The organism is Sinorhizobium glycinis, from assembly GCF_001651865.1.
In the GTDB taxonomy this organism is placed as follows: domain Bacteria; phylum Pseudomonadota; class Alphaproteobacteria; order Rhizobiales; family Rhizobiaceae; genus Sinorhizobium; species Sinorhizobium glycinis.
The window spans coordinates 1-56,083 of the sequence record NZ_LPUX01000064.1; the positions used below are offsets into that span (position 1 = coordinate 1).

The 56,083-nt window shown below is 63.6% G+C and carries 55 protein-coding genes (1 of these 55 cut by a window edge); 17 read left to right on the forward strand and 38 right to left on the reverse strand.

Annotation, left to right across the window (positions count from 1 at the left end):
- Positions 1-270: 270 nt before the first annotated feature.
- The 3 genes from gfa (at position 271) to AU381_RS19955 (ending at position 2,114) form a co-directional block, all read left to right on the forward strand.
- The gene (gfa, locus tag AU381_RS19945; protein WP_064243481.1) at positions 271-846 is read left to right on the forward strand and encodes an S-(hydroxymethyl)glutathione synthase; all 576 of its coding nucleotides are present in this window, start codon (positions 271-273) and stop codon (positions 844-846) included.
- 182 nt (positions 847-1,028) lie between these two features.
- Positions 1,029-1,424, forward strand: coding sequence for a hypothetical protein (locus tag AU381_RS19950; RefSeq protein ID WP_064243482.1), 396 nt, complete (start codon positions 1,029-1,031; stop codon positions 1,422-1,424).
- Between the two features lie 369 nt (positions 1,425-1,793).
- Positions 1,794-2,114, forward strand: coding sequence for a hypothetical protein (locus tag AU381_RS19955; protein WP_064243483.1), 321 nt, complete (start codon positions 1,794-1,796; stop codon positions 2,112-2,114).
- Positions 2,115-2,828: 714 nt separating this feature from the next.
- Here AU381_RS19955 and AU381_RS19960 read toward each other — a convergent pair.
- Positions 2,829-3,464 carry a response regulator transcription factor gene (locus AU381_RS19960; RefSeq protein ID WP_064243484.1) on the reverse strand — a complete coding sequence of 212 codons (636 nt, stop codon included), beginning with the start codon at positions 3,462-3,464 and terminating at the stop codon, positions 2,829-2,831.
- Between the two features lie 453 nt (positions 3,465-3,917).
- On the opposite strand from AU381_RS19960, the gene AU381_RS19965 reads away from it, so the two are divergent.
- A complete protein-coding gene (locus tag AU381_RS19965) occupies positions 3,918-4,313 on the forward strand; it encodes a response regulator transcription factor (RefSeq protein WP_064243485.1) in 396 nt (131 codons plus the stop codon).
- A gap of 24 nt (positions 4,314-4,337) precedes the next feature.
- Here the strand turns inward: AU381_RS19965 and AU381_RS19970 are convergent, their stop codons facing one another.
- The 12 genes from AU381_RS19970 to AU381_RS20025 all read right to left on the reverse strand — a co-directional run bounded on the left by AU381_RS19970 (position 4,338) and on the right by AU381_RS20025 (position 17,993).
- Positions 4,338-7,343, reverse strand: a complete 3,006-nt coding sequence (locus AU381_RS19970) for a PAS domain S-box protein (protein WP_244520113.1) — start codon at positions 7,341-7,343, stop codon at positions 4,338-4,340.
- Between the two features lie 248 nt (positions 7,344-7,591).
- Entirely contained in the window at positions 7,592-8,347 is a 756-nt protein-coding gene (locus AU381_RS19975; RefSeq protein ID WP_064243487.1) for an SDR family NAD(P)-dependent oxidoreductase, read from the reverse strand.
- A 15-nt stretch (positions 8,348-8,362) separates the two neighbouring features.
- A complete protein-coding gene (locus tag AU381_RS19980) occupies positions 8,363-9,124 on the reverse strand; it encodes an SDR family NAD(P)-dependent oxidoreductase (RefSeq protein WP_064243488.1) in 762 nt (253 codons plus the stop codon).
- A 10-nt stretch (positions 9,125-9,134) separates the two neighbouring features.
- Entirely contained in the window at positions 9,135-10,169 is a 1,035-nt protein-coding gene (locus AU381_RS19985; RefSeq protein WP_064244146.1) for a proline racemase family protein, read from the reverse strand.
- A complete protein-coding gene (locus tag AU381_RS19990; protein ID WP_064243489.1) occupies positions 10,169-11,644 on the reverse strand; it encodes an aldehyde dehydrogenase family protein in 1,476 nt (491 codons plus the stop codon). The genes AU381_RS19985 and AU381_RS19990 overlap by 1 nt, the downstream gene beginning before the upstream one ends.
- 30 nt (positions 11,645-11,674) lie before the next feature.
- Positions 11,675-12,922: an NAD(P)/FAD-dependent oxidoreductase gene (locus AU381_RS19995; protein WP_064244147.1), complete on the reverse strand. Its 1,248-nt coding sequence runs from the start codon at positions 12,920-12,922 to the stop codon at positions 11,675-11,677.
- Between the two features lie 27 nt (positions 12,923-12,949).
- Complete coding sequence (locus AU381_RS20000) at positions 12,950-13,984, reverse strand: proline racemase family protein (protein ID WP_064243490.1); 1,035 nt, start codon at positions 13,982-13,984, stop codon at positions 12,950-12,952.
- A 61-nt stretch (positions 13,985-14,045) separates the two neighbouring features.
- Positions 14,046-14,924: a dihydrodipicolinate synthase family protein gene (locus AU381_RS20005; protein ID WP_064243491.1), complete on the reverse strand. Its 879-nt coding sequence runs from the start codon at positions 14,922-14,924 to the stop codon at positions 14,046-14,048.
- A gap of 28 nt (positions 14,925-14,952) precedes the next feature.
- Positions 14,953-15,618 (reverse strand): amino acid ABC transporter permease, encoded by a 666-nt coding sequence (locus AU381_RS20010; RefSeq protein WP_064243492.1) that lies wholly within the window; start codon positions 15,616-15,618, stop codon positions 14,953-14,955.
- A 10-nt stretch (positions 15,619-15,628) separates the two neighbouring features.
- Positions 15,629-16,291: an amino acid ABC transporter permease gene (locus AU381_RS20015; RefSeq protein ID WP_064243493.1), complete on the reverse strand. Its 663-nt coding sequence runs from the start codon at positions 16,289-16,291 to the stop codon at positions 15,629-15,631.
- Between the two features lie 9 nt (positions 16,292-16,300).
- Positions 16,301-17,080: an amino acid ABC transporter ATP-binding protein gene (locus AU381_RS20020; RefSeq protein ID WP_064243494.1), complete on the reverse strand. Its 780-nt coding sequence runs from the start codon at positions 17,078-17,080 to the stop codon at positions 16,301-16,303.
- 79 nt (positions 17,081-17,159) lie between these two features.
- A complete protein-coding gene (locus AU381_RS20025) occupies positions 17,160-17,993 on the reverse strand; it encodes a substrate-binding periplasmic protein (RefSeq protein ID WP_064243495.1) in 834 nt (277 codons plus the stop codon).
- A 199-nt stretch (positions 17,994-18,192) separates the two neighbouring features.
- Here AU381_RS20025 and AU381_RS20030 point away from each other — a divergent pair, with 199 nt between their 5' ends.
- A complete protein-coding gene (locus tag AU381_RS20030) occupies positions 18,193-18,912 on the forward strand; it encodes a GntR family transcriptional regulator (RefSeq protein WP_064244148.1) in 720 nt (239 codons plus the stop codon).
- Between the two features lie 214 nt (positions 18,913-19,126).
- On the opposite strand, the gene AU381_RS20035 is transcribed toward AU381_RS20030, so the two are convergent.
- From AU381_RS20035 to AU381_RS20050, 4 genes are all read right to left on the reverse strand, one after another.
- Entirely contained in the window at positions 19,127-19,915 is a 789-nt protein-coding gene (locus tag AU381_RS20035; protein WP_064243496.1) for an SDR family oxidoreductase, read from the reverse strand.
- Between the two features lie 17 nt (positions 19,916-19,932).
- Positions 19,933-21,414 (reverse strand): sugar ABC transporter ATP-binding protein, encoded by a 1,482-nt coding sequence (locus AU381_RS20040; RefSeq protein WP_162273452.1) that lies wholly within the window; start codon positions 21,412-21,414, stop codon positions 19,933-19,935.
- A gap of 34 nt (positions 21,415-21,448) precedes the next feature.
- Positions 21,449-22,387: a substrate-binding domain-containing protein gene (locus AU381_RS20045; RefSeq protein WP_064244149.1), complete on the reverse strand. Its 939-nt coding sequence runs from the start codon at positions 22,385-22,387 to the stop codon at positions 21,449-21,451.
- A 129-nt stretch (positions 22,388-22,516) separates the two neighbouring features.
- Entirely contained in the window at positions 22,517-23,491 is a 975-nt protein-coding gene (locus AU381_RS20050) for an ABC transporter permease (RefSeq protein WP_064243498.1), read from the reverse strand.
- A gap of 197 nt (positions 23,492-23,688) precedes the next feature.
- Between AU381_RS20050 and AU381_RS20055 the strand changes: the two genes are divergently transcribed.
- The 5 genes from AU381_RS20055 (at position 23,689) to AU381_RS20075 (ending at position 28,826) form a co-directional block, all read left to right on the forward strand.
- Positions 23,689-24,498: a transketolase gene (locus AU381_RS20055; RefSeq protein ID WP_064243499.1), complete on the forward strand. Its 810-nt coding sequence runs from the start codon at positions 23,689-23,691 to the stop codon at positions 24,496-24,498.
- Entirely contained in the window at positions 24,498-25,466 is a 969-nt protein-coding gene (locus tag AU381_RS20060) for a transketolase family protein (protein WP_064243500.1), read from the forward strand. Before AU381_RS20055 ends, AU381_RS20060 begins: the two co-directional genes overlap by 1 nt.
- Positions 25,467-25,547: 81 nt before the next feature.
- Positions 25,548-27,017 (forward strand): FGGY family carbohydrate kinase, encoded by a 1,470-nt coding sequence (locus AU381_RS20065; RefSeq protein WP_064243501.1) that lies wholly within the window; start codon positions 25,548-25,550, stop codon positions 27,015-27,017.
- Positions 27,018-27,039: 22 nt separating this feature from the next.
- A complete protein-coding gene (locus AU381_RS20070; RefSeq protein WP_064243502.1) occupies positions 27,040-27,990 on the forward strand; it encodes a sugar-binding transcriptional regulator in 951 nt (316 codons plus the stop codon).
- A gap of 50 nt (positions 27,991-28,040) precedes the next feature.
- A complete protein-coding gene (locus AU381_RS20075; RefSeq protein WP_064243503.1) occupies positions 28,041-28,826 on the forward strand; it encodes an SDR family oxidoreductase in 786 nt (261 codons plus the stop codon).
- A 75-nt stretch (positions 28,827-28,901) separates the two neighbouring features.
- Here AU381_RS20075 and AU381_RS20080 read toward each other — a convergent pair whose 3' ends face one another.
- The 6 genes from AU381_RS20080 to AU381_RS20105 form a co-directional block, all read right to left on the reverse strand.
- Positions 28,902-29,714 carry an IclR family transcriptional regulator gene (locus tag AU381_RS20080; protein WP_064243504.1) on the reverse strand — a complete coding sequence of 271 codons (813 nt, stop codon included), beginning with the start codon at positions 29,712-29,714 and terminating at the stop codon, positions 28,902-28,904.
- Positions 29,715-29,763: 49 nt separating this feature from the next.
- Positions 29,764-30,147 (reverse strand): RidA family protein, encoded by a 384-nt coding sequence (locus AU381_RS20085; RefSeq protein WP_064243505.1) that lies wholly within the window; start codon positions 30,145-30,147, stop codon positions 29,764-29,766.
- Positions 30,148-30,284: 137 nt separating this feature from the next.
- Positions 30,285-31,052 (reverse strand): amino acid ABC transporter ATP-binding protein, encoded by a 768-nt coding sequence (locus AU381_RS20090; RefSeq protein WP_064243506.1) that lies wholly within the window; start codon positions 31,050-31,052, stop codon positions 30,285-30,287.
- 14 nt (positions 31,053-31,066) lie between these two features.
- Positions 31,067-31,726 (reverse strand): amino acid ABC transporter permease, encoded by a 660-nt coding sequence (locus tag AU381_RS20095; RefSeq protein WP_064243507.1) that lies wholly within the window; start codon positions 31,724-31,726, stop codon positions 31,067-31,069.
- A 5-nt stretch (positions 31,727-31,731) separates the two neighbouring features.
- Positions 31,732-32,394 (reverse strand): amino acid ABC transporter permease, encoded by a 663-nt coding sequence (locus AU381_RS20100; RefSeq protein WP_064244150.1) that lies wholly within the window; start codon positions 32,392-32,394, stop codon positions 31,732-31,734.
- Between the two features lie 172 nt (positions 32,395-32,566).
- The gene (locus AU381_RS20105; protein ID WP_064243508.1) at positions 32,567-33,409 is read right to left on the reverse strand and encodes a transporter substrate-binding protein; all 843 of its coding nucleotides are present in this window, start codon (positions 33,407-33,409) and stop codon (positions 32,567-32,569) included.
- Between the two features lie 161 nt (positions 33,410-33,570).
- On the opposite strand from AU381_RS20105, the gene AU381_RS20110 reads away from it, so the two are divergent.
- From AU381_RS20110 to AU381_RS20130, 5 genes are all read left to right on the forward strand, one after another.
- Positions 33,571-34,629 (forward strand): D-TA family PLP-dependent enzyme, encoded by a 1,059-nt coding sequence (locus tag AU381_RS20110; protein ID WP_064243509.1) that lies wholly within the window; start codon positions 33,571-33,573, stop codon positions 34,627-34,629.
- A 301-nt stretch (positions 34,630-34,930) separates the two neighbouring features.
- Positions 34,931-35,956 carry a sulfate ABC transporter substrate-binding protein gene (locus AU381_RS20115; RefSeq protein WP_064244151.1) on the forward strand — a complete coding sequence of 342 codons (1,026 nt, stop codon included), beginning with the start codon at positions 34,931-34,933 and terminating at the stop codon, positions 35,954-35,956.
- 6 nt (positions 35,957-35,962) lie between these two features.
- On the forward strand, positions 35,963-36,820 hold the full coding sequence (gene cysT / locus AU381_RS20120; RefSeq protein ID WP_064243510.1) for a sulfate ABC transporter permease subunit CysT: 858 nt from the start codon (positions 35,963-35,965) through the stop codon (positions 36,818-36,820).
- Positions 36,810-37,694 carry a sulfate ABC transporter permease subunit CysW gene (gene cysW / locus AU381_RS20125; RefSeq protein ID WP_064243511.1) on the forward strand — a complete coding sequence of 295 codons (885 nt, stop codon included), beginning with the start codon at positions 36,810-36,812 and terminating at the stop codon, positions 37,692-37,694. Before cysT ends, cysW begins: the two co-directional genes overlap by 11 nt.
- A gap of 15 nt (positions 37,695-37,709) precedes the next feature.
- Positions 37,710-38,819, forward strand: coding sequence for a sulfate/molybdate ABC transporter ATP-binding protein (locus AU381_RS20130; RefSeq protein ID WP_064243512.1), 1,110 nt, complete (start codon positions 37,710-37,712; stop codon positions 38,817-38,819).
- Positions 38,820-38,980: 161 nt separating this feature from the next.
- On the opposite strand, the gene AU381_RS20135 is transcribed toward AU381_RS20130, so the two are convergent.
- The 8 genes from AU381_RS20135 to AU381_RS20170 all read right to left on the reverse strand — a co-directional run bounded on the left by AU381_RS20135 (position 38,981) and on the right by AU381_RS20170 (position 46,857).
- A complete protein-coding gene (locus tag AU381_RS20135) occupies positions 38,981-39,481 on the reverse strand; it encodes an RES family NAD+ phosphorylase (protein WP_082910308.1) in 501 nt (166 codons plus the stop codon).
- A 52-nt stretch (positions 39,482-39,533) separates the two neighbouring features.
- Positions 39,534-39,905: an antitoxin Xre/MbcA/ParS toxin-binding domain-containing protein gene (locus tag AU381_RS20140; protein WP_064243514.1), complete on the reverse strand. Its 372-nt coding sequence runs from the start codon at positions 39,903-39,905 to the stop codon at positions 39,534-39,536.
- A 90-nt stretch (positions 39,906-39,995) separates the two neighbouring features.
- Positions 39,996-40,781 (reverse strand): crotonase/enoyl-CoA hydratase family protein, encoded by a 786-nt coding sequence (locus tag AU381_RS20145; protein ID WP_064243515.1) that lies wholly within the window; start codon positions 40,779-40,781, stop codon positions 39,996-39,998.
- Complete coding sequence (locus tag AU381_RS20150) at positions 40,778-41,647, reverse strand: hydroxymethylglutaryl-CoA lyase (protein WP_064243516.1); 870 nt, start codon at positions 41,645-41,647, stop codon at positions 40,778-40,780. The genes AU381_RS20145 and AU381_RS20150 overlap by 4 nt, the downstream gene beginning before the upstream one ends.
- Positions 41,644-43,632, reverse strand: a complete 1,989-nt coding sequence (locus AU381_RS20155; protein ID WP_064243517.1) for an acetyl/propionyl/methylcrotonyl-CoA carboxylase subunit alpha — start codon at positions 43,630-43,632, stop codon at positions 41,644-41,646. Before AU381_RS20155 ends, AU381_RS20150 begins: the two co-directional genes overlap by 4 nt.
- Before the next feature lie 16 nt (positions 43,633-43,648).
- Positions 43,649-44,032, reverse strand: coding sequence for a RidA family protein (locus tag AU381_RS20160; RefSeq protein ID WP_064243518.1), 384 nt, complete (start codon positions 44,030-44,032; stop codon positions 43,649-43,651).
- 16 nt (positions 44,033-44,048) lie between these two features.
- Entirely contained in the window at positions 44,049-45,656 is a 1,608-nt protein-coding gene (locus AU381_RS20165) for a carboxyl transferase domain-containing protein (protein WP_064243519.1), read from the reverse strand.
- 37 nt (positions 45,657-45,693) lie between these two features.
- Entirely contained in the window at positions 45,694-46,857 is a 1,164-nt protein-coding gene (locus AU381_RS20170) for an isovaleryl-CoA dehydrogenase (protein ID WP_064243520.1), read from the reverse strand.
- A 557-nt stretch (positions 46,858-47,414) separates the two neighbouring features.
- On the opposite strand from AU381_RS20170, the gene AU381_RS20175 reads away from it, so the two are divergent.
- Positions 47,415-47,648, forward strand: a complete 234-nt coding sequence (locus AU381_RS20175; protein ID WP_064243521.1) for a hypothetical protein — start codon at positions 47,415-47,417, stop codon at positions 47,646-47,648.
- Positions 47,649-47,670: 22 nt separating this feature from the next.
- Here the strand turns inward: AU381_RS20175 and AU381_RS20180 are convergent, their stop codons facing one another.
- From AU381_RS20180 to AU381_RS20210, 7 genes are all read right to left on the reverse strand, one after another.
- Positions 47,671-48,375, reverse strand: coding sequence for a class II aldolase/adducin family protein (locus tag AU381_RS20180; RefSeq protein WP_064243522.1), 705 nt, complete (start codon positions 48,373-48,375; stop codon positions 47,671-47,673).
- A complete protein-coding gene (locus tag AU381_RS20185) occupies positions 48,368-49,813 on the reverse strand; it encodes an FGGY-family carbohydrate kinase (protein ID WP_064244152.1) in 1,446 nt (481 codons plus the stop codon). The genes AU381_RS20180 and AU381_RS20185 overlap by 8 nt, the downstream gene beginning before the upstream one ends.
- 98 nt (positions 49,814-49,911) lie before the next feature.
- Positions 49,912-50,760 carry a sugar phosphate isomerase/epimerase family protein gene (locus tag AU381_RS20190; RefSeq protein WP_064243523.1) on the reverse strand — a complete coding sequence of 283 codons (849 nt, stop codon included), beginning with the start codon at positions 50,758-50,760 and terminating at the stop codon, positions 49,912-49,914.
- 2 nt (positions 50,761-50,762) lie between these two features.
- Positions 50,763-51,761 (reverse strand): ABC transporter permease, encoded by a 999-nt coding sequence (locus AU381_RS20195; RefSeq protein WP_064243524.1) that lies wholly within the window; start codon positions 51,759-51,761, stop codon positions 50,763-50,765.
- The gene (locus AU381_RS20200; RefSeq protein WP_064243525.1) at positions 51,758-52,756 is read right to left on the reverse strand and encodes an ABC transporter permease; all 999 of its coding nucleotides are present in this window, start codon (positions 52,754-52,756) and stop codon (positions 51,758-51,760) included. Before AU381_RS20200 ends, AU381_RS20195 begins: the two co-directional genes overlap by 4 nt.
- The gene (locus AU381_RS20205; RefSeq protein WP_064243526.1) at positions 52,749-54,263 is read right to left on the reverse strand and encodes a sugar ABC transporter ATP-binding protein; all 1,515 of its coding nucleotides are present in this window, start codon (positions 54,261-54,263) and stop codon (positions 52,749-52,751) included. The genes AU381_RS20200 and AU381_RS20205 overlap by 8 nt, the downstream gene beginning before the upstream one ends.
- Positions 54,264-54,483: 220 nt before the next feature.
- Positions 54,484-55,476 (reverse strand): autoinducer 2 ABC transporter substrate-binding protein, encoded by a 993-nt coding sequence (locus AU381_RS20210; RefSeq protein WP_064243527.1) that lies wholly within the window; start codon positions 55,474-55,476, stop codon positions 54,484-54,486.
- 240 nt (positions 55,477-55,716) lie between these two features.
- Here AU381_RS20210 and AU381_RS20215 point away from each other — a divergent pair, with 240 nt between their 5' ends.
- Positions 55,717-56,083 carry the 5' end (the start) of a LacI family DNA-binding transcriptional regulator gene (locus AU381_RS20215; protein ID WP_064243528.1) on the forward strand. Its footprint extends 710 nt past the window's final position, so 367 of the gene's 1,077 nt are visible here — the first part of the coding sequence; the start codon lies at positions 55,717-55,719; its stop codon lies beyond the right edge, outside the window.

Genomic DNA, 56,083 nt, shown 5'->3' on the forward strand with positions numbered 1-56,083 from the left:
CCATGCCGCTCGACGACATCAACAAGGGCTTCGAACTGATGCATTCCGGCGAAAGCATCAGGAGCGTCGTGGTCTACTGAGCGTATCCGCCGGGCGCTCGAACTACAGCGCCGCGCGTCTTACCAGACGCACAAAGTACGATGTAGCACTTTGAATTCCTGAATGTCTTTGTCCTTAAGGCGGCTACGATTCAAGGAAACATGCAGTAGGCCGAAGCGCCACACAACATCCGAGACGGATCGGGCTTCGGCACAACAGGGAGGACACGCAATGGACAGTTCAATTCGCATTCATCCGGCGGTGGACGGCGGCATCAGAGCGGCCAGCCCGAACTTTGCCGGAGGCACGCTTGTCTGTGACTGCACGGACAGGCCGGTCAAAGTGAGGATCGAGGGACAGATTGCCCACAACCACGCCTGCGGCTGCACCAAATGCTGGAAGCCCCGCGGCGCCGATTTCTCCATTGTCGCGGTTGTTCCGCACGACAAGGTGACCGTGATCGAGAACGGCGACAAGCTGCAAGTGGTCGATCCCTCCGCGCTCATTCAGCGGCATGCCTGCAGGCAATGCGGCGTACACATGTATGGGCCGGTGGAGCGAGAGCATGCCTTCCAGGGGCTGGACTTCATCCACCCCGAGCGCTTCCAGGAATCGGGCTGGGCTCCGCCCGGCTTTGCTGCCTTCGTGTCCTCCATCATCGAATCCGGCGTCGATCCCAGTCGCATGGATGCCATCCGGGCCCGGTTGAGGGAGATTGGGCTGGAGCCCTATGACTGCCTGTCGCCAGCCCTGATGGACTATGTCGCCACCTGGGTTGCGAAGAAATCGGGCGCACTTTCCAGCTAATCGGCAAAAACCGGGCCGATTCCGCCTCTCAGCGCACCGATCAAGGCGCGCTGAGACACCTAAGCGCGAGTTGAATTTAAAAGAAAGTCAGCCGTCTACAGGGAACTCTTCGCGTAGAGCTTTGTTTGGCTCCAGGAGTGTCACGGATGCATTGCGTCCCCCAACAGCGAGCGAAGAGCAAAATGTCCATACGTCTCATAGCAGCTACCGCCATCCCGCTTCTTTTGGCTGCGCCGGCATTCGCGGACTGCCGCCAAGAACTCGAGAAGCTCGGGCAAGCCATTGTTTCCGCGGAGACGGGCGCCAGCGGGTCGGGCGCGTCCGTTACGGAGCACCAGGAAGAGGTCACGGCCGGCGAACAGAAAAAAGGTGTTGGAACTGAGATAACCGGATCGACCGGCACCCAGACGGAAGCGGTTTCGCCGCATCAGGAGCAGGTCACCGGGACGCGGACCGGTGAAAGTGCCGACAAGCCAAGCCAGCTCGCAGCGGAAGCCCGCAAGATGGCCGAAGCCGGTGATGAGCAGGGCTGCATGAAGAAGCTGACGGAAATCAAGGACCTGATCGGCGAAAAGTGAGGACCTCGTCCAAGCGACGACGGGCTGACGTTTCCGCACGCCACATGATTTCTTGACGATCGCAACGGCGGTATGCGTGCCTTCTCAGGACCGCCGCTTCTCGCGGCGGCTATTCCCAAAGGCAATGCGCGTGATCCTCTCTTGCCGCACGACCCCGTATAAAGGCACCTAGACCGCCGTATAGGGGATCCCCTCCTCGTTGATATCCGATCCTTCCTCCCGATCAATAGTTCGGCTGGGGACCATACTGCTATGCTCAGATTGTACATAGCCGCGGAGCCGTCTCCTGCAAGCGCCATGCATGCGGACTGATAGGCGGAACGCCCGAGACCGAGCCGCTATGAAAGCGGCTCAACTGAGGTGCGGATCATGAGCAAGCGAGCAGTCCTTCTCTTTGCTGTCGCTACAGCTGCTCCGGCAGTTGCGCATGATGCGACACCAACGGCGGCACAGCCGAACGGATGGACCTATCCGTTCTCGTGCTGCAGCGGAATGGACTGCCGCGAAATCCGAGATCAAGCGGTTCTCGAAGGCCCTCAAGGCTATGTCATCAAGCTCACTGGCGAGCTGATCATTCCGCGGGATACCCGCATCAAGAACAGTCCGGACGGCCAGTTCCACCACTGCACGGTGGCGGGCGAGCCCACGGGTCGCACCATTTGCCTCTTCGTTCCTCCGCGCTCCTTCTAGGGATTGTGACCATGACACAGGAACCCAACCGCATCGAAATCGATCTGCTCCCGTTGCAGCTGTTCTCCCGGCGCATATCGGAAGGCTGGACCGCGCTTCCGGGCCATCCGCTCTACATGCCGCCAGACTATCCATCACGGCCGAATACTCACTCGGAAGCACATTTGATGACGTTTTGCGTCACGCCACGGGACCCCACCGCCCCTCGCGGGGGCCGAGCTTTGCACGCCCGCACATCCGCCTTCACCCTGTACGTGACCGGGACGCGGTTCGGCCTTTCATGGTACTCGCTGGAGCTTGTCCGCCTGGTGGATGAGGAACTTAGCCCTCCGGCACATTCGTTGACGATACATTAGGATCTAAGCAAGTCGTCCGCTTGCTGCCTCTGTCGAGGTCGCCACCAGGTTGGTGCTCCCGATCGCGGCGGCCCCTCTTTCCAACATGATCGATCCGCTAATTTGTTCCCGCTGTCGCCCGGGTGTTCGACCACGCATGACGTCTGGAAATCAGGGGCCGATTTCGATATTGAGACAAAAAAGGCCCCTCCGGGAGGGAGGGGCCTGAGGCGGGCCGATTTGGAAGAAAATGGCCCGACGGGAAGAAGTATCCTGATGGTAACAGTACGCTTCCGCCCGGACTATCGGCCCGGAGGAAGGATCGGATACCGATGCGGAGGGGATGACCTATACGTCGGTTCATGTGAATTATACGAACCTATGAGCCTTGCGGATTTCCTGGCGCGAGCTTCAGCTTGTCCGCCATGCGGGCGAGTTCCGGCAAGGACTTCGCCCGCATCTTCTGCATGACCTGGCTTCGGTGGACCTTCACCGTTATTTCGCTTACCCCCAAGTCGCCGGCGATCTGCTTGTTCAGCCGTCCCGCCACCACCAAGGCCATCACCTCGCGCTCCCGCGGGGTCAGGCTTTCGTAACTTGCATGCAACGTGGCCAACGCCCTTTCATTCTCAAGCCAAACGCGGTCGACCGCGAGGCCGGCGTGGACGGCGTCGAGCAGATCCTGATCGCGGAACGGCTTGGTCAGGAACTCGATCGCCCCTCCTTTCATCGCCTGTACGGACATGGGGATGTCGCCATGCCCGGTGATGAAGACGATGGGCAACTGAATGCCTCTCCGCGATAACTCTCGCTGAAATTCAAGTCCGCTTTGTCCCGGCAGGCGGACATCCAGCACGAGGCAGGTTGGCCCGCGGGGCCGACCTGAGTTGAGCAAGTCGCTCACCGAGGCGAGGAGTTTCACGTCAAAGCCGACGGATCGCAGCAGGCTGCCAAGCGCCTCGCGGATCGCCGGATCATCATCGATGACAATGACGGTTGCGGGCACCTCGGCCATGTCATCGCCCCTCACAGGGAACCGCCTCTTGCGGACGCAAGCTGCCTGCACCCGCTGCTGCGGCACCGGACGGAGCCCATGCGACGGAGCGCCGGTGACGCGATGTGAACACTCCCCTCTCCTCAGCCAGTGCCGAAACGAAGCCGCTCGCAACTTAGAATGCGCCCTAATCAACTCAGCCACAAGGCCAATTGCGAGGGCGATCGGGCTGGCCGGCCATGACGTTGCGCCTCTGCCGAATGACCCCGCCGGCTCAAAAAAACCGGCAACCGGCTGGACCGAAAAGGCCCGCAAACTCGCAAATCACGCCCGTCGCGGCGACCACCAGTTCTAAGAGAGCTATACCATTGTATAGGTTCCTGTGCCTTTGTCGCCCACGCACGCTGATGTAAGTTACGACCTGCCCGCAACGCTGGATTTCTGCAAAACGCCATCGCGTACTCGGAGTCGGCAGTGCCAACCAAAAAGCTTCTAATTGCGATCGTCGATGACGACCAGTCAATGCGCGAGGCTACCAAGGGCCTGATGAGATCGCTCGGATTTGACGCGGAGGCGTTTTCATCCGCCGATGATTTCCTTAAATTCCCCCGTCTCCGCCGCACCGACTGCCTGGTAACGGACATCCACATGCCAGGAATGAGCGGGCTTGATCTGCACCACCGGCTCGTCGCCTTGGGCGTGAGCATACCGACCGTTCTGATCACTGCCTATCCGAACGAGAATGTGCGCGCGCGCCGGTTGGGTCCGGACATAGTCGGCTATCTGGAGAAGCCATTCGGCGAGCAGGCTCTGCTGAATTGCATCCGTTCTGCGCTGGAACGCAGGAGCGACGTCGAAGGCGATGGATGACGGCCTGGCGGCCTTCTGCCTGATCTAGCTCGGCGCGCTTTCGTCCAGGTCGGAAGGCAGGGTGAATTGAAACACCGCCCCGAAGGGCTCGTTCGCCTCGGCCCATAGCCGTCCCCCATGCGCCTCGATGATCGAACGGCAGATGGCCAGGCCCATGCCCAGACCCTCCGCCTTGGTCGTGTAGAACGCCTCGAACACGCGCTCCGGATCCTCGGGGCCGAGGCCGATGCCGGTGTCCTGCACTGCCACCAGCACCATCCCGGCCGCTTCAGGCCTGGACCTGATCATGAGCTCGCGTGGGCGGTCGGCCACCTTCTTCATGGACTCGATGCCGTTCATCACCAGGTTCAGAATGACCTGCTGCAGTTGCACCCGGTCGCCTACGACAGGCGGGAGGTCCTGCGCCAGTTCGGTGCGCAGCAGGACGCGGTGGCCGCGCACCTCACCGTGAACGAGCGCTATCGAGTCTTCGATGAGGCCGTTCAGGTCCACCTGCGCCGTGACGATGGCTGTCTTCTTCAGGAGGCCGCGCACCCGGCCGATCACCTCGCCGGCGCGGTGGCCGTCCCGGACAATGCGCCCCAGCGTCTCGCGCGCTTCTTCGATGTTGGGCGGCTGGCTCGCGAGCCAGCGCAGGGCCGCGTTGGCGTTGGTGACCACGGCGGCCAGCGGCTGGTTGACCTCGTGGGCGATCGAGGAGGTCAGCGCGCCCATGGTCGTCACGCGGGTGACATGCGCAAGCTCTGCCTGCGCCTGCTGCAGCGCCTCCTCGGCCCGCTTTCGGTCTTCGATGTCGACGAGAAATCCATACCATTTGAGAATGCTTCCGCGTTCATCCCTGAGCGGTACCGCGCTTTCAAGCCACCGGCGATACTCGCCGTCGGACGAACGACGGATACGCACCTCAGCCTCGAAGGGACGGCCCGTCGCCAAGGACGCACGCCACTTCGACAGATACTGCTCAAGGTCGTCGGGGTGAAACCGGGTTTCGGGCTCCCAGCCCGCTCCCGGCCTTCCGTCGAGGGACAAGCCTGTGAACTCCTGCCACCGCCGATTGATGAAGTCGACGCGACCGTCGGGCAAGGCGGTCCACACCATCGCCGGAACCGTCTCGATGACCTCGCGAAGCTCCTCTTCGCTGCGCCGGGCAGCCTCTTCTGCGCGCTTGCGCTCGGTGATGTCCTCGCACACGATCAGGATCACGGGTCGCTTCTTGATCACCATCGACCGGGCCGTCTCGCGGACCCAGAGCATGGAGCCGTCCTTGCGGATCTTGCGCAGCTCCCAGCTCATCGCCTCGCCGAGATGTTGAAGGCAGGCGGCCGCATGCCTTTGCACGGCGTCGCGGTCCGGCTCGTAAAAGACATCCGTTACCGCGCGGCCGGTCAGTTCGTCGACCGTATAGCCGAGCTGCTCCGCTCCGAAGGGATTCACGGACACGATGATGCCGGCCGCGTCCACCATGAAGTACATCGTCGGGTTGTTCTCGAAGACGGCTCTCCACTGCTCCTCACTGTCTCGCAGAGCCTCCTCCACCCTCTTACGCTCAGTGATGTCCTGGATCGTGCCGAACATGCTGCGCGGGCTCTCCGATGCATCCCTCGTCAGATCCCCCTGGCTGTGGACGAAGCGCAACTCGCCAGTGGGCCTGACGATGCGATACTCCAGTTCGTAGCGGGATTCTCCGCGCACAGCCTTTTCCGCGGCCTGGCTCCAGAACGCGCGATCCTCCGGATGTATCCGCTCAACCGCTTCGGCAAGGCTGACCACCATGCCCGCCTGCGGGGCCATCCCGAAGATGCGGAATGTCTCCTCCGACCAGGTGAGACAGTCGGTGCCGAGATCACGCTCCCAATAGCCGACATGAGCAACGCGTTGCGCTTCGGCGAAATTGGCTTCGCTTCGCCGCAGCCCCTCCAATGTTTCCTTGAGGCGGGAAGTCATGAGCGTGAACGCCTCGGCAAGCAGGCCGATTTCATCGTTCCGGCGAACCTCGGGTACTTCCTGCCATTCCCCTTTTGCGATCGCGTGCGCCGCCTGCGTCAGCCCGGTGAGCGGCCGCAGGGTGCGACCGACCACTCCAAGCCCGAGAACCACGAAGGCAGCGATGATGAGGGCGCCGACGCCCATCGAGAGAAAGGCGGCGCGGAACACAGGTTTCAGGAAATCCGAAGCCGGCACCGCCGAGACGATGGTCCACTCAAGCGCAGCCGGTTCGACCCGATCGACCGCCGCAAAGATCCTGCCGCGCTCCGGGTCGCTGAAGGAAAACACGCTCGGCCCGGAGGACCCGGCATTGATTGGGTGCCGACCAAGATAGTCCGCGGTTGCGCCGACGATGGGATCAGGGGCGTCGGATGCCTGCAGCCGCAAGTGCCCGCCATCGGCGCCGATGGTGACCGGCGACACGCCTCCCGACGCCCCGATCAGATGTCCGGTGCCGTCGACGAGAAAGGCCCGCCCGTTCTCGCCGACTTCGAGCGTCTCCAGGTACCTGGAAAGTTGCGTGAGGATGAGATCAATCCCGCCCACCCCGACGAATTTGCCGTCCTTGTCGAAGACCGGGGCGGAATGCGAGATGCCCAGGATCGGCTCGACCCCGAGATAGGGTTCGGTCCAGTACCGCTCGCCCGTCTCCTTCGCCTTTGCGTACCAGCCCCGCCGGCGCGAATCGAAAGAGCCTTCCGACTTCCGCAAACGGCCGACCCTGCCGCCTTCCAATGCCTCGAACTCGCGCACGACACCGGCACGAAAATCATCGGTCATCAGAAACACGACGCTTGAATCTGCCAGTCGGCCGACCGATACGAGGCCACCGGCCTCGTTGCCGAAGAACATCCAGTCAACTCCGGGTTCGTCTTCCAGCAAACCGTAGAGCTCTCGTGCGACCGCATTCGCGTCGCCGAGCGATACGTCGCGACGGACTAGACCGCTGGTTAGGCGGGATACCGCTCGGTCGGCGCCGCGCACCAGGTGTCCGACATCGCGATTGACCGCCTGCGTCACCTCCCGGATGAGGCGCTCGGACATGAGCGACACAATGACGTTTCCCGTCCAGATCCACAAACCGGCCAGAACGAGACATAGAACGAGAACGACGCCCGCGACGGGGAAGATTAAGCGGTGCCGTAACATGATCGCCGAGTTCCCCCGGAAAAGCAGATCAGATATTGCTTATATTGCTCTCCTCGATGGGCTCCCGCAATCCACGGCGAACAAGGCAGTTCCCAATGCTTCGGTGTGCGATGCTGGAAGCACTGAACGGGAACCTATCCACTTCAGGCAACCGCCTGGGCGCCCGTTATCTCGACGAGCGAGCCGCACATGAACGCGGATTCGTCGGAAGCGAGAAACGCTACGAGGGCGGCGACCTCCTCCGGCTTTCCGATCCGGCCGAATGGAACGAGCTTGTCGAGATCCGCAATCGTGCGTCCCGAACGCTTCACTCCCGCCTCGAGCATCGGCGTATGGATTTCGCCGGGGCAGACGGCGTTCACCCGGATCTTGTGCGGGGCGTAGTCGCGGGCGAGGTTCTGCGTGAAGGCAGCGACCGCAGCCTTGGAGGTGTTGTAGGCGACGTGATTCGGCGCCGGATGGAGCCCCCATTGCGAGGCGGTGTTGACGATGACGCCGCCGCCCGCCTCGATCATGTGGGGGATCGCGGCGCGGCAAAGATAGAACATTGAATCGAGGTTCACCGCGAAGCTCGCGTGCCAGTCGTCATCCGTCAGCGACAGGAGGTTGCCGCGACGGTTGATACCGGCATTGTTGACCAGAATGTCGATGCGCTTCTTCTGCGCTAATGCTTCGGCAATCAGAGCGAAGGATGGTTGTCGCTGAGAAATGTCGGCGGCGATGGCAATGGCAGAACCTCCGGCAGCGACGATCTCGGCAGCGACGGCCGCTGCCGCTTCGCCGTTCACGTCGGAGACGACGACCAGCGCTCCTTCATCCGCCAGCCGCCACGATATCGCGGAACCGATGCCGCCACCTCCGCCGGTGACGACCGCAACCTGGCCTTCGAATCTTTCCATTTCTTGCTCCTCAAGCTATCGAATGTAACTGCCGCCGTTGACGTCGAGCGTCGCGCCGTTCAGCGAGCACTGCGAAGGGCGCAGCGCGAAGGCGACGAGTTCGGCAATTTCGGAGGCCTCGGCCATCTCGCCGATCGGTATGTCGGCGACTGCGGCCTGCTTACCGAATTTCGCGATGAAGTCCTCGGCCATCTCCGTCCGGACCCAGCCGGGTGCGACCGCCAGCGCCACGACGCCGGCGCCACCGAAGCTGCGGGCGATCGATTTCGTGAGATTGACGAGCGCCGCCTTCGTCGCGCCATAGGGCATGGCATCGGCCGCATAGCCTCGCTGCCCCGCGCGGCTTGCCATGTTGACGATCCGCCCGCCGCCATGCGCCTTGAAATGGGTAAGCGCCTGCTTGCAGAGATCGGCGGCGGCGAAGAAGTTCACCTGAAACTCCTTCTGCCAGGCCTTACGCCAGGCTTCGGGGCCGACGTCGATCGTAATCTCGGTGCGGATACCGGCATTGTTGACGAGCGCATGGATGCGCCCGGCCGCTTCTTCTGCCCGGCGCCAGAGTTCGAATGCCCCCTCGGCCGCCGAAAGGTCGGCTTGCACTAGAAACCCCTCCCCGGAAATGCGGGCAAGCAGCGCTTCCGCTCCCGCTCTGTCGCGGCCGTAGTGTATGATCGGACAAGCGCCCTCTTCCGCCAGGCGCTCGACGATCGCGGCGCCGATGCCGCCGGAGGCGCCGGTGACGAGAACGGTCTGGCCCGACAGGGACTTGATGGACATGCTTCCCTCCTCAACCGAGCTGATCGACCTGCGGGCCCCAACTGTCGGAAAGTGCAAAGCCGCTTCTGAACGGATCCTCGTCGGAAACGCGCAGCCGTTCGCGACCGTAGATCCAGCCGCGTCCGGTGATCCGCGGCAGCACTGCGGGACGTCCGCCGACCGCGGTGACACCGATCGCCTCCGCCGTGAACTCGCCGCCGATGATCGAGCGCGACGTCCGCCGGTCGCCGACGGCAATCTCGCCGCGCGCGTAAAGTGTCGCGAGATTTGCCGAACTGCCGGTCCCGCAGGGGGAGCGATCGACCCGGCCGGGCTTCAGCGTCGTGCAGGTGCGCACCGCGCCGTCCGGCTCGCGCCCGCGGAACATCACATAGGCGATCTCGTCGACACCGCTCAGTTCCGGGTGTTTCACCGTCACCTGCTCGGAGATCAGCGATTTCAGCTCGATCCCCGCCTCGGCCAGATAGCGCGCATTGGCCGGCACAATTTCGCTGCCGACCTGATCGACATCGACGATCGCGTAGTAGACGCCGCCGAAGGCGATATCGACCCTGATGCGGCCCCAGCGTGGCGTCTCGATCTCCCGGTCCAGCGCCTCCGCGAAACTCGCCACGTTGTCGAGGCTGACTGACAAACAGCGGCCGTCCCGGCAGGTGGCGCGGGCGACGATCAGCCCGGCGGGCGTGTCGAGGCGCACGACCGTTTCCGGCTCCTGCATCGCGACCGTGCCGCTTTCCAGAAGGGCGGTGACGACGCAGATGCAATTGCTGCCGGACATCAGATGGGCGCGGTCGGCCTGCAGCACGATGAAGCCGGCATCGGCATCGGGCCGCGTCGGCGCGACAAGTAGGTTGACCGACATGGCGACGCTGGCGCGCGGCTCGAAGGTGACGAAGCGGCGGAGGCTGTCGTCGATCTGGTTGATGTAGTTCATCTTGTCCAGCATGGTGGCGCCGGGGATTTCCGGCGCGCCGCCGACGATCACCTTGCCGATCTCGCCCTGGCAATGGACCTCGAGGAGATCAAGCGAACGGTCCCAGTTCATCATTTGATGTACCAGCCCCATTTCTCGCCGGCAGCAAAGCGGGTGATCTGCTTTGTCTCGAGATAGTTTTCGAGACCCCACCGGCCGAGCTCGCGGCCGATGCCGGACTCCTTGTAGCCGCCCCAGGGCGCTTCGGTGAAAGTGGGCTGCGAGCAGTTGATCCAGACAATGCCGGCGCGGAAGGCGCTCGCGACCCGCTCGGCTCGGACATCATCCTTCGACATCACCGCCGCGGCGAGGCCAAAGCGAGAGTCATTGGCAAGCTCGATTGCTTCCTCTTCGGTCGAGAACGGCTTGATGCAGACGACCGGACCAAAGATCTCCTCGCGCCAGGCGTCGCTCTCCAGCGGTACGTCGGTGAGCACCGTCGGTTCGAGATAGTAACCTTTCTCGAAACCTTCCGGCCGCTTGCCACCGCAGGCAACCGTTGCGCCGGCGGCTTTCGCCGCCTTGATCGCCGCGACGACCTGCTCGTGCTGGCGCTTGGAGACCAGCGGTCCGAGAAGCACGCCGGCTTCGAGACCGTCGCCGATCCTGATCTTCTGGGTCTCCTCGACGAGCCGCGCAAGGAGCTGATCGTAGATCCCATCCTGGACGAGCACGCGCGACGTCGCCGAGCAGACCTGGCCCTGATTCCAGAAGATGCCGAACATGATCCATTCGACCGCTTCTTCTATGTCCGCATCGTCGAATACGACGAAGGGAGATTTGCCGCCGAGTTCGAGGCTGACGCGCTTGATGTCGCGCGCCGCGGCCGCCATGATTTTCGAGCCGACCGGACCGGAGCCGGTGAAGGCGAGCTTGTCGACTTGCCTGTGGTCGATGATCGCCTGCCCGGCGATCGAACCGGAGCCGGTGACGATGTTGAGGACGCCGGGCGGCAGGCCGATTTCATCGGCGATCGCCGCGAGTTCGAGTGCTGTCAGCGAGGTGACTTCGGCCGGCTTCAGCACGACCGTGCAGCCGGCGGCAAGCGCCGGCGCCACCTTCCATGCCGCCATCAGCAGCGGGTAGTTCCAGGGGATGATCGCACCGGCGACGCCGATCGGCTCCTTGACCGCCTTGGAGGTGAAGCGGGCATCGGCAAGCGCGATCGGCTCCTCCGGGTTGTTGTCGAGCTGTTCGGCGAGCCCCGCATAGAAGTCGAAGCAGCCTGCGGCATCGGCGACATCCCAGTCGGCTTCCGGAAACGGCTTGCCGTTGTCGATCGACTCGAGGCGGGCGATTTCCGCCTGCCGGGCTCGGATGCCCTCGGCGATGGCGCGCAAATACTTTGCCCTCTGCGCCCCCGAGAGTTTCGGCCAGCCGTCCTTGTCGAAGGCGCGACGCGCGGCCTTCACCGCAGTATCGACATCTTCTGCCGTCGCCGCGGCAATTCTGTGGATCACTTCTTCCGTCGCCGGATTGACGACGTCGAATGTCCTACCGTTCGCGGCCGCCGTCCATTTTCCATCGATATAGAGTTCGCTGCGCATTGTTCGCTCCATTGTTTCCCACGCCGGCCGTCAGAACCGGTCGACACGGTATGGCTTGAGATCGATCGGCGGCTGGACGCCGATGACGAGGTCGGCGATGAGCCTCCCGGTCGTGGCCGCGTAGGTAAGGCCAAGATGGCCGTGTCCGGTGGCGTAGAACACGCCGCGGTGTTTCGCCGAAGGGCCGATGATCGGTACAGTGTCGGGAAGCGCCGGCCGGTGGCCCATCCACTCGGTCGTCTTCTCGGCGCGCAGCTCCGGCAGCGCCTCCCGCGCCCGCTTGACGAGCACTTTCGCCCGTCGGTAATCCGGCGCGGCGTCGAGCCCGGCCATCTCCACCGTGCCGCCCACACGGATGCCGCCGGCCGTCGGCGTCACCATGAAGGCGCGCGCCGGCCAAATGATCGAGTGGCTCATCGAGATGCCCGGCGCCATGATGTGCGTGTGGTAGCCGCGCTCTGTTTCGAGCGGGATCGGCTCGTCGAGAAGCCGCGCCAGCTTGCCGGTGTAGGCGCCGGCTGCAAGCACGATCTCCGATGCCTCAAGCGCACGCCCATCCTTGAGTTGCACCGACTGGACACGGTCGCCATGAATGAAACCGGCCACCTCGCCCTGCTCGATCCTGCCGCCGAGCACCAGGAACTTGTCGCGCAGCTTCAGGAGGAGTTTGTAGGGATCGCGGATCGAGCGGTTGTCGGGAAACAGCACCGCCTTTGCAATCTTCGACGTCAGCGCGGGTTCGAGGTGGCGGATGGCGTTGCTGCCGAGGATCTCGTGGCGGAAGCCGAAGCGCTCGAGGATGGCGATGTGCTCGCGGTCTGCCCTGAACTCGGCCTCGTCGGCGTAGAGGCTGAGGCATCCCTCCTCGGTCAGCATGTCCGTCAGTTCCGCCGCCTGCAGCAGAGGCATCAGATCGTCGTAGACACGACGGCACAGCACCGCGCCTGCCGCCTCCAGTTCCTTCAGTCGCGACGGGCGGCTCGCTTCCAGGAACCGAAGAAACCACGGCGTGAGCTTCGGCATGTAGGAGGGGCGGATCCGCACCGGTCCCTCCGGATCGATCAGCCATTTCGGCATCTGCGCCCAGACGGATGGCCGCGAGGCCGGCATGAATTCGGTGACGGCGATCGATGCCATATTGCCGTAGGAGGCGCCCTTGCCCTCCGGGTCCCGCTCGATGAGCACGGCGGCTTTCCCGCGGCGCTGCAGCTCATAGGCGATGGTAGTGCCTATAATGCCGGCGCCGACGACAACGACAGGACCCTCGTCAATGCTCATTTTTCTTTTCTCGAAGTGGCGCTGCATTCAAACCGTGGTCATCCAGGTGTCGGCCACCGTGAAGCCCTCGGGATAGGGATCGGTCGGGTCCATGCCCATCTGGTAGAGACCGGTGATCCAGGCCTGGCCGGCGATGGCCGGCACCACGGCATCATAGCGACCCACTTTGACACGACCGTCGATGGTGCAGGCGAACTTGCTGCCCGTGATGGATTCATGGATCAGCGTCTCGCCTTCCTTCATCAGGCCTTTCGCATGGAGAAGCGCCAGTCTCGCCGACGAGCCTGTTCCGCAGGGTGACCGATCGCACCGCCCCGGCGAGACGACGACGCAGTTCTTCGCGACCAGTTGGCCGTTCTCATGGCGCAGAGGGCCCATGAATTCGGTGTTGGTGATACCGGGGATCGCGGGATTTTCAGGATGTTCGACGGCAAGCTGTTCGGCGGCCGCGAACTTCAGCTTCTGGCCGACTTCGCACAGGTCGCGCGCCTCGGAGGGATCGATGGAGAAGCCGAGATCGGCCGCGTCGACCATCGTGTAGGTCATGCCGCCATAGACGATGTCCACGCGGACCGTGCCCAGGCCCGCGACTTCGATGTTGCTGTCGATATGGTAGCAGAACGCCGGCTGGTTCACGAGCCGGACGCTGGTCACCTTTCCGTCCTTGCACTCGCAGCGGACGCGGATCAATCCGGCGGGGGACTCCAGCGTGAGATTGGTGACGGGTTCCTGCATCGGCAGGATCCCGGTCTCGAGAAGGACCGTCGCCACGCACATCGTGTTCGAGCCCGACATCGCCGGATATTCGGTCGTCTCGAGGATGACATATCCCATGTCCGCTTCGGGATGGTTAGACGGCAGCACGATGTTGGCGTTGTGCCACACCGCGCCCCGTGACTCGAACAGCACCATCTTGCGGATGTCGTCCATGTGGGCTTCGAGATGGAGCTTCTTGTCGAACATCGTCTGGCCCGCCACCTGGCCGACACCTCCGACGATCACCTTGCCGCTTTCGCCCTCGGCATGGCAGTCGACAACGGACAGGACTTTCTTGAAGCGCATCTCGATCTCCTCGGAACATTAAGTCGGGCGGAGCGGGAGAGCCGCTCCGCCGGGTCGGTTCTTACCAGCTAAGGATTGGCTCCATTGCCGCCCTGAACTCGGCCTTCTCCGCGTCGGTCAGGGGGCCGAGCGGCGCCCGGCACTCACCCATGGGCAGGCCCTGGAGCTCGCAGCCATACTTGATCTTCTGCACGAACTTGCCGCTTTCCAGGATGTTCATCGCGCGGTAGAGCGTTTTCATCTGCGCACGCGCCTGGTCGAGATCGCCGGCCCTAAACGTCCGGTCGAGATCGCAGCAGGCCTTGGCCATGCAGTTCGACGGCCCGCAGATCCAGCTCTCGGCACCCCAGAACATGAAGTCGAGTGCGATGTCGTCGGAGCCGGAAACCAGCTGGATGCGGCCTTCGTATCGGCTGGCGATGTCGATCGCGCGCTGCAACACTCCCGAGCTTTCCTTGATGCCGATGACGCGCCGATTGTCGGCGAAATGGTCCATCAGCTCGAAGCTGATGTCCGAACCATCCTTGGCCGGATAGGAATAAAGGACCAGGTTCACATCCACCGCATCAAGCACAGTTTCGTAGTGCCGGATCAGTTCGGCCTGTGTCGGCCGGGTGTAGAACGGCGGAGCGAGCAGCACAGTGTCATAGCCGATCTCCTTGGCGATCGCCGTCTGCTCGATAACCTCGCGGGTGGCGGGCGCATTGGTGCCGGCGATCAGGATTTCGCCCGGCTTGGCGAAATCCTTGACGAATTGCAGCACGTCGCGGCGCTCTTCCGTGGACTGGCTGAAATACTCCCCCGTCGAGCCGTTCGGAACCCAGCCGGTGACACCGGCCTCGCGCAGATGGGCCAGCAGCTTTTCAAAGGCCTTGAAGTCGATCCTGTTGTTCGCGTCGAACGGGGTGACGAGGGCGGGCATGACGCCAGAGAGTTTCATCGGATGTCTCCTTTCGAAAGAATTCGGTTCAGATTGCCAGCTTGGCGAGCACGCGCCGCTCGACCAGCGTGACGGCACGGGTGAGCGGAAAGGCGATGACGAAGTAGATGAGGGCGACCACCGTCAGCACCTCGATAGGGCGCGCCGTATTGTTGGAAATGTTCTGGCCGACGAACATAAGGTCGGCCATGCCGACGGCGGAGACGAGCGCGCTTTCCTTGAACAGGCTGACGCAGTTCGAAAGCAGCGTCGGCACAGCGCGCAGCACCGCCTGCGGCAGGATGACGTTCGTCACCTGGACGCGGCGCGGCAGACCGAGTGCGACGCAGGCGTCGAGCTGTTCCGGACCGATGGACTTCAGCGAGGCGCGGAAGGTCTCGCTGGTGATCGCGCCCATATAGAGGGTGAGAGCGATCACGCCCGAGGTGAGATTGGAGAGCTCGACGCCGAGAATTAGCGGCAGGCAGAAGAAGATCCAGAAGAGCTGGACGAGCACCGGCGTGCCGCGGAAGAACTCGACATAGACGCTGGAGGCAGCGCGCAGGATGGCGCTGCGCGACGTGCGGGCGAGGCCGATGAAGAAGCCGAGACTGCAGCCGAGAACGATGCAGACCAGCGTCAGCTTGACGGTCGTCCAGAGGCCGAGAAGCAGCGCGTCCTGGAAGCGAAGGATGATGGAAAAGTCGAGGGCCATTGTGTTCTCCTCAGCTCATCATCAGCTGGCGGCGGCGTTCGAGATGGCCGACGATCTGCGAGACGGGGAACGAGACAGCGAAGTATACCAGAGCGACGATGGTGAAGGTCTCGATCGGCCTGTAGGTCTCCGTCGCCAGCGTCTTCGCCTGGTACATGAGGTCCTGGACGGCGACGATCGCAACCAGCGCAGTCTGCTGGAAGATGCCGATGCCGTTGGTGAGCAGGACCGGTATCGAGGCCCGCACCGCGGTCGGCAGCACGATATGGAGCGTGCGCTGCAGCGGGTTGAGACCTAGCGCGATCCCGGCATCGAGCTGCTCGCGCGGAACCGCCTGGATCGCGGCGCGATAGGCCTCGGCGTTGAAGGCCATCAGGTTCAGGCCGAGCGCCAGGATGCCCATCGTCATCGAGCCGAGGAAGACGTTGAACAGCATCGGCACGCAGTAGAAGAACCAGACGATCTGGACGATCGCCGGGGTGCAGCGGAAGAACTCGACGAAGAGCATGGCGGGCAGCCGGATCGGCGCAAAGCGGCTCATGATGAGAAGCGCCAGCGGAAATCCAAGCACGACGCCGATCAGATTGGCGGCGACGGTCAGCTCGAGCGTGACGATCAGCCCTTCCCAGAGCGGCCCGAAGGAGACGGACTGGAAGTCGAAGGAATATCCCATCTGCCCCTCCTAGTGCCGGATATGGAAGACGCGGTCGATGAACTCGCGGGTGCGCTCTTCCTTGGGCGCGCCGAGCACCTGCTCGGGTGGTCCGTCCTCGACGACCACGCCGCCGGCGCAGAAGATGACGCGGGAGGCGATGTTTTTCGCAAACCACATGTCGTGGGTGACGATCATCATCGGCATGTCCTGGGCGGCAAGCTGCAGGATCACCTGTTCGACTTCGGCGACGAGTTCGGGGTCGAGGGCCGAGGTCACCTCGTCGAACAGCATCAGCTTCGGATCGAGCATCAGGGCGCGGGCGATGGCGACGCGCTGCTTCTGGCCGCCGGAAAGCTGCGCCGGATAGGCATTCGCCTTGGCGCCGAGACCGAAGCGCTCGAGCAGCGCCTGGGCCCGCTTGGTGGCGCTCGCCTTGGCTTCGCCGCGCACCTTGCAGGGCGCGAGGATCAGGTTCTGGATGACGGACAGATGCGGGAACAGCGTATAGTGCTGGAACACCATGCCGATCGAGCGCCGCACCTCGGAATCGATCTCCGTTTTCCTGTCGGCGCCCTCCGACGAGATATAGGGTTTGCCGCCGAAGCTGATAGAGCCGCTGTCGATCTTCTCAAGGCCCATCATCACCCGCAGCAGCGTGCTCTTGCCGCCGCCGCTCGGGCCGATGACGACGACCCGTTCGCCAGGTTTCATCTCGATATCGAGGCCTTTGAGAACCTGGATATGCGGGCCGTAGCTCTTGTAGAGGGACTGGATTTTAACAAGGGGAGCACTGAAGGACATGGTCATCGCCGACCTCGCTGGTCAAAAGAAGGGATGAGAGTGGCCGGGCAGGCACGTGGGGCCGCGCCCGGCTCCTACAGTTTCGTCACTGCGCGCTCTTCAGCACCTCATCGACGGCCTTGCGGATCAGTTCTTCCACGTGGCCGGTCGCGACCTTTTCCTCGAGGAAGATGTTCACTACCTCGACATCGGCGGCCGACAGTTGATGCGGCAGGCCGAAGGCCACGCCCTGTTTCGCCAGCGCCGGCGTCGGGTTGAGCGCGACGGCCCAATCGGGGTTCGACTGGGTGAAGAGCTGGTTCGTGTCAGAAGCATCGACGAGGATGTCGGCGCGCCGTGATACGATGGCGAGGCGCGTTTCATCGTTGCCCGGCAGCCGCAGGATGGTCGCGTTCTTGACCGCGGCGGTGATCGCCTTGTCCTGGGCGGAGCCCGACATGACCGCCAGCGTCACGTCCTTCTTGTCGATATCGGCAACCGAGGCCGCGCCGGCCGGGATTTTCGGGTTCTCCTTGTTGTAGGCGAGCGAGATCTGGTACTGCATGGCGGGAACGGAGAACTGCACGGCCATGGCACGCGCCGGCGTCCTGTTCAGCGCCAGCGAAAGATCCCACTTTCCCGCCTGCAGGCCGGCGACGATATTGTCCCAGGTGGTGTCGACGAATTCCGGCTTGACCTTCAGTGTCTCGGCGAATTCGCGGCAGAGATCGGCAAAGAAGCCGGAATATTCGCCGCTCGCCGGATCGCGCATCACATAGGGCGGAGCGACAGCCGCGCCGCAACGAAGGACGCCCGCCTTCTGCACGCCCTGCCAGTAACCTTCGGCGGTCTGGGCGGATGCAGCGGTGGTTGAAAGACCAGTGATCAGGGCAAGCGCAGGCAGCGCCCGCAGGACGGGCGAAAGCATCTTCGAAAGCATCGTCATTTCCTCTGTTTGACGGGCGCGCAGCGCGCGCGGTTCCTCTCGTCGGCTTCAGCCGATCTTTGCTTTTTGTCGTCTACGTGTCGACAAGGAAATTTATGTCGTCTACGTGTCGACAAAGTCAAGCGGAAATTTTACATTGTCGGCGCTGCGATTTTCTGGCCCTATGGGTCGAGCATCGAAGAAAGCGAGCCAAGTGTCTGACGAAATTGAAGTGAAACGAGCCAGGGGCACTGGCTGGAAAAACGTCTACGAGACGTTGCGCAACGAAATCCTGGCACTGACGCTCGCGCCCGGCCAGCTCCTGGACGAGAGTACGCTCGCCGAACGTTTCGACATGTCGCGGTCACCTGTTCGCGAGGCCTTGATCAGGCTCGCGGGCGAGGATCTTGTCGTGACGCTTTCGAATCGCAGCACGATCGTCGCGCCGATCGAGGTGGGGACCTTCCCGAAATATGTCGAAGCGTTGGACATCGCGCAGCGGATGAACACACGGCTCGCCGCGGAGCTGCGGACCGAGGTGGATCTGAAGGCAATTGCCAAGCGGCAGAAGGAGTTCGAGACGGCCGTGAAAACCGGCGATCACCTCAAGATGTCCGAGGCTAACAAGCAATTTCACATGGCGATCGCCCATGCCGGGAGGAACCCCTACCTGGCGGCCTTTTACGAGCGCCTGCTCAATCAGGGCCAGCGAATGCTGCACCTGCATTTCGAATATCTGGAACGCACCCACGAAGGCTATCTGCTGACGGACGAGCACAACCAGATGCTGGAGGCGATCCGGGCGAAGAACGTCGATCTCGCCGACGAACTGGCGCATGCCCATACGCGGCAGTTCCAGCAGAACTTCATCAACTTCATGCGCGAGAACTACACGACGGACGTCTCGCTCGCGCGGCGCAAGGCAGCCGAATAAATGCGTGTCGGGTTCGTCGGCACGGGCACCATAACCGTCGGTCCCGGCCGCCACCGGGTCCGCTGACCTTTCACATCGGTGGAAGCGCTCGCAGGCTCCCGGATCGCTCCGGACGCCGCCGGCGGGCATTCTCACCCCGCCCCTGAGAACAAACCTAGATAAGGAACTCCTGCGGCAAAAAGCACGCGGTCAGCTCGCGGCGGCCTTGTGGAATTCACCAGCAGCAGAAGCCGCCATCGACCAGGAGATCGACGCCGGTAACGAAGCTTGCCGCATTCGAAAGAAGGAAAACGGCGGGCCCGACCATCTCGTCCACCGTCGCCATGCGCTGCATCGGGGTCTGCTCCTCGAACAGCCTGGTCTGATGCACCATTTCAGGGCGGGTGTTCATCGGCGTGGCGGTGTAGCCGGGGCTGATCGTGTTCACGCGGATGCCGCGGCCCACCCATTCCATCGCCATCGATTTCGTCATATGGATGACGCCGGCCTTCGAGGCGTTGTAGTGGCATTGGCTGAGGCCGCGGTTGACGATCACGCCGGACATCGAGGCGATGTTGACGATCGACCCGCGGCCGTTCTTCAGCATCGCCCGGGCCTCCGCCTGGCAGGACAGGAAGACGCCTTTCAGGTTGATGTCCATCATCGTCTGGAACTGGTCTTCCTCCATCTCCTCGGCCGGATTGGCGTTGGCGATGCCGGCAGCGTTGACGGCGAGAGTGAGCGGGCCCAGTTCGGCTTCCGTGCGGGCGACGGCCTCGCTGAGCGCCGCGCCACTGGTCACGTCGGCGGCGATCTGGATGCTGCGGCGCCCTGTGCCAGCGATGAATTCCGCCGTCTTGGCGAGCCCGTTGTCGGTGCGGCGATCGAGCAGCGCGACATCCGCCCCGCACTGCGCCAGCCCCAAGGCGATGCGTTGCCCGATACCGCTGCCAGCACCCGTCACGAGGGCGACGTTTCCGGTGAGATCGAACAGTTTCGGCGCGTTGAGCGTGATTTCGGACATGATGACGTATTCCTCGCTTAGATGGTTGCCAGTTCCATGACCGAGACGTCGTTCGCGTCCTCGCGGTTGAGGATACCGGTCTGTTTGCCCTGAGCCATGACCATGATCCGGTTCGAGACGCCGAGAACCTCTTCGAGATCGGAACTGACCACGATCACCGCGACGCCCTGACGGGCGAGATCCATGATGAGATCGTAGATCGACGAGCGGGCGCCGACGTCGATACCGCGCGTCGGTTCGTCGAGCACCACGACCTGCGGCTTGCGCGCCAGCCATTTGGCGAGCACCACCTTCTGCTGGTTGCCACCGGAAAGCTCGCCGGCGTTCTGTTGGCCGCGGCCCTTCACGCCGAACTTCCTGATGTACTCGTCGGCGACCTGATGCAGACGCCGGGAGGAAACCCAGCCCTTGCGGGCGATTTCGCCGAGGTTGGCATAGCCGATGTTCTCCGCGATCGAATGATCGAGCACGACTCCCTGAAGCTTGCGGTCCTCCGGCACGAGAACCATCCCGTTGCGGATCGCGTCGATCGGCGAGCGGGGCGTGACGGCCTTGCCATAGAGGAGAACCTCGCCCCCAGAAATCGGATCGGCGCCGGTCATGGCGCGCACGAGTTCGGTGCGGCCGGCGCCCATGAGGCCGGCGATGCCGAAAACTTCGCCCTTGCGGACTGAAAAACTGATATTCCGAAATGCATTCGTAGGCGAGGTGAGATTGCGCACCTCAAGCGTCACCTCTTCCTGGGGTATCGGCAGGGCGGGGAACATGCGTTCGAGCGAGCGCCCGACCATGGCCTCGACGATCGTTCGGATCGGCACGTCGCCCCTGTCGAATTCCTTCACCTTGGCACCGTCCCGCATGACGACGACGCGGTCGGCAATCTGGCGGATCTCCTCCAGACGGTGCGAGATATAGATGATGCCCACCCCTTCTGCCTTCAGTCGCTCGATCTGCTGGAACAGGAGTTGGGTTTCTTCGCCGCCCAGCGCGGCGGTCGGCTCGTCCAGGATCAGCAGGCGGGCATTGAGCGTCAGCGCCTTGGCGATTTCGATGAGCTGCTGCCGGCCGGTCGAAAGCCCTTCGACGAGGCGATCGGGCGAGATATCGAGACCGAGCCGCTTGAGGCCGCTGCGCGCCCGTTCCTCCATCGCCCTGCGGTCGACCCGACCCGCCTTCATCGGATAGCGGCCGACGAAAACATTCTCCGCGATCGAGAGCTTCGGCAGCAGCTTCAGCTCCTGATGGATCATGCCGACCCCCTCGTCCATTGCGGCACGGGGATTGACCGGAGCATAGGCTGCCCCAAGCCACGTCATGTCACCGGCGGACGGCTGCACGGTGCCGGAAATGATGTTCGACAGGGTCGATTTTCCGGCACCGTTTTCACCGAGCAGCGCCACGACCTCTCCCGGATAGATGTCGAGGTCGACACCGTGCAGGACCCTGATCGGACCGTAGGACTTCTGGATTCCACGGAGCGAGAGGATGGGAGACTGGATGGTCATGGCGCTGCCTTTCGAGCGTCGAGACAGATTACGGATGGCTCTTCACGAACTCCGGAGCGTTCTCGCAGGTCGTCAGCACGGCATTCGGGGTCTGCCGCTCTTCCACCTTCTGGCCAGCAGCCACGGCGAGTGCGGATTCAACGGCAAGGACGCCCATCTTCTGCGTGCTCTGCGTGGCAGTGGCGATGAAAGGCCCCTTGCACTTGGCAAGATACTCGAGCGCCGAGACGTCGCCGTCATAGCCGCCGATGATCACCTTGTCGGACAGATTGGCAACGTCCACGGCTTTCGCCGCGCCCATCGCCAGGCCGTCGGCCTGGCCGAAGATGATCTTGATGTCGGGATTTGCCTGCAACATGTTCTGCGCGATCGAGAAGCCTTCGTCCGCCGACCACATGTTGCTCCACTGCTGAGCGACGAGTTCCACGCCCGGAGCCTCGTCGATGGCGCGCTTGCAGCCCGTGAAGCGGTCGACTTCCGGCGTCGTGCCCTTCTGGCCGTGAATGATCGCCATCTTGCCCGAGCCGCCAGCCTTTTCGATGATGTGCTTGCAGACGGCATAGGCCGATTCGACGCTCTCGCCGGCGATGAAAGTATCGCCCGGCGCGCCTTCCGGAACACGGTCGACATTGATTACCGGAATGCCGGCTTCACGGGCAAGGCGGGTCGGCACGGCGGCCGCGGCCGCACCTGCCGGGATGTAGATGAACGCGTTGATGTCCTGCGTCATCAGGTCCTGAACCTGGTTGACTTGGGTCGCTGTGTCGTTCTTCGCGTCGACGACGACGACATCGATGCCCTTTTCCTTCGCGTATTTCTCGACGCCGAGCTTGATCTGGTTGAAGAAGTCCGCCTGAAGGTTCGGAACGGCGAGGCCGATCTTCTTGACCTCCGCGGCGGATGCACCGAGCGGGGACATCAGGACCGCAGCGGTGGTCGCCACCAGCAGCAGGTTGGTCAATTTCATGGTTTCTCCTCCGAGTTGTTTGATGGATTTCCTGGCTTTGCAGGATTCCACCTCCCTTTTGCCGGCCCGCACCATTGCTGACCGTTTTCGCTGCCCCGCCGGCGTTTCCGCAAGCGGGATGAACAGGGGCTATTTCCGCTTGCGATAGGTCTCGGCGGTGACCGCCAGCACGATGACGCCGCCGATGATCACCTGCTGCATGAACGGGGATACGCTCAGCAGGTTGAGGCCATTGCGCAGAATGCCGATGATGAGCACGCCAATGATGGTGCCGCCGATACCGCCCGTGCCGCCAGACAGCGATGTGCCGCCGATGACCACCGCCGCGATCGCGTCGAGCTCGTAGGAGACACCGGACGAGGGCTGGACCGAGTCGAGCCGCGCCGCCAGAACCATGCCGGACAGCCCCGCCAGGAAGCTGCACACGACGTAGACAAGCACCGTCGCCCGCTGGACATTGATCCCTGCAAGCCGCGCTACTTCGGCATTGCCGCCGATGGCGTAGAGCACGCGCCCGCCGTGGCGATAGCGCTGGTAGAGGAGGCCAACGACGAAGACCACCAGCATCACCGCGACCGTCAGCGTGAGGAAGCCGCCGAAGCGCACGATGGCCATCATGTTGAACCAGGCGGGAAAGCCGATGATCTGCTGGCCGTCGGTGATCATGTTCGCGAGGCCTCGGGCAATCGACATCATGGCAAGCGTCGCGATAAAGGCCGGCACATTGAAGCGCGTGATGAGAAGGCCGGCGATCAGACCGTTCAGCGAAGCGACCAGCAGGGCGAGCGGGATGGCCAGCCACATCGGCACGCCGGCAACGACGTTCAGATAGCCGAGGACCATCATCGCAATCGCCATGACCGAGCCAACGGCAAGGTCAATGCCGCCGATCAGGATGACCATCGTCATGCCGACGGCCATGATGCCAAGCACCGTGATCTGATCGAGCACGTTCAGGAAGTTCCTGATCGAAAGGAACTTGTCGCTGGCGAAGGTGAGAAACAGACACAGGACAATGAGTCCGATCAGCGGACCCGTGGCCCCCCGCACCGACGCGAACATCCCGCCCGCGAATCCTTGCCGCTCCGTCGCTGTCGCAAGCATGGCGCCCTCCTCCCGCTATCCCGGCTTCCTCGCCCAACCATGGCATAATTATTCATTGCTGTCTGTAAATTCGTACATGATCCGTCAGCACCATGTCAACATGATCGTCGCATCCTTTCCTACGCCGTCGATCTTGACATGCCGCCATGGCGTGCAATTATATATCGGAATGTATATTTATTCACTATGAGGGTTTCATGCAGCCGAACGATCTCGACCGCATCGCTCGACAGATCCGACTTCGCGATCTGCAGGCGGTTTTCGAAGCCGGCGCCGGCCATATCGGCGGGGAAATGTCGGCGATCGACATTCTGACGGCGCTCTATTTCCGCGTGCTGCGCATCTGGCCCGATCAGCCGAAGCATCCGGACCGCGATCGTTTCGTGCTCTCGAAGGGGCACGTCGCGCTGGCCTTCTATGTGACGCTCGCCAAGCGCGGCTTCCTGCCAGAAGAAGAAATCAGCACGTTCCTGAAGCCGCATTCGCGACTGAACGGGCACCCGAATTGCACCAAGGTTCCGGGCGTGGAGACGAATACCGGCCCGCTCGGCCACGGCCTGCCGGTTGCGGTCGGCATGGCAAAGGCCGCCAAGCTGACCGGCGCCGAGTACCACACCTATGTGCTCACGGGTGACGGCGAGATGCAGGAGGGATCGAACTGGGAGGCGATCGCCGCTGCAGCCCAGTTCGAACTCGACAATCTGACGCTGATCATCGACCACAACCGCTTCCAGCAGGGCGCCACGCTGAAGGATACCAACAATCTCGCCCCCTTCCCCACCAAGCTCGAGGCCTTCGGCTGGGATGTCACCGAGATCAATGGCAACGACATGGACGAAATCGTTCCGGCACTGGAGCGCCGCGGCAGCCGACCGCACGCGATCGTCGCCCATACCAACAAGGGCCACGGCATTTCCTTCATGCAGGACAAGGTCGACTGGCACCATAAGGTGCCGAATGCCGAACAATATCAGATCGCCCTTGCCGAGCTTTCGGAGACCCAGTGATGAAAGACGTGATCACCTCTCCCAAGCTGCACGACTGCCGCGACGCCTTCGTTGCCGTGCTGGAGCGCCTCGGTGCGGACAATCCCAGGGTCGTGGCGGTCTGCAATGACTCGGTCGGCTCGTCCAAGCTGGGAGGGTTCAAGTCCAGATGGCCGGAGCGCCTGGTCAATGTCGGCATTGCCGAACAAAACATGGTGGGCGTCGGCGCCGGACTTGCCAATGGCGGGCTGCTGCCCTTCGTCTGCGGCGCCTCCTGCTTCCTGACCGGCCGTTCGCTGGAGCAGATCAAGGCCGATATCGCCTATTCCAACGCCAATGTGAAACTGATCGGCATATCCTCCGGTATGGCCTATGGCGAGCTTGGGCCGACGCACCATTCGATCGAGGACTTCGCCTGGACCCGGGTGCTGCCGAACCTGCCGGTGATCGCGCCCTGCGACTCGATCGAAACGGCCGCGGCCGTGGAATGGGCGGCCCACTACGAGGGGCCGGTGTTCCTCCGCCTGTCGCGCGTCGGGGTTCCGGACCTGCTGCCGGCCGGACACAGGTTTGAGCTCGGCAAGGCCAACCAGCTGCGTGATGGCGACGCCATCACCCTCATCGCCAACGGCACGCTGACCCACCGCATGCTGAAGGCGGCCGACCTCCTGGCCGGGCAAGGGATAGAGGCGCGCGTCCTGAACATGGCGACGGTGCGCCCGATCGACGTCGAGGCGGTGGTCGCCGCCGCCCGCGAAACGGGCGCCATCCTGACGGCGGAAGAACATTCCACCTTCGGCGGCCTCGGTTCGGCCATTGCCGAATCCGTTGTTGCCGAAGCTCCCGTGCCGATGAAGATCCTCGGCGTTCCGGGCATCTTCGCCCCCACCGGCTCGGCCGAGTTCCTGCTCGACGAATTCGGCATGTCCCCTGCCGCCATCGCCGAAGCCGCGGTTACGCTGATTGCACGGAAGTCTTCACGCATCTGATACTGCGCGTTTAGATCCCGTGCCGGGCGCGGCAAACCCTCCCTGTCGCCGCGCCCCCAATATCTGCCTGCCGGAGCCGCCATGACGACCGCCATTCTCGCCATCGACCAGGGCACCACGAATTCCAAGGCCGTGCTCGTTTCGACGACCGGGGAAATCCTGTCGCGCGGCTCGTCTCCGGTCGGCATCGAGCACCCGCAGCCCGGCTGGGTGGAACAGGGCCCGTCACGCATCTGGGAATCTGTGAGGGAGGCGATCGCCGCCTGCCTGCAGGCAGGCCCTGATGTCGACATCCTCGGTATTGCGATTTCCAACCAGCGCGAGTCGGTCACCATCTGGGATGCCGCAACGGGCGAGCCGCTTGGCCCGGTGGTGAGCTGGCAATGCCGCCGCAGCGCACCGGCCTGCGCCGAACTGAACGCGGCCGGCCATGCCGCACGGATTCAGGCGCTCACCGGCCTGCCCATCGACCCGATGTTCCCCGGTCCCAAGATGAAATGGCTGCTCGATCGCGCGCCCGCGGGCCACGAGGTCCGGCTGGGGACGATCGACGCCTGGCTGATCCATTGCTTCACGGATGGCGCGGTCCATGCCTGCGACGCCTCCAATGCCGCCCGCAGCCAGCTCTACGACCTCAACCGCCAGGTCTGGAGCGACGAACTCTGCGACCTCTTCGGCGTGTCGAAGTCCACCCTTCCCGAGGTGCGCGACAGTGCGTCCCGCTTCGGCGTGACCCGGAACGTGCCGGGCCTCAGGGACGGCATCCCGATCGCCTCGGCCATCGGCGACAGCCATGCCGCTCTCTTCGGGCACGGCGCGTTCAATCCCGGCGACGGCAAGGTGACCTTCGGAACCGGCTCTTCGGTCATGACGACGCTGCCCCGCTTCATCGCGCCTGAGCAGGGCATCACCACGACGATAGCCTGGTCGATCGGCGGCCAGCCGACCTATGCCTTCGAGGGCAATATTCTCGTCTCGGCCGCGGCGCTGCCATGGATGGTCGAGATGCTCGGCCTCTCCGATGTGCAGGCCTTGACCGATCTTGCCGCAACAGCCGAGCCCGGCGGGCCCGGCTTCGTGCCGGCCTTCGTAGGCCTCGGCGCGCCCTATTGGCAGGCCGATGCAAGGGCGCTGTTCTCCGGCATCACCTTCAACACCACCCGCGCCCAGATGGCGCGCGCGGTCACGGATTCGATGGCCTTCCAGGTCCATGACGTCTTCAAGGCCATGTCGGCGCAATCGCCGACGCCGCTCGGTCGGCTCTTTGCGGATGGCGGTCCGAGCAGGAACACCTTCCTGATGCAGTGCGTGGCCGACACCCTGAACCACGTCGTCATCCAGTGCGACGCGCCCGAGGCCTCCGCCCTTGGCGCGGCCTATCTCGCGGGCCTTTCGCTGGGCGTCTGGCCCGATCTTGCCGCCATTGCGGCCCTGCCGCGCGCCGGCAACCTTGTCATTCCGCGTGCTTCCGACGCCACAGAACGGCTTCTGGTCTGGCAGGAGGCAATCTACCGCTCGACCCTTTCGGCTCCTTCAACTATGAGTGAATAAAAATTCACGCCTGGAGGACCCCATGGGACGGCTCAACGAGCTGCGACTGATCGCCCGAGTTGCTCAGATGTATCATATCGAAGGCAAGCGGCAGGCAGAGATTGCCGAGATCATGCACATGTCGCAGGCGACCGTTTCGCGCATGCTGAAGCGGGCCGAGCAGGAAGATATCGTCCGCACCACCGTCTTTCCGCCGCCGGGCACCTTCGCCGAACTCGAAACCGCGCTGCGCGACCGATACGGCCTGACAGAGGCGATCGTCATCGACTGTTCCGAGGACCGCGACGGCGCGATCATGGCGCGGATCGGCGAGGCGGCCGCCCATTTCGTCGAGGTTACCCTGCAGCAGGACGAGATCATCGGCGTCTCGAGCTGGAGCCAGACGATCCTGCGCATGGTAGACAACATCCACCCGCTCAAGAACGCCAAGGCCAAATACATCGTGCAGATCCTGGGCGGCATGGGGGACGCGTCGGTCCAAACCCACGCCACGCAGTTGACGGCGCGTCTCGCCAGGCTGACCGGCGGCGAGCCTCGGCTGCTTCTCGTCCAGGGCATCACCTCCTCGCGTGAGGCAAAACTCGTCATGCTGGCCGACCCGGTCGTGCGCGAGACCATGGACCTCTTCAGCCGCCTCAGCCTTGCGATCGTCGGCATCGGTGCGGTGGAGCCGTCCGAACTCCTCGCCCGCTCCGGCAATACCTTCTCCCGCCAGGAAATGGCGATGCTGCACGAGGCCGGCGCCGTCGGCGAGATTTCCTACCGGTTCTACGACAAGGACGGAAAGCCGGTCGAAACGCCGCTCAACGATAGGGTCATCGGCATTTCGCTGGAAGACCTCAGGAAAGCCGACCGCGTCATGGCCTTGGCGGGCGGAGAATCGAAAACCCAGGCCATCGCCGGCGCCCTGAGGCTCGGCGTCATCAATGTGCTTGTCACCGACAAGTTCACTGCAGCTCGGCTCACGGCCTGATCTCTCCGAGATCACCCTTCGGCCTGCTGCGCGTTATTGAGGAAGAGACCATGAGACGTTTTGCAGGCCAGACGGTTTTCGTCACCGGGGGCAACAAGGGGATCGGCCGCGGCGTCGCCAAGCGCTTCGCCGAGGAGGGGGCAAAGGTCGCCATCGCCGCGATCGAGAACGACACGCCGGCAGCCGCCGCAGCGCTCGCTGAGGAAACCGGCGCAGAAGTGATCGGCGTCGTGCTGGACGTGACCGACGCCAGGGCCGTGCAGGAGGCCTACGGCGAAGCCGAGGCGAAGCTCGGCGCCATCTCCGTTTCCGTGCAGAATGCCGGCGTCATCACCATCGCCAAGGTCGAGGACCTTACCGAGCGCGAATGGGACCTGAACCTCGACGTCAACACCAAGGGCGTATTCCTGTGCTGCCAGGAGGCGATCCGCCGCTTCCGGGCCAGCGGCACGAAGGGCCGCCTGATCAACACCGCCTCCGGTCAGGCCCGCCAGGGTTTCATCTACACCCCGCACTATGCCGCCTCGAAGTTTGGCGTCGTCGGCCTGACGCAAAGCCTTGCCAAGGAGCTCGCCCGCGAGGGCATCACCGCCAACGCAATCTGTCCCGGCATCATCCACACCGAAATGTGGGACTACAATGACCGTGTCTGGGGCCAGATGCTCGGCGAATACGGTCCGGGCGAACTCATGGCCGAATGGGTCCGCGGCATCCCGATGGGACGGGCGGGGACGCCTGCCGAAGTAGGCGCCCTCGTCGCCTTTCTTGCCTCGGAGGATGCCGCTTACATCACGGGACAGACGATCAACGTGGATGGTGGCTTGATCATGTCCTGAGACCGGCGGGAAGCCCATCAGCCCATCAGCCTGCCCGCTGCGGAAACCCGCGCACAATTTTTTCGTCATGCCGGTCTAGCGAGCGGTCGCGGCCCGAACTGTGGCCGCACGGTCCTGCCGATAGCCAAGCTTCTCCGAGAGTTCGCCCGCCGCATCGAGAAGCACGCGAAGATAGTCCTCGCGATTGCGCAAGCCGTCCTCCTTTGGCGCGACGAGGCAGAGAGTCGCGATGCAGATTTCATCCGAGTCATAGACCGGCACGGCAAAGCAATGGGTGAAGCTGTCGACGATGCTGTTAAAGGTGAAGTAGCCGTCCTTCTTGGCCTCGCGCACCTGGGAGATGAATTCGGCCGGATCGAGGCGCTTGCCGTTCGGCAGCAGGAAATCCTCGTCCGGGATGAAGGCCAGGATCTCCTCGTCGCTCATGTGGTCGACGAGCAGCCGGCCGGAGGCGGTCCACGGAATGGCGACTGCCTCGCCGATATTGGTGGAGATGCGGAAGGGACGGCTGCCCTCGTTCATCAGGACGACGGCGTATTTGTTGCCCTCGAGCTGGCACATCTGCGCCGTTTCGCGCGTCTCCTCGGCGACTCTTGCAAGCAGATGCTCGCACTCGCGCATCAAGTCGAACTGCTCCGCATAGGCCGCGCCGAGGAAATAGAGCTTGCGGCCGAGGAAGACGCGGCCATCGTCGCCGCGGTATTCGATCACGCCTTGACGGAGGAGCAGGTTGACGAGCTCATAGACCGAAGAGCGCGGCGCGCCGATCCCCTGGGCTATTTCGTTCGGGCGGAGCGGCTGACGCTGCAGGCGCAGAAAATCGAGGATCTCGAACGCCCGGTCGAGACCCCGTGCTCTGCGATTGATCGTGTCTTCCGCTTCAGCCATGCGCACTCGATCCTATCAGCGGCCTCACTGTGAACGGGCCGGCTCCACCTCATTTAGCCTTGTAGGCGACGCAGTCAACTTCGACCTTGCAATCGACCATCATGCGGGACTGCACGCAGGCGCGCGCCGGCGGGTTTCGGCCGAAATATTCCGCGTAGATGCCGTTGAACGTCCAGAAGTCCCGCGGGTCGTCGAGCCAGACGCCGACCCTGACCACGTCCTCGAGACCGTATTCCGCCTCATGCAGGATGGCGATCATGTTCTCGATCGCCTTGCGGCTTTCGGCGACGATGCCGCCGCCGATGATCTCGCCCTTCTCCATGGCGACCTGCCCCGAAACATAGAGCCAGCCATTCGCCTCGACGGCGCGCGCAAAGGGCAAGGGCTGCTTGCCGGCACCGGTTTCTCCCGTTCCAAAACGCTTGATCGTCACACTACACTCCACTTCTTCATTGCACTTTGATCACGATGATTTTTGGTCGTATCGACCAAAAATCATAGCGATCGGCTCTATGTTTAGAGCGGGATGCGGGCGGAAAACCGCGCACACTTTTCCTCATCCCGCTCTGGTCAGTTGAACGTCGAGGTTTTCAGAAATTCCGCCAGCCGCTCGGTCTTCGGCTTCAGGAACATTTCGCGGGGATTGCCCTCCTCGCCGATGCGCCCCTGGTTCATGAAGATCACCCGCGACGAGACCTCATAGGCAAAGCGCATCTCATGGGTGACGATGAGCATGCTCATGCCGTCATCCGCGAGCGCCTTGATCACCTGCAGCACCTCGTTGACGAGCTCGGGGTCGAGCGCCGAAGTCACCTCGTCGAAGAGCATCAGCTTCGGGTTCATGGCGATGGCGCGGGCGATCGCGACGCGCTGCTGCTGGCCGCCGGAAAGCTGGCCGGGATAATGATCGATGCGCGAAAGCAGGCCGACGCGGTCGAGCCATTTCTCGGCGACCGCCCGCGCCTCCTCGCGGCTCATCTTCTTCACCTTGACGAGCCCCAGCATGACGTTTCCGGCGGCACTCATATGCGGGAACAGGTTGAACTGCTGGAAGGCCATGCCGGTAAGCGCCCGCTGACGGGCGATCTCGCGTTCCGGCTTGCGGCGGCGCACCCCGCCCACCGTCTGGTAGCCGATTTCCTGGCCGTCGATCGAGATCGTGCCGCCCTGGAATTCTTCGAGCATGTTGATGCAGCGGAGCATTGTCGTCTTGCCGGAGCCGCTGGAGCCGATGATGCTGATCACCTCGCCCTGGCGCATCGAGCAATCGACGCCCTTCAGCACCTCGACCGTGCCGTAGCGCTTGTGAAGGTCGCGGATTTCAAGAAGATTGGTCATCGGGTTGCGAAGCCTCACGATGGGACGGCGGTCTTGCGCTCGACGTAGCGGCCGAAGCGTCCGATGCCGTAATTGATGACGAAATAGAGGAAGCCCGCGAAGAAATAGAATTCGAGGCTCATGAAGGTGCGGGAGATCACCTCCTGGGTGCGCAAGAGCAGTTCCCCGACGCCGATGATCGACAGCAGCGTCGACGCCTTGACCATCTCGGCGGCAGTGTTGACCCAGGCCGGCAGCGCCTGGCGCAAGGCCTGCGGCCCCAGCACATAGGCGAAGGTTTGCGGGAAGGTGAGCCCGATCGCCTTGGCAGCCTCGGTCTGTCCCTTGGGGATCGACTGCAGCGCGCCGCGCACCAGTTCTCCGACATGCGAGCTGCAGAAGACGGCGAGTGCAAGCACGCCTGCCTGGAACGGCCCGAGATCGATGCCGACGGTGCTCAGAACATAATAGCTTGCAAGGACGAGGACGAGCACCGGCGTGCCGCGGATGAAGTCCGTATAGCCGCGTACCAGCCACTTCAGCGGCCTGTAGCCGTAGGTGAGCGCCAGTCCGACGAAGACGCCGAGAACGGTGCCGACGACGATCGAAAGGAGCGAGATCGAGATCGATGCGCCAAGCCCCTTGAGGAGCGGAATGCGGGCGACCCAGAGCTGATCGAGAAAACCGAAATCCATGGCGATCACCTCGGAACCGCGAGCCGCCGCTCGACGGCGCGCATCAGCGCGGCCAAGAGCGAACAGGTTGCGACGTAAAGGCAGCTTGCGACGATCCAGGTCTCGATGACGCGGAAGGTCTCGACATTGATCTTGCGCGCTTCGAAGGTGAGCTCCGGCACGGCGATCGCGGCCGCGAGCGAGGTGTCCTTGAACAGCGAGATCATCGTGCTGCCGAGCGACGGCAAAACGTTGCGCAGCATCAGTGGGATGATGATCGAGGTGCGGATCTGCATTTCCGTGAGCCCGATCGCCAGCCCCGCCTCGCGCTGACCCGGCGGCACGGCGATGAGGCCGCCGCGGAACACTTCGGCAAGATAGGCGCCGGAATAGATGGCGAGCGTCAGCACGAAGCTCTCGATCTTGCCGAGCCGAACGCCGAGCTCCGGAAGGGCGAAGTAGCTGAAGAGCACGAGAACGAGGATGGGCGTGTTGCGGATGACCGTCACGTAGAGGCCAGCCGGCTTGCGCAAGAGGACACTCTTCGAAACGAGACCGAAGGCGGTGATCAGCCCGATCAAGCAACCGGCGGGGATCGCCACGATCGCGAGGCCAAGGCTGAGCGCCAGTCCCTGCAGAAGCAGGTCGAACGAGCGCCAGACAGCCGCGAAGTTCAATGAATAGGTCATGGGCGCAGCCATTGCTATGCATCAGTCAAGGCAGCCCCGCCGGTAGACGGAGCCGCCGATGACTGCTGCATGTCTCCTTAAATCGACGTCGATTTAAGGACAAAGACATGCAGCAATTAAAAGAGCTACAGCGACCTTTGCGCGTCTGATACGACGCGCGGCGCTGTAGGGCTTACTTGTACTCGACCGGGAAACCGATCTGCGGCGGCGTCAGGTCCTTGCCGAACCAGGTCTTGAAGGACTTGGCGTAGAAATCGAATTCGACGCCGGTCATCGCTTCATGCAGCGCCGTGTTGACGAAGTTCAGCCAGTCCTGGTCGCCGCGCTTCACGCCGCAGGCATAGGTCTGCGGGTTCCAGCCGTAGCCGGCATCCTTGTAGCGGCCCTGGTTCTGGGTCATGTACCAGGCCAGCGACGACTGGTCGGTGGCCGCCGCATCGGCGCGGCCGGATTCAAGCGCCTGATAGATCAGGTCCTGGGACTCGTACTGGTCGACCGTCGCCTCGGGAAGGGCGGCATGCACCATGTCTTCCGCATAGACATTTTGCAGCACCGAGACGGTAACCGACGAGCCGGCGGCCTTCAGCGCCTCATAGTCAGCATACTTGCCGTCACCCTTCAGCATCAGGCCGACGCCCTCGCGGTAATAGGGAATGGTGAAGGCGATCTGCTGGGCGCGTTCGCCGGTGACCGTCATGAACTGGCAGGTGAGGTCGACCTTGTCGGTGGTGATGTTCGGAATGCGGGCATCCGATGACTGGTTGACGTATTCGATCTTGTCCGGATCGCCGAACAGCGCCTTGGCAATGATGCGGCCCATGTCGACGTCGAAACCCTGCAATTTGTCCTCGGCGCTCTTGAAGTGCCACGGCGCGTTGGTGCTGCCGGTGCCGAGGATGAGGTGGCCGCGCGCCAGAACCTCGTCGAGCTTACTGGAAGGCTGCTGCGCTTGCGCGGGCATGGCGGCGAGCGCGGCGACTGCGAGGCTCGCAGCGATAGTGATTGTCTTGATCATCGGAGATCTCCCCTTTTTCGTTCCCGGCGGATTGTTGTCCGTTATATTGGACATGCGTCCTCAATACCGGATTGACCTATCAAATGCCTCGCGTCATAACTTGTCAAGCGGCATCGGCGAGATTCGCCGTCCGTGAATTCTCGTGGGAGGAACCGAGCCCTATGAACCTGCCGATCGAAACGCCCGCCGTGCTCGTCGATCTCGACATTGCCCGCCGCAACGTCCGTGCCTTCCAGGCCTATGCCGATCGCCACGGCATCCGCGTGCGTCCGCACATCAAGACGCACAAGCTGCCGCAGATGGCCGAATTGCAGCTCGAGACAGGGGCGATCGGCATAACCTGCCAGAAGGTGTCCGAGGCGGAGGCCATGGTTGACGGCAGCGCGCGGATCAAGGACGTGCTGATCACCTACAACATCCTCGGCGAAGCAAAGCTCGCGCGCCTGGCGCGGCTGAATGAGCGGGTCACCCTCAGCGTCGTGGCGGACAACGCGGCTGTCATCGACGGATTAGCGGAATATTTTTCTGGCGCGCGGAAGCCGCTAGCCGTGCTTGTCGAGTGCAATACGGGCGCCGATCGCTGCGGAGTCGCGACCCCAGACGAGGCGGCAGCCCTCGCCCGGCGCATTGCCGAGGCACCCGGATTGCGGTTCGGCGGTTTGATGACCTATCCGCCCGTCGGCGGCGCGGCACGGGTGCAGTCCTTCATGAGCGAGGCAAGGCGGCTGATCGAGGCGGATGGGTTGCAGGTCCCCATCGTCACATCCGGCGGCACGCCGAGCATGATGCAAGCGGCCGAGGCGCCGGTTGCGACCGAATACCGCCCGGGCACCTATATCTACAACGATCGCTCCCTCGTCGCCCGCGGCGTCGCGACTTGGGATGACTGCGCGCTCACCGTGCTTGCGACGGTCGTCTCCGTCCCGGCGCCCCACCGGGCGATCATCGATGCCGGCAGCAAGGTATTGACCTCCGATCTCCTCGGCTTGGCGGGCTATGGCCATGTGCTCGGCCGCGACGACATCCACATCGACCAGCTTTCCGAAGAACATGGCCGGCTTGTTTCGGACGGGCCTATCGGTTTGAAGGTCGGCGAACAGCTTCGCGTCGTTCCGAACCACGCCTGCGTGGTGACCAACATGGTCGATGCGATCCATATCATCGAAGCCGGCGAGCCGAAGACCGAGTGGAGTGTCGTCGCGCGCGGTCGCGTCCTTTAACGACTCCACCATCTTCCGAGGATCGAGGCGCGCGTGAGTCGCCAAGGCGACGATCGGCGAGCCACTCTCGTTCCACCGCATTCGCAAGATGCGGCAAATACAGTTATATTAGCGCGGCCCCAAGAATGGGCTATTCTCCCGCCGTCTCGATCGGGGCTTGAGTCCCGCCGCGGGCAAGGAATTTCGGGAAATGCTTGAACAAGGATACGACATTTCCCGAATCCGCTCGCCGGCGTCATATGTTTGCGTTGAGATAGTCGATTAAATTGATAGTTTTATCTGGCAAAGGATGGAGGTCGACATGAGTTCGAAGAAACTTGCCGGAATAGTGAAACTAGCATTTTTGGTCGGAAGCCTGCAGCTCGGCTCGATTGGCCTTGCTGCCGCAGATACCACACTTCTGAACGTGTCCTATGATCCGACACGGGAACTCTACAAGGACTTCAACGCTGCCTTTGCGGAAAAATGGAAGACGGACACGGGTGAAACCGTCACCATCCAGACCTCGCATGGCGGCTCGGGCAAGCAGGCCCGATCGGTGATCGACGGCCTCGAAGCCGACGTGGTGACGCTGGCGCTTGAGGCCGATATCGACGCGATCGCCAAGGCGACCGGCAAGATCCCGGCCGACTGGAAGGCCCGCCTCGAAAACAACAGCTCTCCTTATACCTCGACGATCGTCTTCCTCGTTCGCAAGGGCAACCCGAAGGGCGTCAAGGACTGGGGTGATCTGACCAAGGAAGGCATCCAGGTCATCACACCGAACCCGAAGACCTCGGGCGGCGCCCGCTGGAACTTCCTCGCCGCCTGGGCTTGGGCGCGCGCTGCCAACAACGGCGACGATGCCAAGGCACAGGAATATGTGACGCAACTCTTCAAGCACGTTCCGGTCCTCGATACCGGTGCGCGCGGCGCAACCACCACCTTCGTCCAGCGCGGCCTCGGCGACGTTCTGCTCGCCTGGGAGAACGAAGCCTATCTCTCGCTCGAGGAACTCGGCCCCGACAATTTCGAGATCGTCACGCCGTCGATTTCGATCAAGGCCGAGCCGCCGGTGGCGCTTGTCGACGGCAATGTCGATACGAAGGGCACCCGCAAGGTGGCCGAAGCCTACCTCAATTATCTCTACAGCGATGCCGGCCAGAAGCTCGCGGCCAAGCACTACTACCGGCCGTTCAAGCCGGAGCTTGCCGACCCGAAGGACACGGCCCGCTTCGCCGATCTCAAACTGGTCACTATTGACGAATTCGGCGGTTGGAAGGAAGCTCAGCCGAAGTTCTTCGCCGATGGTGGGGTTTTCGACCAGATCTACAAGCCGGGACAATAACAACATATGGCCCTTCGCAGCAGCACGCGATGGCGGTTTCGGCAGCCGAGCGTCATTCCGGGTTTCGGATTGGCGCTCGGCGTCACACTGACATGGCTTACCCTCATCGTTCTCATTCCGCTCTCCGGCCTGATCTGGCGCTCAAGCGGCCTCGGCTGGTCCAATTTCATGGCCCTGGTCCTTGACGAGCGCACAGTCAACGCCTTGACGATCAGCTTCGGCACGGCCTTCATCGCCGCAGTGGTCAACCTGTTCTTCGGCGTCGTCCTCGCCTGGGTGCTGGTGCGTTATCGCTTCCCGGGCAAGCGGGTGATCGACGCCATGGTCGATCTGCCCTTCGCGCTGCCGACGGCGGTGGCCGGCATTGCCTTGACGGCGCTCTATGCGCCGAACGGCTGGATCGGCTCGCTTCTCGAACCGCTCGGCATCAAGATCGCCTTCACGCCGGCCGGCATCGTCGTGGCGCTCGTCTTCGTCGGACTGCCCTTCGTCGTGCGCACGGTTCAGCCGGTCATGGAGGAAATCGACAAGGAAGTCGAAGAGGCGGCCGCGACGCTAGGTGCCAGCCGGTTTCAGACGATCAGCCGGGTCCTGCTGCCGGGTCTCCTTCCGGCCGGGCTGACCGGCTTCGCGCTCGCCTTTGCCCGCGGCGTCGGCGAATACGGTTCGGTGATCTTCATCGCCGGCAATCTGCCTTATGTCTCGGAGATTGCCCCGCTGCTCATCATTATCCGCCTGGAGGAATTCAATTACCCCGCTGCGACCGCAATCGCCACGGTGATGCTGTTCCTCTCCTTCATCATGCTGCTCGTCATCAACTCGATCCAGGCCTGGAGCAGACGGAGATACAGCAATGGCGCTTGACACCAGCCCGGCGCCGTCGGCGTCATCCAAACTTGTGAAAGCGGCCACCTCGGAAACGCGGATCGCGCGCCTGACACTGATCATGGTCGCGCTTGGTTTCGTTGCCCTCTTCCTGCTCCTGCCGCTCGCGACGGTCTTTATCGAAGCGTTTCGGAAGGGACCGGCCGAGTTCGCGACGGCACTTCGCGATCCCGAGACCTTTTCCGCCATCCGGCTGACGCTGATCGTCGCTGCGATCTCCGTGCCGCTGAACCTGGTTTTCGGGGTAGCGGCCGCCTGGGCCATCGCCAAGTTCGAGTTCAAGGGCAAGGCGTTCCTGACGACCCTGATTGACCTGCCTTTCTCCGTGTCTCCCGTGATCTCGGGCCTGGTCTTCGTCCTGATCTTCGGCGCCAACAGCGCGCTTGGCCCCTTCCTGCAGAAGTACGGAATTCACATTCTCTTCGCCGTGCCGGGCCTGGTGCTTGCCACCGTCTTCGTGACCTTTCCTTTCGTCGCCCGCGAACTGATCCCGCTGATGCAGGAGCAGGGGACGAGCGACGAGGAGGCCGCGCTGTCGCTCGGGGCCACCGGCTGGCAGACCTTCTGGCATGTCACACTGCCGAACATCAAATGGGGCCTGCTCTACGGGGTGCTGCTCTGCAACGCCCGGGCCATGGGCGAGTTCGGCGCCGTGTCCGTCGTTTCCGGTCATATTCGCGGCCAAACGAACACCATGCCCTTGCAGGTCGAAATCCTCTATAATGAGTACAATTTCGTCGCCGCATTCGCGGTGGCGGCAGTCCTTGCGCTTTTGGCGCTGGTGACGCTCGTCCTGAAGACGGCGCTTGAACTTCGTTACAGCGACGAGATCGCTGCCAGCCGCAGGCATTGAAAGGTCCAGACATCCATGGAAGTCCGCGTCCAGAACATACGCAAGGAATTCGGCCGCTTTCCGGCGCTCGACGACGTCTCGCTCGACATCCGGTCCGGCGAGTTGATCGCGCTGCTGGGCCCCTCCGGGTCGGGCAAGACGACGCTGCTCCGGCTCATCGCCGGGCTCGAAAGCCCGACCGACGGGACGATCTTCTTCGGTGCCGAGGACGCTTCGAGGAAGAGTGTGCAGCAGCGAAACATCGGTTTCGTCTTCCAGCACTATGCGCTGTTCCGGCACATGACCGTGCTTGACAACGTGTCCTTCGGCTTGAAGGTGCGGCCATCCAGCCGGCGGCCGCCGGCCGCCGAGATCCGCCGCCGGGCCCTCGATCTGCTTGAACTGGTGCAGCTCTCGGGGCTCGAAAAGCGATATCCCGCCCAGCTTTCCGGCGGCCAGCGCCAGCGCGTCGCGCTCGCGCGCGCCATGGCGGTCGAGCCCAACGTGCTGCTGCTCGACGAGCCCTTCGGCGCGCTCGACGCGCAGGTGCGCAAGGAACTGCGCAAGTGGCTGAGGGAGATCCACGACCGCACCGGCCACACGACGGTTTTCGTCACCCACGACCAGGAGGAGGCGCTCGAGCTTGCCGACCGCGTCGTGGTGATGAGCAAAGGCGCGATCGAGCAGGTCGGCACGCCCGACGAAATCTACGACCATCCGGTCTCCCCCTTCGTCTACGGCTTCATCGGCCAGTCGAACTGCATCGACGTCACGCTTTCGAGCGGTGAGATCTGGTTCGAGGACCGGCCGATCGGCCTGCGTGCGGCGAGCGAGCCGGACGGGGCGGCAACCCTCTATTTCCGTCCCCACGACATCGAGCTGATCGACGGCTGCGGCGGCTGTCTCGCCGGCCTCGTCACGGCGAGCCGGCGCGTCGCGGGAACGCGGCACCTGGAGCTCGATCTCGGCAAGGCCCATCCCCCGGTCGAGATCGAACTGCCGCCGGAGCGCGCCTCCTCGACGGACCACACCCGTATCGCCTTCCGGCCGACCAAATGGAAGCTTTTCCGCAAGGAAGGCGACGTCGCAGTCGCTCCGCGACAGGTGGAAGCACCGGCGACCGAACTGGTCCGCACCGGCACCTGAACGGGAGCCGGCGTGCCGCGTCCTCACCACGCGGCACGCCTATCGCATCTGGATCTAAATCGGGGCGGGGCGAGAACTGAAAGGGTGCCGCGAACCCCCTTCGCCCCTGCTTGGGTGCGATGAGGCCGGCAGGCCGGTTGAGGGGCGGCTGGACAACAGTTTCACTCACCTCCGATCCAGGAGGCGGGTGATTTCGGCAGCCGGCCCTCGGGATCGATGACGTCGAGGCGCGGTTCGCCGGAACCGTTCCAACGCCAGAGCGCGACGCAGGTGCCGCCGGGCGACATGAAGGACGGATAGATCACGCCGTGAAATCCGCGCCTCAGAAGGTCGGCCTGCAGCCTGTGCGTCTGCGGCACGGTATCCTTGTCGAGCGCGTCGCGCCATTCGCAGCGATGGATCGCCTCATCGAGCTCAAGTTCCGCAAGCACGCCTGCGTCTGTCAGATTGGCGAGCTGCGCGCTGCGAAGCTTGAGCTGCACGATCAGCGCCGGATGCTGCACGAAGCCCTGATTATATTCCGCCCAGGCGGTAGAAAGTTCGCGCGCGGCATAGATCGTCGGCGTGCCGACCGGGTTCCATCGGCCGCCGAAGCGGGCAGCGCCCTCGCCGGAAAGCGGCATATGTGCCCAGCGCGGCACGAAGGCGCGCCAGAGCGTCATCGGCTCGGAGCGTGCGGGCGGAGAGCCGCTCACGCTTTTCCTCAACCCGCTCTCAAGCGTAGACGCCGGCGCGGATGGCCTCGAGATAGGCGAGAACCTTGTCGGCCTTGCCTTCGCCGACCAGATCGTATGCGGTCTTGCCGGCCCAGCCGGGGATCGGCTGATGCTTGAACCAGATGACGGCGCGAGCTTCGTCGCCGGCCATTTCGGACGCCATGGCGAGGATGCGGACGACCTTGCTCAAGGCGCTGTCGACCTTTCGCGCGCCGGACTTTGCCGTCAGCGTGTTGCGCGCGACGCCAATCAGCTTGGCAAGTTCGGCGAGCGTGACGCCGAGCCTGTCGGCGACGAGACGCGCCGACAGGAATCGGGAATGATCATCTCCGAAGCGCGCCGCTGGAATTTGGAAATCGACAGCCATCATGACAAAACTCGATCCTGGTTTGACCAGTGCATTATTAAACTATGATCAGTCTCTGCTCAATTCAAGCTTATTTCGAGTTGGTCAAGGAGGTTAGCTCCGCCAGGAAGGTTCCCGGCGCTCGAAGAAGGCGGCGACCCCTTCTCGCGCTTCGTCCGTCTCCCACGCGTCGGCGAGTTGCTCGATCGTCGCGGCTATGACGGCATCGGTGATCGGGCTCCCGAGCGACCGCGCAAGCCGCTTGGCGCGACCGACCGCCCCCGGGGCCGCCGCCAGATAGGAGGCGACTTCTGCTTCGACGGCGGCATCCAGCGTGGCGACGTTGACAACCATCGACACCAGTCCGGCGGTTTTCGCTTCCTCGGCCCCGAAAATTCGTGCCGACATGAACAGAGGCCGAACCCTTGCCTCACCAAGCCGGGCGATGACATAGGGGCTGATGGTGGCCGGGATCAGCCCGAGGCGGGTTTCCGTCAGTCCGAACTTCGCACCGTGCTCGGCGACAACGGCATCGCATACGCTGATCAGGCCAACGCCGCCGCCGAAGGCGTTGCCATGGACGCGCGCCACCAGCGGTTTCGGCATCTCGTTCAACGCCTTGAACATCATCGCCAGCCGCGTCGCCTCGGCGATCCGCGTCGGTCTGTCTGCCGTGAACTGCTGCCGCATCCACGCCAGATCGCCCCCCGCACAGAAGCTCTTTCCTTCCGCCTCGAGAATGACTGCCCGCACGGACGCATCAGCTCCAAGCCGGGCCGCCACGTCGGTCAGTTCGCTGATCATCAGGGCAGAGAGGGCATTGTGCTTCTCCGGACGCGTGAGCGTCAGTCGGACAATGCCACGTTCATCGCTGTCGGAGCGGATGGTCTGATAGATCATGCCGCCCTCCTCAAGGATCGCGCGAAGGCTGCGGCCCTTTCGAGCTTTTCCGGATCGAGTCCTGTTGAAAAACCTCTCTTCTGCAGGAAAGCGTTCACCGCGACCGTGTCGACATTCCCCGCCGCACCCGGTGCATAGGGACAACCGCCCAGACCCCCGGCGGAGGCGTCGAACACTCTGAGGCCACGCTCCAGGGACACCGCTATATTCTCGAGCGCGCGACCGGAAGTATCGTGGAAGTGCCCTGCGAGCTTCGTTGCGGCAACCTCGCCGAGCGCGGCTTCCAGCATGGCGTCGACGGCCTCCGGCGTGCCGCGCCCGATCGTGTCGCCGAGGCTGATCTCGTAGCAGCCGAGATCGGAAAGCAGCCGCGCCACGCGGGCGGCAGCTTCCGGCCCGATCGCGCCCTCATAGGGGCATTCGACGACGCAGCTCACATAGCCGCGCAGCGGAATGCGGTGATGGCGGCTCGCCTCGGCCACCGGTCGGAACCGTTCTATGCTCTCGGCGATCGAACAGTTGATGTTTTTCTGGGAGAAGCTTTCTGACGCGGAAGCGAAGATCGCCGCCTCGTCGGCGCCGGAGGCAAGCGCTGCCTCGAAGCCGCGCATATTCGGGGTCAGCGCCGAATAGCGCGTTCCCTGGCGTCTCGCAATTCCCGCCATCACCGCCGGAGCATCGGCCATCTGCGGCACCCAGCGAGGACTGACGAAGCTCGTCACCTCGATCCGCTCGTAGCCGCAGTCGGAAAGAAGGTCGACAAGCCTGATCTTGTCGCCCGTATCGACGAGCCTCGCCTCGTTCTGAAGACCATCCCGAGGCGCCACCTCGACGATGGTGACACGTTCGCCTTGCTGCGGCGTCATTCCGCGGCCTCCTCATGAAGCTTGACGAGCACCGTGCCTTCGGCGACCTGCACGCCCTCGGCCACGTGCACGCTTGCGACCTTGCCTTGCCGTGTGGCGGAGAGCGTCAGCTCCATTTTCATCGCTTCCATGACAACGAGCGGCTGACCCTTGGAGACTTCCTCGCCGGCGCCGACACGCACCAGCTTGATCAGGCCCGGCATCGGCGCGACGAGTTCGTCATCGGCGATCTCGCCGCTGTGCCCGCCCGACAGGGAATCCGGCAGGTGGAAGACCACGTTGCGGCCGTGAAGGAACAAGGTCAATGTCTCGCCGTCCCGGATGAAGCGGAGCATCCGCTTCTGGCCGGCGACTTCGAGCCGAGCGCCGTCTTCGAACCGCCCGAGCACCAGGACCGGCAGGGTGCTCGACCCGGCATGCACCGCGAACTGATCGCGGCCGCGCGCCTTCAGGGTCGCCGCCGAGCGGCCTCCTTCATGTTCGACCGTGATCGTACGTTGCGAGTCGCCCCAGATCTGCCAATAGCCGAGGGATGTCCACGGATCGACCGCGGCGACGGGGTCGAGAACGCCGGTTGCAACGATTGCCGCCAAAGCGAGCGCTTCATCGTCCGGCGCCAGCGGCGCCGTCAGCCGCTCGATTTCCCGGTCGATCAGCCCCGTGTCCGGCATGCCCGAACGGAAATCGTGCTCTTCCGTCAGGCGAATGAGGAAATCGAGATTCGTGACCGTTCCGCCGATGCGGCATCCCTTGAGCGCCGCCTGCAATTGACCAAGGGCCGCCGACCGGTTGGGTCCATGCACGATCAGCTTGGCAATCAAGGGATCGTAGTACGGCGTGACCATGTCGCCCTGCCGCACCCCGGAATCGATCCGCACGTTACCATCCGGAAAGTGCAAGTGATTCAATCGGCCGATTGCGGGCAAGAAACCCTTGGCGGGATCCTCCGCATAGATCCGTGCCTCGAACGACCAGCCGTCGATGCTGATGTCGGCCTGCTTTTTCGGCAGCGGCTCACCGGCGGCGACACGAAGCTGCCACTCGACGAGGTCGAAGCCGGTGATCGCCTCGGTGACCGGGTGCTCCACCTGCAGCCTGGTGTTCATCTCCATGAAAAAGAACCGATCCGGCCAGAGCCCGTTCGTGACGTCTGCGATGAACTCGACCGTCCCGGCGCCGACATAGCCGATCGCCCGCGCCGCCCGCACCGCCGCATCGCCCATGGCGCGGCGCACCTCGGCGGTCATGCCCGGGGCCGGCGCCTCCTCGATCACCTTCTGGTGCCGGCGCTGCAGCGAGCAGTCGCGCTCGAAGAGATGAACGATATTGCCGTGCCGGTCGCCGAAGACCTGAACCTCGATGTGGCGCGGCCTGGTCATGTACCTTTCGATCAGCACCGATCCGTCGCCGAAAGCGGCCTCGGCCTCCCGCCGGGCGGCTTCCAGCGCCGAGGGGAAATCCTCCGGCCGATCGACGCGACGCATGCCCTTCCCGCCGCCGCCTGCGCGGGCCTTGATCAGCACCGGATAACCGATCTCAGCCGCCTGTCCGTCGAGAAAGGCCGCGTCCTGCACCTCACCGTGATAGCCCGGCACGACCGGCACGCCAGCGCGTTCCATCAGCGCCTTGGCGGCGTCCTTCAGCCCCATGGCGCGGATCGCATCCGGAGAGGGTCCGACGAACGTCATGCCTGCCGCCTCGACAGCGGCCGCGAAGTCGGCATTCTCCGACAGGAAGCCGTAGCCCGGATGAATGGCGTCTGCCCCGACGCTTCTGGCCGCCCCGATGACGCGCTCTATCGACAGATAGCTCTCGGAGGCCGCTGCCGGCCCGATCCTCACCGCTTCGTCGGCAAGCGCCACATGAAGCGCGTCATCGTCGACGTCGGAATAGACGGCCACGGTGCGGATGCCGAGCCGGCGGGCGGTCCGCATGACACGGCAGGCAATTTCACCACGATTGGCTATCAGGAGCTTCGAAAACATGCGCCTCTCTTCCGCTTTACTGCGCCGCCACCACCTCGACTTCGAGGAGCCAGGCAGCATCGAAGACGCCGGCGATCACCACCGTCATCGCCGGCGCCAGCGAACCCAGATAGTCGTTGCGGATTTCGCGGTTCGCCACGAGATGGTGCCTGTCGGCAAGATAGGTCGTAACCTTGACGATGTCGGCCTTGGACATGCCGGCGGCCTTCAGCTGTGCGTCGATGTTCAGCCAGACCTGGCGGGCCTGCGCCTCGAAGCCCTCCGGCACGACATCGTCCGATGTCATCGGGATCTGGCCGCTGACGAACAGCAGGCGCCGGAAGTTCTCGATGCTGACGGCCTGCGAATAACCGCCGCGCGGCTGCGGCGCGCTCATGGCGTTGATATTGTCGCGTTTCATCCCCAGCCTCTCCCCCCTACATCCTGAACAACCCGAAGCGCGTGTCCTCGACCGGCGCGTTCAGCGCTGCCGACAGCGACAGCGCCAGCACCTCCCGGCTCTTGCGCGGATCGACGACACCATCGTCCCATAGCCGCGCCGAGGCATAGAGCGGGTGGCTCTGGCGCTCGAAGAGGTCGAGAACCGGCTGACGGAAGCGGGCCTCCTCTTCTTCATTCCACGGGGTGCCGGCGCGCCTCAGCGCCTCGCCGCGCACCGTCGAGAGTACGCCCGCCGCCTGTTCGCCGCCCATCACCGAGATGCGGCTGTTCGGCCAGGTCCAGAGGAAGCGCGGCGAGAACGCCCGTCCGCACATGCCGTAATTGCCGGCCCCGAACGAGCCGCCGACCAGCATGGTGACCTTCGGAACCTTGACCGTTGCGACCGCCGTCACCAGCTTGGCCCCGTGCTTGGCGATGCCCTCGGTCTCGTATTTGCGCCCGACCATGAAGCCGGTGATATTCTGCAGGAAGACGAGCGGGATCCTGCGTTGCGCGCAGAGCTCCACGAAATGGGCGCCCTTCAGCGCCGACTCCGAGAACAGCACGCCGTTGTTGGCAACGATTCCGACCGGGATGCCGTGGACATGGGCGAAGCCGCAGACGAGCGTCGTGCCGAAGCGCGCCTTGAACTCGTCGAATCGAGAGCCGTCGGCGATCCGGGCGATCACCTCGCGAATTTCATAGGGCGTCTTCAGGTCGCCGGGCACGATGCCGGCGATCTCGTCCGGATCGTAGAGCGGCGGTTCCGGCTCGCGGAGCTCCACGGACTGCGGCTTCTCCCGGTTGAGCGCGCCGACGGCGCGACGGGCAAGCGCCAGCGCATGTGCGTCGTCGCGCGCCAGGTGATCGGCGACGCCGGAAAGCCGTGTATGCACGTCGGCGCCGCCGAGGTCCTCGGCCGACACCACCTCCCCGGTCGCCGCCCTGACCAGCGGCGGGCCGGCCAGAAATATCGTCCCCTGGCCCTCGACGATGATCGTCTCGTCGGACATCGCCGGCACATAGGCGCCGCCGGCGGTGCAGGAGCCCATCACCACGGCGATCTGCGGAATGCCGGCCGCGGACATGTTGGCCTGATTGTAGAAGATGCGGCCGAAGTGGTCGCGATCCGGGAAGACCTCGTCCTGGTTCGGCAGGTTCGCGCCGCCGGAATCGACCAGATAGACGCAGGGAAGCCGATTCTCGGCGGCGATCTCCTGCGCCCTCAGATGCTTCTTCACCGTGATCGGGTAGTAGGTGCCCCCCTTCACGGTCGGGTCGTTGCAGACGACCATGCATTCGCGGCCGGAAATCCGCCCGATGCCGGCAATCAGCCCGGCGCCGGGCGCGTCGCCGTTGTACATCCCATGCGCCGCCGTCGCGGCAATCTCGAGAAATGGCGTGCCCGGATCGACGAGGCCGGCAACCCGGTCGCGCGGCAGGAGCTTGCCGCGGCTGACATGGCGCTCGCGCGCGGTTTCGCCCCCGCCGCCGACCGCCAGCCGCACCGCTTCCTCTATCGTCGAGATCGCTTCCCCCATGGCGGCACGGTTTGCCTTGAACACATCCGAGGATGGCGAGATGTGCGATCGCAATATTGTCATTGTCCCCCAGCCCTGCCCTTCCTCATTCCGTCCCCCGCTATTTCGTCTCGGCAAAGAGTTCGCGCCCGATCAGCATGCGGCGGATCTCGCTCGTGCCGGCGCCGATCTCGTAGAGCTTGGCGTCGCGCAGCAGCCGGCCGGCCGGATAGTCATTGGTATAGCCGTTGCCGCCGAGCGCCTGGATCGCTTCGAGCGCCATCATGGTGGCCTTCTCGGCCGCGTAGAGAATGCAGCCGGCAGCGTCCTTGCGCGCCGTCTCGCCGCGGTCGCAGGCCGACGCCACCGCATAGACATAGGCGCGCGCCGCATTCATCGTCACGTACATGTCGGCAAGTTTTCCCTGCATCAACTGGAATTCGCCGATCGGCTGGCCGAACTGCTTACGTTCATGGAGATAGGGGAGGACGACATCGAGGCAAGCCGCCATGATGCCGAGCGGGCCGGCGGAAAGCACGACGCGCTCGTAATCGAGGCCCGACATCAGCACCTTGACGCCCTCGCCGACCTTGCCGAGCACGTTCTCTTCCGGCACCTCGCAGTCCCGGAAGATGAGCTCGCACGTGTTCGAGCCACGCATGCCGAGCTTGTCGAGTTTCTGGCCGGTCGAGAAGCCGGGGAAGGTCCTTTCGACCAGGAAGGCGGTAATACCGCGCGGCCCGGCCGCAGGGTCGGTCTTGGCATAGACGACAAGCACATCGGCATCGGGGCCGTTGGTGATCCACATCTTGTTGCCGTTCAAGACGTAGCGGTCGCCGCGCTTGTCTGCCTTGAGCTTCATCGACACGACGTCCGAGCCGGCCCCCGGCTCCGACATGGCGAGCGCTCCGACATGTTCGCCCGAGATCAGCTTCGGAAGATATTTCGCCTTCTGCGCCGGGTTGCCGTTGCGGTTGATCTGGTTGACACAGAGGTTGGAATGAGCGCCGTAGCTCAAGCCCACCGAAGCGGAAGCGCGGCTGATCTCCTCCATGGCCACACAATGGGCGAGATAGCCGAGACCGGCGCCGCCATAGGCCTCGTCGGCAGTGATGCCGAGCAGGCCGAGTTCGCCCATCTCCCGCCAGAGCGGCGCCGGGAAGGCATTGCTGCGGTCCGTTTCGTCCGCCAGCGGCGCGATCCGCTCGGACGCGAAGCGGCGCACGCTGTCCCGCAATGCATCGATCTCCTCGCCAAGGGCGAAGTTCAAACCACCTTCGAACATCCCATTCTCCTCCCAGCGCCCGCTGACGATCTCCTCATCATCGGCTGTCGCCCATGTTACCGCTCTGCGGTCCTCTCACGAACGATAACATCGCCGCCGGCTAATTTCCTTCCAAAGAGCCGGGCGGCCAAGCATGAATTGCAAAGGAGCCGGCGCGAAAGCGGCGCAATGATGCTTTGATGGCGTAAGGCGTATACCGCTGGGACGAGTGGCCGGCGCGGCCACTGCTTCATCGGGGACAAAGATACGAAGTTATTCCGCGGCTTGCCTCGAATTTCTCACATTCAACATTCCATATAGGGTATGCCGAAGCGCACCGACAAAGCAGGCATAGCCTTCCTCGTGCTTATCTGTATCCTCGTCGCTCTCGTGGTCAGTCTTCTCGCACTGGATCCGGGAGTGGAGGAGGCCCCACCCCTCAGACCGGCAATTGTTCCGGACAACTAGATTGGTTCACGCCGACCACCCGGTTGCCGGCGATCGGCGGCGGCCCTTGCCTACTTTCTCGGATTATGGCCCCATCACAGTCTGCGTGTGGCAACAATTGGTGGCCTCCAATGTCTGATGCAAAACCGGAAATTACAGATCAGGTCCTGGCCGATCTGATCAGTGACCAGATCGAGCAGCGTCATGCAACCGAACTCCGAGCAATTCTCTCAACCGGTAATGAGATCACCATGCACGGAAAGTTCACCGTCGGCCGGGACTTCATCATTTATCGAACGACGAAGGATAATAGCGGCAAGTGGGCGATGACACCCTTCTCTCATATCGTGCAGTTGATAATCTGATACCGAGGCCGCGACGGAAGATTCACGCCTTGCTGCGCGGGCGGGCAACATCGTTCACCCCATCCGCATCCGGCGCCTGGCCGTAGCTCATGCGGCGCATCTGGGCGATGACGCGCTCCATCTCGTCGTCGGGCAGGATCGGCGGTTCGCCAAGGGTGAGAGCCTGGACATAGATCCTCGACAGCGTCTCGACCTCGATCGCGAGCCAGAGCGCCGATTCGAGCGTCTTGCCGAGCGAGATCTGGCCGTGCTGGCCAAGCAGACAGGCGGTGCGGTCCTTGAGCGCGACGAGCGCGTTGTCGGAGAGCGCCTGCGTTCCGAAGGTGGCGTATTCGGCGCAGCGGATCGTCGTGCCGCCGGCAATGCCCGTCATGTAGTGGAAGCTCGGAATGGTCTTGTGGTGGCAGGCAAGCGTCGTCGCATAGATCGAGTGGCAATGCAGCACGACGTCGATATCGGTGCGTGCGCGCAGGATATCGCGATGGAACCGCCATTCCGACGACGGCCGATGGCCGGCGTAGGTCCCGTCGAAATCCATCTCGACCAGATCTTCCGGTTGCATCGTGTCATAGGGCATCGAAGAGGGCGTGATCAGGAATCCATCACCGGCCCGGACCGAAAGATTGCCGGCCGTGCCCTGGTTGATGCCGCTCGAGTTCATCCGCCGGCAGATGTCCACCATCTCGCGCCGGAGCGCCAGCTTGTCGGTCGTCGCGGTTTCAGTCATGAAAGCTTCCTTTCGTGTGTTCGAATTCGTCTTGCCTGCCCGGCGCGGCGCGGGCAAGGCTGCGCCAATCGGCGGCGTAGCCGCGAAGTTCGGTCTTCAGCGCCGTGAGATCGGCCGGCTCGCCAAGGGAAAGCAGTGCCGGGCGGCGGCGCGTTTCCTCGCCGGCGAGCAGCGCCGCACCGGCCGCGACGCCGTAGGCATCGAGGTTGACGCGCACCTGCCGATCAGGAAGCACTGCCGCCACCAACTGCGCGTAAAGGGGATCGCGCAAGAAACTGCCATCCAAGACCACGAGGCTGTCGTCGCCGAGCGCCTCAAGGCACTCGATCGTCAGCAGCGCGCAATAGAGGATGGCCAAGGCCTTGCGCTCCATCGGCGTCTCGGCCGATCGGCCAAGAATACGACCTCTGCCGGCGCTTCCGGGGAACAGTCCGTCGTCGTCCCCGAAGGAAGGAGTGGCGAATACGCGTTCGCTGATGAGGCGGCCTAGAATATCAACCGGAACGTCCGCTGCCGGAGCGTCCTTGCCGGCAATGTGGGAGAACTCCCGTCCGCCCATCGTCAGGATGCCGCCGAGCGGCTTGCCGAACACATCGCTGTTCAAGGTCATGCCGCGGTGCTCGTCGAGCCGCTCGATCGGTGTCGAACCGGAAAAGCCGACGATCCAGGTTCCCGTCGAGATCACCGTGAAGTCCCGCAGGCCTGCGGCATGATAGCGATAATGATTGAGGCTGCTGTCATGGCCGCCCGTCAACACAGACAGACCATTCGGCAACCCGAAGCGCTTGACAAGTTCGGGCCGGACAGGCCCAAGCGCATGCCAGGCCTTGGCGAAGGGCGGCATCAGGTGCTCCCAGCCGCGGGCGCTGACGATCGGCGCCCAGCGCCCTTCCGCGACGTTCCAGAGATGCGACTGGGCGCCGAGAAAGCTCGCTTCCGAAGCTGCGACGCCGGAAAGCCGCCAGGCCCAATATTGCGGCAGGCCGAGATACCAGCGAGCCTTGGCAAAGGCGCCTGGCTCGCGCTGTGCCATCCAATAGAGCTGGCGGGCCTGATGCGTCGCGCCATGCATCGTGGCACTGCCGCGGTCGAGAAAGGTACCGGCGAACGGCGCATAGGCCTCGCGGATGTCGTCCGGCAGCGGCTGCTCGTAGTCGATCATCGGCAGCACGGCACCATCGCCGGCATCCGGGTCGGCGCCGGTCAGCACACCGCCGGAGCCGTGCCCCGCCGTCACCAGGGCGGCGAGATCGTAGCGCCGCGACAGAGCCGCGAGAGTATCGAAAACCCACTCACCCAAGCTCTGGAGATCGTGATGACGCCAGGGCGGACCCGGCCGAACAGGGTTGGGAACGCTGAGCGTCTCGACGATCGTGCCGTCCGCCGCGGCGGCGCTGAGCTTGACATTGGTCTTGCCGACGTCGAGGACGGCGATCATCGCCGCGTCCTTCCCTCGATCGCTCACCACCGCCTCCACCTCCTGTTCCTTCGAGGGCCGCGCGCGGCCAGACCGAGCCTGCCCGCCGTTCTGGCTCATCAGATCAGGCCATATTGCCTGGCCTTGTTGCGCAGGAAAGGCAGGCCGTTGCCCATCACTTCCTCCTCGTCCTTCGCGACCGGACGCCAGACGGCAAGGCCGTAGGCCACTTCCGGCGGCATATTGATGAAGCTTTCCATGGCAAGCCCGCCCTTGAAGCCGATCGCCGCGAGCGTCGCGAAAATCTCATCCCAGTCACAGGTGCCATATCCGGGCGTGCCGCGGTCGCTCTCCGACAGATGGATATATTTCAGGTGCTCTCGGGCATCGAGGATGCCGTTGGCGACGCCCTTCTCCTCGATGTTCATGTGGTAGGTGTCGAGGTGCACGAAGATGTTGTCGGCGCCGACCCGCTCGATCATTTGCACCGCCTGCCAGCCGGTATTGATCAGGTGGTTCTCATAGCGGTTGACGGCTTCGACGCCGAGTTCGATGCCGCGCGACCTGGCGTGCTTGGCGGCTGCCGTCAGCACGCGGGCGATATTGTCGTATTCCGCTTCGGTCGGCGGCACGCCGGTCCGCTCGCCGATACCGCCATAGATCACGCCGGAAAGCGCCTCGCCGCCGAGATCGGCAGTCTTGTCGATCGCCACCTTCAGGTGGTCGATCGCCGCGTCCGGGCGCACCGATGCCCAGGCGCGCTCGGGCAGGCCCAGCGAGCAGAGCGCGCGCAGCCGGTGTTTCTCGAGCAGCGCACGGGTGTGTTCCGTGTCGACGGCCGGCGGATTGAGCATCGGGATCTCGATGAAATCGACCTTATATTTGATCGCGGCCGCGACGGCCCGCTCGGCACCCGGCCGATCCCAGTTCATGGTCCACATGCTCGTATGGACGCCAAAACCCTGCATGGTCATGATCCTCTTCTGACGATTGAAATCTTGATCCTGGAAGCGACCCATCGAAGGATCATCACGCCGACGAGCAGGATGCCCCAGACGGCGGTTGCAAGATGCTGGTTGGCTCCGATGAGATTGAGCCCGGACGAGAGAAGCTGCAGCACGACCAGCGCCACGAAGACCGGGATGACCCGGCCGAAGCCGCCGAACGGATTGACGCCGCCGAGGAAGCAGGCAAGCACGGTGATCAGCAGGTAGGACTCACCGTGGCCGATGCGCACCGAATTGAACCGTGCCAGCATGATGATGCCGGCGATGGCGCACATGACGCCGGAGAGCGTGTAGACGAGCACGATCGCCTTGCGCGTATTGATGCCGGAATAGCGGGTCGCCTCGAGGTTCGAGCCGATCATATAGGTGTTGAAGCCCAGCTTGGTGCGGCCGAGCAGCACGTGCCAGCCGAGCACGCAGGCGATGAAGACGATGAGCGGCACGGGGATACCGGCGATCGAGCCATGGCCGATCGGCCCCATGAAGGCGGGGAAGCCGGAAATATCGCCGCCGCGCGTCAAAAACTCGCCGAGCCCACGCAGAAAGATCATCATCGAGAGCGACACGAGGATCGGATGGGCGCGGGTAAAGGCGATCACCAGCCCCATCACGACGCCGCTCGCCGCGCCGACCATCAGCGCCAGCAGGCAGCCGGCGATGAAGATACCGATGCCGGCGTCGACGCCGCCATTTTCCCTGAGGACCCAGGCGACCGTCAGCCCGGCGATGTTCGCCGTAAAGGTGATCGCCAGATTGAGGCCGCCGGTAAGGATAGGCAGCAGCATGGCTAGCGTCAGCAGGCCGAGTTCCGGAAGCTGGAAGGCGACGGAACCGAAGGTCGCGGCACTCAGGAACTGCGGCGAGGCAATGCCGAAGACGAGGACGACGGCGACGAAGGCGAGGCCGGGACCGGCCATCTCGGGTCCCAGGGCGGTTTTGACGCGTTCGAGGATCGAGATCATCGTCCCGCCCCCCGTCCGACGAAAGGCAGCAGACGCTCTATCCGGGTGTTGGAAAGCGTGATGGCGACGAGGATGATGGCGCCGACGATCATCTTGAAGGCGAAGGGGGAGACGCCCATCAGGTTGAGGCCGTTCTGGGTAATCGAGATCAACAGCACGCCGAGCACGCAGCCGAGCACCGAACCCTTTCCGCCGCCGAGGCGGGCCCCGCCGAGCACGACCGCCGCAAGCACGTCGAGCTCGCGGCCGTAGAGCGCGTTCGGCACCACCTCCTGCGCATAATGCGCCTGGATGAGCCCGCCGATGCCGGCCATCAGGCCGAGCCAGCCGAAGGCGATGAACTGCATCGCGCCGATATTGATGCCGAAGCGGCGCGCCCCCTCCGGATTGTCGCCGAAGGCGTAAAGCTGCCGGCCGATCGTGGTGCGGGTGATCAGCATCCAGGTGGCGACGACGCAGATCACCATGACGAGAACCGGCAGCGTGATCTCGATCCAGGTGCCGTCCGGCATCTCCTGCTCGAAGAGAATGACGCGGTCGGTCAGCCATTCGGGCAGGTCGTAGATCGACACGCCCCTGGTGAAGAACATCAGCAGCCCGAAATAGATGTTGAAGGTGGAGATCGTCGCGACGATCGAGATGATCCGGAAGCGGTGGATCAGAAAGGCGTTGAGGCAGCCGAGCAGCACACCGAGCGAGCCGGCGATCAGGAGCCCGGAGATCCAGCCGCCTCCGCCGATCCAGCCGAGCGCGATCGCCGTACAATACTGGACGACGGAAGCGGCGACGGCAAAGGAGATGTCGATGCCGCCGGCGATCAGCACCACCAGGAGACCGACGGCGAAGATGATGTTGACGGCGCTGATGTTCAGGAGGTCGAAGGCGTTGCCGAGCGAGAAGAAGTTCGCCGTGGCGACGGAAAGCACGGTGCTGATGATGACGATCACCGCCAGCAGCGAGAACTCGGTCGCGTGAGTGCGGATCAAGCTACGCATAGACGGCGGCCTCGATCTCCTCCAGGCGCGCCTGGCGCGGGTCATAGGTGCCGACGATGCGACCCTGCGCCATATGCAGCACCCGGTCGGCATTGAAATAGACCTCCGGCACCTCGTCGGAGATCAGGATGATCGCCAGCCCGCTCTCGGCGAGCCTGGCAACGATGTCGAAGATCCCGGCGCGGGCGCCGACATCGACGCCGACGGTGGGGCAGTCGAGGATGAGGAGCTTCGGGTCGGTAGCGAGCCATTTGGCGATCGCGACGCGCTGCTGGTTGCCGCCGGAAAGCGTCGAGATCGCATCCGCCTGGCGGCCGATCCTGACGCCGAGATCGGCGATCCAGCGGGACACGAGGCTGCGCTTGCGATCCTCCGAAAGAAGCCCTCCGGAGAGAATTTTGCGCAACGAGGCGATCACCAGATTGTCGGCAATCGCCTGCGGCTGGATGAGCCCCAGCGACAGCCGGTCCTCCGAGAGATAGGCGACACCCGCCTTGATCGCGTCGCGGTTCGAGCCGAAGCGGACCTCCTTGCCCTCGATGCTGATCGCCCCCGAGGCAGGCTTCAGCATGCCGAACAGGGCGAGCGCCAGCTCGGTCCGCCCCGCCCCGAGCAGGCCGGTGATACCGACGGTTTCGCCGCGGCGGACGGTCAGAGAAATATCCTCGAATTGGCCCGGTCGCGTCAGCCCGCGAACCTCGAGCACCACCGGCTGATCGTCCCTCGGGCGGGCGCGGACGTGCTGGTCGAAGGTCTTGCCGGTCATCAGTTCCGTGATGCGCGACTGCGTCATGCCGGCGGCCGGATAGACCCCGACCAGCGCGCCGTCGCGCAGTACCGTGATGCGGCTCGAAATCTCCAGCACCTCGGCCAGGCGGTGGCTGACGAAGACGACGGCAACGCCGGAGGCTGAAAGCGTGCGGACGATCTCGAGAAGATGGTCGGTCTCCGACTGCGTCAGCGATGCCGTCGGCTCGTCCATGAAGACGAGCTTCGCCTCGCCGATAAGGGCCCGGGCGATCGCGACGATCTGGCGCTGGGCGATCGCGTATTCCTTGAGGGGGAGCTCGACGTCGAGCGTGACGCCGAGACGGGCGAGCGCGTCGATGGCGATCCGCCGCATGCGATTGTAGTCGACGAGGCGCGGCCGGCGACCGAGGACCTCGTGGAAGGCGATGTTCTCGGCGACGCTCATTTCCGGGAAAAGCGCCAGATCCTGCCAGATCACCTGGATGCCGCGGTCCTGGGCGGTGACCGGCGACATGTGCGAATAGATCTCGCCGTCATATTCGATGACCGCCCCGTCCGCGGGGCGATAGACGCCGGTGATCACCTTGATCAGCGTGCTCTTGCCGCAGCCGTTCTCGCCTGCGAGACAATGCACCTCACCCGGACGCCCCTCGAAGCTCACATTCTTCAGCGCCTTGACGCCGCCGAAGGTCATGTTGATGTTGCGAAGGGACAGAAGCGGCTTTTCGCCGACCGTCGCGCTCGTTGCCTGATGCATGAACCCTGCGCCTGTCGAAACTTCGTTTCATGAGACTTGCCAGGCCGGCCGGAGCCGGCCCAGCAGCCGGGAGAACCCGTCCGCATGTCTCCTCAAATCGACCCCGATTCGAGGACAAAGACATGCGGCAATTCTAAGTGCTACAGCGACCTTTGCGCGTCTCATTACGCGCGGCGCTGTAGGCGGGATGCACGGCGCGGCATCCCGCCAGGAACCACTATCAGAGACCCATAGCGGCGAGATCGGCGACCGTGTCCTTGTTGATGGGCACGAGCTGGTCAACGATGATGTTGCGGTTCTGGAAGTCCGGATGAACCACGCCCAGGCCTTCTATCTCGTCGCCGTCCTTGATCTCCTCGCCCTTGAGGAGCTTATCGGCCATCGTCACGAAGACTTCGCCGGCCTGCTTCGGGTTCCACATGAAGCCGCCGGAGATCGCGTCGGACTTCACCAGCTTCTGGCCCTGTCCGGGCGAGAATGGCCCGAGAACGAAGATCTGGCCCACCTTGCGGCGTTCTTCGATGGCGCGGCCGGCGCCGATCGGACCCTGGCTGCCGAAGGCCAGGAAGCCTTTTAGGTTCGGATGGGCGGAGATCAGGTCGAGGGCGGTCGAGCGGCTCTTGTCGACGTCCTCGGCAACGCCGTAGCGTTCACCGACCAAAGTCATCTCGGGGTAGTTCTTCTTGATATAGGCGATCGCAGCGTCCGCCCAGGCGTTGTGCAGCGGCACGGTCAGCGATCCGACGAAGACCGCATATTCGCCCTTGCCGCCCATCTTCTCGGCCAGAAGCTTGCCGTGCGCCTCGCCGAAACCCTGAGATGAAGCAAGCTCGAAATCCCAGTCGGCCCCTTTCTGGCTCGGCGACTCATGGGTGATCACGATGATGCCCTTTTCCTTGGCCTTGGTGAGGACCGGCTCCAGCACCTTGGCGTCATTGGGCACCACGCCGATGACTTTCACGCCCTGGGCGATCAGATCCTCGATGGCGCGGACCTGTAGTGCTGGGTCGGCGCTGGTCGGGCCGACCATGAAGGCATCGAGGCCGAGCTTCTGGCCGCGTTCCTTGATTCCGACCTCCATGGCATTGAACCACGGGATGCCGCCGATCTTCACGACGACGCCGACCTTCGGCGCTTCCTGCGCCGCGACGGAAAAGGCACCGGCGAGCGAAAGCGAAGCCGCCAGAGCGGCAGCAAGAAATGTCTTGAACATGTCTCTCCTCCACAGGTTCCCGCAACGGGAACTCTCCCGGGCGCTGACGCGCCGGCCTCCAGTTTCAATCCTCCATGACGAGAAGCGAGTTTCCCGCCGCTGACCGCCGCCTCCTCAGACGACCCAAAGACCTGCACAATCGATATTTCTTATTTGCACAATCGATGGTGCAAAGACTATCCTGCAGACTTAATCTTTCGTCAAGCGGAAATCGGCTCTAAGAGATTCGAGAGGGCTCAGATGGCGAACAGCGGCAAGAAAAAGGCGACGATCTACGATCTCTCGGTGCTCTCCGGCAGCTCGCCCTCGACGGTGAGCGCGGTGCTGAACGGCACGTGGCGCAAGCGCCGCATCAAGGAAAGCACTGCCGAGTTCATCCGCAGCCTCGCCGAGACCCACCAATATACGGCGAACCGCCAGGCACGCGGGTTGCGCAGTTCTCGCTCGGGCCTCGTCGGGCTGCTCCTGCCCGTGCATGACAACCGTTATTTCTCCTCTCTCGCCCAGACCTTCGAGGCGCATGTGCGCAGCAAGGGCCAATGCCCGATCGTCGTCAGCGCCAGCCGCGACCCGGAGGAGGAGCGCAAGACGGCCGCAACGCTGATCT

What these genes read in the sequence shown, in the direction of transcription:
- gfa (WP_064243481.1), top strand. Translation starts at nt 271, where the DNA reads ATGGACAGTTCAATTCGCATTCATCCGGCGGTGGACGGCGGCATCAGA.
- AU381_RS19950 (WP_064243482.1), top strand. Translation starts at nt 1,029, where the DNA reads ATGTCCATACGTCTCATAGCAGCTACCGCCATCCCGCTTCTTTTGGCT.
- AU381_RS19955 (WP_064243483.1), top strand. Translation starts at nt 1,794, where the DNA reads ATGAGCAAGCGAGCAGTCCTTCTCTTTGCTGTCGCTACAGCTGCTCCG.
- AU381_RS19960 (WP_064243484.1), bottom strand. Translation starts at nt 3,464, where the DNA reads ATGGCCGAGGTGCCCGCAACCGTCATTGTCATCGATGATGATCCGGCG.
- AU381_RS19970 (WP_244520113.1), bottom strand. Translation starts at nt 7,343, where the DNA reads ATGTCCGAGCGCCTCATCCGGGAGGTGACGCAGGCGGTCAATCGCGAT.
- AU381_RS19975 (WP_064243487.1), bottom strand. Translation starts at nt 8,347, where the DNA reads ATGGAAAGATTCGAAGGCCAGGTTGCGGTCGTCACCGGCGGAGGTGGC.
- AU381_RS19980 (WP_064243488.1), bottom strand. Translation starts at nt 9,124, where the DNA reads ATGTCCATCAAGTCCCTGTCGGGCCAGACCGTTCTCGTCACCGGCGCC.
- AU381_RS19985 (WP_064244146.1), bottom strand. Translation starts at nt 10,169, where the DNA reads ATGAACTGGGACCGTTCGCTTGATCTCCTCGAGGTCCATTGCCAGGGC.
- AU381_RS19990 (WP_064243489.1), bottom strand. Translation starts at nt 11,644, where the DNA reads ATGCGCAGCGAACTCTATATCGATGGAAAATGGACGGCGGCCGCGAAC.
- AU381_RS19995 (WP_064244147.1), bottom strand. Translation starts at nt 12,922, where the DNA reads ATGAGCATTGACGAGGGTCCTGTCGTTGTCGTCGGCGCCGGCATTATA.
- AU381_RS20000 (WP_064243490.1), bottom strand. Translation starts at nt 13,984, where the DNA reads ATGCGCTTCAAGAAAGTCCTGTCCGTTGTCGACTGCCATGCCGAGGGC.
- AU381_RS20005 (WP_064243491.1), bottom strand. Translation starts at nt 14,924, where the DNA reads ATGAAACTCTCTGGCGTCATGCCCGCCCTCGTCACCCCGTTCGACGCG.
- AU381_RS20010 (WP_064243492.1), bottom strand. Translation starts at nt 15,618, where the DNA reads ATGGCCCTCGACTTTTCCATCATCCTTCGCTTCCAGGACGCGCTGCTT.
- AU381_RS20015 (WP_064243493.1), bottom strand. Translation starts at nt 16,291, where the DNA reads ATGGGATATTCCTTCGACTTCCAGTCCGTCTCCTTCGGGCCGCTCTGG.
- AU381_RS20020 (WP_064243494.1), bottom strand. Translation starts at nt 17,080, where the DNA reads ATGACCATGTCCTTCAGTGCTCCCCTTGTTAAAATCCAGTCCCTCTAC.
- AU381_RS20025 (WP_064243495.1), bottom strand. Translation starts at nt 17,993, where the DNA reads ATGCTTTCGAAGATGCTTTCGCCCGTCCTGCGGGCGCTGCCTGCGCTT.
- AU381_RS20035 (WP_064243496.1), bottom strand. Translation starts at nt 19,915, where the DNA reads ATGTCCGAAATCACGCTCAACGCGCCGAAACTGTTCGATCTCACCGGA.
- AU381_RS20045 (WP_064244149.1), bottom strand. Translation starts at nt 22,387, where the DNA reads ATGAAATTGACCAACCTGCTGCTGGTGGCGACCACCGCTGCGGTCCTG.
- AU381_RS20050 (WP_064243498.1), bottom strand. Translation starts at nt 23,491, where the DNA reads ATGCTTGCGACAGCGACGGAGCGGCAAGGATTCGCGGGCGGGATGTTC.
- AU381_RS20055 (WP_064243499.1), top strand. Translation starts at nt 23,689, where the DNA reads ATGCAGCCGAACGATCTCGACCGCATCGCTCGACAGATCCGACTTCGC.
- AU381_RS20060 (WP_064243500.1), top strand. Translation starts at nt 24,498, where the DNA reads ATGAAAGACGTGATCACCTCTCCCAAGCTGCACGACTGCCGCGACGCC.
- AU381_RS20065 (WP_064243501.1), top strand. Translation starts at nt 25,548, where the DNA reads ATGACGACCGCCATTCTCGCCATCGACCAGGGCACCACGAATTCCAAG.
- AU381_RS20070 (WP_064243502.1), top strand. Translation starts at nt 27,040, where the DNA reads ATGGGACGGCTCAACGAGCTGCGACTGATCGCCCGAGTTGCTCAGATG.
- AU381_RS20075 (WP_064243503.1), top strand. Translation starts at nt 28,041, where the DNA reads ATGAGACGTTTTGCAGGCCAGACGGTTTTCGTCACCGGGGGCAACAAG.
- AU381_RS20080 (WP_064243504.1), bottom strand. Translation starts at nt 29,714, where the DNA reads ATGGCTGAAGCGGAAGACACGATCAATCGCAGAGCACGGGGTCTCGAC.
- AU381_RS20090 (WP_064243506.1), bottom strand. Translation starts at nt 31,052, where the DNA reads ATGACCAATCTTCTTGAAATCCGCGACCTTCACAAGCGCTACGGCACG.
- AU381_RS20095 (WP_064243507.1), bottom strand. Translation starts at nt 31,726, where the DNA reads ATGGATTTCGGTTTTCTCGATCAGCTCTGGGTCGCCCGCATTCCGCTC.
- AU381_RS20100 (WP_064244150.1), bottom strand. Translation starts at nt 32,394, where the DNA reads ATGACCTATTCATTGAACTTCGCGGCTGTCTGGCGCTCGTTCGACCTG.
- AU381_RS20105 (WP_064243508.1), bottom strand. Translation starts at nt 33,409, where the DNA reads ATGATCAAGACAATCACTATCGCTGCGAGCCTCGCAGTCGCCGCGCTC.
- AU381_RS20110 (WP_064243509.1), top strand. Translation starts at nt 33,571, where the DNA reads ATGAACCTGCCGATCGAAACGCCCGCCGTGCTCGTCGATCTCGACATT.
- AU381_RS20115 (WP_064244151.1), top strand. Translation starts at nt 34,931, where the DNA reads ATGAGTTCGAAGAAACTTGCCGGAATAGTGAAACTAGCATTTTTGGTC.
- cysT (WP_064243510.1), top strand. Translation starts at nt 35,963, where the DNA reads ATGGCCCTTCGCAGCAGCACGCGATGGCGGTTTCGGCAGCCGAGCGTC.
- cysW (WP_064243511.1), top strand. Translation starts at nt 36,810, where the DNA reads ATGGCGCTTGACACCAGCCCGGCGCCGTCGGCGTCATCCAAACTTGTG.
- AU381_RS20130 (WP_064243512.1), top strand. Translation starts at nt 37,710, where the DNA reads ATGGAAGTCCGCGTCCAGAACATACGCAAGGAATTCGGCCGCTTTCCG.
- AU381_RS20135 (WP_082910308.1), bottom strand. Translation starts at nt 39,481, where the DNA reads ATGACGCTCTGGCGCGCCTTCGTGCCGCGCTGGGCACATATGCCGCTT.
- AU381_RS20140 (WP_064243514.1), bottom strand. Translation starts at nt 39,905, where the DNA reads ATGATGGCTGTCGATTTCCAAATTCCAGCGGCGCGCTTCGGAGATGAT.
- AU381_RS20145 (WP_064243515.1), bottom strand. Translation starts at nt 40,781, where the DNA reads ATGATCTATCAGACCATCCGCTCCGACAGCGATGAACGTGGCATTGTC.
- AU381_RS20150 (WP_064243516.1), bottom strand. Translation starts at nt 41,647, where the DNA reads ATGACGCCGCAGCAAGGCGAACGTGTCACCATCGTCGAGGTGGCGCCT.
- AU381_RS20155 (WP_064243517.1), bottom strand. Translation starts at nt 43,632, where the DNA reads ATGTTTTCGAAGCTCCTGATAGCCAATCGTGGTGAAATTGCCTGCCGT.
- AU381_RS20160 (WP_064243518.1), bottom strand. Translation starts at nt 44,032, where the DNA reads ATGAAACGCGACAATATCAACGCCATGAGCGCGCCGCAGCCGCGCGGC.
- AU381_RS20165 (WP_064243519.1), bottom strand. Translation starts at nt 45,656, where the DNA reads ATGACAATATTGCGATCGCACATCTCGCCATCCTCGGATGTGTTCAAG.
- AU381_RS20170 (WP_064243520.1), bottom strand. Translation starts at nt 46,857, where the DNA reads ATGTTCGAAGGTGGTTTGAACTTCGCCCTTGGCGAGGAGATCGATGCA.
- AU381_RS20175 (WP_064243521.1), top strand. Translation starts at nt 47,415, where the DNA reads ATGTCTGATGCAAAACCGGAAATTACAGATCAGGTCCTGGCCGATCTG.
- AU381_RS20180 (WP_064243522.1), bottom strand. Translation starts at nt 48,375, where the DNA reads ATGACTGAAACCGCGACGACCGACAAGCTGGCGCTCCGGCGCGAGATG.
- AU381_RS20185 (WP_064244152.1), bottom strand. Translation starts at nt 49,813, where the DNA reads ATGATCGCCGTCCTCGACGTCGGCAAGACCAATGTCAAGCTCAGCGCC.
- AU381_RS20190 (WP_064243523.1), bottom strand. Translation starts at nt 50,760, where the DNA reads ATGCAGGGTTTTGGCGTCCATACGAGCATGTGGACCATGAACTGGGAT.
- AU381_RS20195 (WP_064243524.1), bottom strand. Translation starts at nt 51,761, where the DNA reads ATGATCTCGATCCTCGAACGCGTCAAAACCGCCCTGGGACCCGAGATG.
- AU381_RS20200 (WP_064243525.1), bottom strand. Translation starts at nt 52,756, where the DNA reads ATGCGTAGCTTGATCCGCACTCACGCGACCGAGTTCTCGCTGCTGGCG.
- AU381_RS20205 (WP_064243526.1), bottom strand. Translation starts at nt 54,263, where the DNA reads ATGCATCAGGCAACGAGCGCGACGGTCGGCGAAAAGCCGCTTCTGTCC.
- AU381_RS20210 (WP_064243527.1), bottom strand. Translation starts at nt 55,476, where the DNA reads ATGTTCAAGACATTTCTTGCTGCCGCTCTGGCGGCTTCGCTTTCGCTC.